The organism is Streptomyces sp. NPDC001549 (assembly GCF_042894025.1).
Lineage (GTDB): Bacteria > Actinomycetota > Actinomycetes > Streptomycetales > Streptomycetaceae > Streptomyces > Streptomyces kutzneri.
The window spans coordinates 1-56,458 of record NZ_JBIAVJ010000003.1 but is presented as its reverse complement, the minus strand read 5'-3'; the positions used below and the strand labels follow the sequence as shown (position 1 = coordinate 56,458).

General features: G+C 71.5%; 53 protein-coding genes, 1 tRNA gene and 2 pseudogenes (1 of these 56 cut by a window edge). 22 read left to right on the top strand and 34 right to left on the bottom strand.

The annotated features are described in order from the left end of the window. Positions 1-1,197: the 5' portion of a 3-hydroxyacyl-CoA dehydrogenase gene (locus ACFY04_RS05550; RefSeq protein WP_389114329.1), read on the bottom strand. It extends 372 nt beyond the left edge of the window; the window shows 1,197 of its 1,569 coding nt (coding positions 1-1,197); the start codon lies at positions 1,195-1,197; its stop codon lies off the left edge, out of view. Positions 1,198-1,321: 124 nt separating this feature from the next. On the opposite strand from ACFY04_RS05550, the gene paaN reads away from it, so the two are divergent. Beyond that, entirely contained in the window at positions 1,322-3,019 is a 1,698-nt protein-coding gene (gene paaN / locus ACFY04_RS05545; protein ID WP_389114328.1) for a phenylacetic acid degradation protein PaaN, read from the top strand. A gap of 5 nt (positions 3,020-3,024) precedes the next feature. Here the strand turns inward: paaN and ACFY04_RS05540 are convergent, their stop codons facing one another. Continuing rightward, positions 3,025-3,708 carry a MerR family transcriptional regulator gene (locus ACFY04_RS05540; protein ID WP_389114824.1) on the bottom strand — a complete coding sequence of 228 codons (684 nt, stop codon included), beginning with the start codon at positions 3,706-3,708 and terminating at the stop codon, positions 3,025-3,027. Between the two features lie 100 nt (positions 3,709-3,808). On the opposite strand from ACFY04_RS05540, the pseudogene ACFY04_RS05535 reads away from it, so the two are divergent. Next, a pseudogene (locus ACFY04_RS05535) lies at positions 3,809-4,744 on the top strand (hypothetical protein); the annotation flags it as partial. Here the strand turns inward: ACFY04_RS05535 and ACFY04_RS05530 are convergent. The 3 genes from ACFY04_RS05530 to ACFY04_RS05520 all read right to left on the bottom strand — a co-directional run bounded on the left by ACFY04_RS05530 (position 4,697) and on the right by ACFY04_RS05520 (position 7,431). Then, positions 4,697-5,458: a TrmH family RNA methyltransferase gene (locus ACFY04_RS05530; RefSeq protein ID WP_389114327.1), complete on the bottom strand. Its 762-nt coding sequence runs from the start codon at positions 5,456-5,458 to the stop codon at positions 4,697-4,699. The pseudogene ACFY04_RS05535 and the gene ACFY04_RS05530 overlap by 48 nt on opposite strands. Before the next feature lie 117 nt (positions 5,459-5,575). Next, on the bottom strand, positions 5,576-6,772 hold the full coding sequence (locus ACFY04_RS05525) for an HTTM domain-containing protein (RefSeq protein ID WP_389114823.1): 1,197 nt from the start codon (positions 6,770-6,772) through the stop codon (positions 5,576-5,578). Next, a complete protein-coding gene (locus ACFY04_RS05520; protein ID WP_389114326.1) occupies positions 6,769-7,431 on the bottom strand; it encodes a DUF5819 family protein in 663 nt (220 codons plus the stop codon). Before ACFY04_RS05520 ends, ACFY04_RS05525 begins: the two co-directional genes overlap by 4 nt. A gap of 135 nt (positions 7,432-7,566) precedes the next feature. On the opposite strand from ACFY04_RS05520, the gene paaA reads away from it, so the two are divergent. The 6 genes from paaA (at position 7,567) to ACFY04_RS05490 (ending at position 12,592) form a co-directional block, all read left to right on the top strand. Continuing rightward, positions 7,567-8,628: a 1,2-phenylacetyl-CoA epoxidase subunit PaaA gene (gene paaA / locus ACFY04_RS05515; protein ID WP_389114325.1), complete on the top strand. Its 1,062-nt coding sequence runs from the start codon at positions 7,567-7,569 to the stop codon at positions 8,626-8,628. Further along, positions 8,625-8,909 (top strand): 1,2-phenylacetyl-CoA epoxidase subunit PaaB, encoded by a 285-nt coding sequence (gene paaB, locus ACFY04_RS05510; RefSeq protein WP_030009045.1) that lies wholly within the window; start codon positions 8,625-8,627, stop codon positions 8,907-8,909. Before paaA ends, paaB begins: the two co-directional genes overlap by 4 nt. Then, the gene (paaC, locus tag ACFY04_RS05505) at positions 8,906-9,649 is read left to right on the top strand and encodes a 1,2-phenylacetyl-CoA epoxidase subunit PaaC (RefSeq protein WP_389114324.1); all 744 of its coding nucleotides are present in this window, start codon (positions 8,906-8,908) and stop codon (positions 9,647-9,649) included. The genes paaB and paaC overlap by 4 nt, the downstream gene beginning before the upstream one ends. Beyond that, the gene (gene paaD / locus ACFY04_RS05500; RefSeq protein WP_189738165.1) at positions 9,643-10,149 is read left to right on the top strand and encodes a 1,2-phenylacetyl-CoA epoxidase subunit PaaD; all 507 of its coding nucleotides are present in this window, start codon (positions 9,643-9,645) and stop codon (positions 10,147-10,149) included. Before paaC ends, paaD begins: the two co-directional genes overlap by 7 nt. Continuing rightward, positions 10,150-11,253, top strand: a complete 1,104-nt coding sequence (locus tag ACFY04_RS05495) for a 2Fe-2S iron-sulfur cluster-binding protein (RefSeq protein ID WP_389114323.1) — start codon at positions 10,150-10,152, stop codon at positions 11,251-11,253. It abuts the gene before it with no gap. A gap of 196 nt (positions 11,254-11,449) precedes the next feature. Next, a complete protein-coding gene (locus ACFY04_RS05490; protein WP_389114322.1) occupies positions 11,450-12,592 on the top strand; it encodes an acyl-CoA dehydrogenase family protein in 1,143 nt (380 codons plus the stop codon). Between the two features lie 20 nt (positions 12,593-12,612). On the opposite strand, the gene ACFY04_RS05485 is transcribed toward ACFY04_RS05490, so the two are convergent. From ACFY04_RS05485 to ACFY04_RS05455, 7 genes are all read right to left on the bottom strand, one after another. Continuing rightward, complete coding sequence (locus ACFY04_RS05485) at positions 12,613-12,957, bottom strand: rhodanese-like domain-containing protein (protein WP_389114321.1); 345 nt, start codon at positions 12,955-12,957, stop codon at positions 12,613-12,615. Between the two features lie 69 nt (positions 12,958-13,026). Then, positions 13,027-13,788 carry a hypothetical protein gene (locus tag ACFY04_RS05480; RefSeq protein ID WP_389114820.1) on the bottom strand — a complete coding sequence of 254 codons (762 nt, stop codon included), beginning with the start codon at positions 13,786-13,788 and terminating at the stop codon, positions 13,027-13,029. 169 nt (positions 13,789-13,957) lie between these two features. After that, the gene (locus ACFY04_RS05475) at positions 13,958-15,358 is read right to left on the bottom strand and encodes a DUF2252 domain-containing protein (RefSeq protein ID WP_389114320.1); all 1,401 of its coding nucleotides are present in this window, start codon (positions 15,356-15,358) and stop codon (positions 13,958-13,960) included. A 57-nt stretch (positions 15,359-15,415) separates the two neighbouring features. After that, positions 15,416-16,075, bottom strand: a complete 660-nt coding sequence (locus ACFY04_RS05470) for a response regulator transcription factor (protein WP_301368848.1) — start codon at positions 16,073-16,075, stop codon at positions 15,416-15,418. 9 nt (positions 16,076-16,084) lie between these two features. Further along, entirely contained in the window at positions 16,085-17,791 is a 1,707-nt protein-coding gene (locus ACFY04_RS05465; protein WP_389114319.1) for a sensor histidine kinase, read from the bottom strand. Between the two features lie 108 nt (positions 17,792-17,899). Beyond that, the gene (locus ACFY04_RS05460) at positions 17,900-18,262 is read right to left on the bottom strand and encodes a toxin glutamine deamidase domain-containing protein (protein ID WP_389114318.1); all 363 of its coding nucleotides are present in this window, start codon (positions 18,260-18,262) and stop codon (positions 17,900-17,902) included. Positions 18,263-18,424: 162 nt separating this feature from the next. Continuing rightward, positions 18,425-18,507, bottom strand: a tRNA-Leu gene (locus ACFY04_RS05455). A gap of 293 nt (positions 18,508-18,800) precedes the next feature. Here ACFY04_RS05455 and ACFY04_RS05450 point away from each other — a divergent pair. The 6 genes from ACFY04_RS05450 (at position 18,801) to pknB (ending at position 26,918) form a co-directional block, all read left to right on the top strand. Then, positions 18,801-19,658: an FhaA domain-containing protein gene (locus tag ACFY04_RS05450; RefSeq protein ID WP_389114317.1), complete on the top strand. Its 858-nt coding sequence runs from the start codon at positions 18,801-18,803 to the stop codon at positions 19,656-19,658. A gap of 10 nt (positions 19,659-19,668) precedes the next feature. After that, complete coding sequence (locus tag ACFY04_RS05445; protein ID WP_314243078.1) at positions 19,669-20,172, top strand: FHA domain-containing protein; 504 nt, start codon at positions 19,669-19,671, stop codon at positions 20,170-20,172. Between the two features lie 147 nt (positions 20,173-20,319). Then, positions 20,320-21,786, top strand: a complete 1,467-nt coding sequence (locus ACFY04_RS05440) for a PP2C family protein-serine/threonine phosphatase (protein ID WP_389114316.1) — start codon at positions 20,320-20,322, stop codon at positions 21,784-21,786. A gap of 34 nt (positions 21,787-21,820) precedes the next feature. Continuing rightward, entirely contained in the window at positions 21,821-23,245 is a 1,425-nt protein-coding gene (locus ACFY04_RS05435; RefSeq protein ID WP_389114315.1) for an FtsW/RodA/SpoVE family cell cycle protein, read from the top strand. Then, positions 23,242-24,705, top strand: a complete 1,464-nt coding sequence (locus tag ACFY04_RS05430; protein ID WP_389114314.1) for a peptidoglycan D,D-transpeptidase FtsI family protein — start codon at positions 23,242-23,244, stop codon at positions 24,703-24,705. The genes ACFY04_RS05435 and ACFY04_RS05430 overlap by 4 nt, the downstream gene beginning before the upstream one ends. Before the next feature lie 194 nt (positions 24,706-24,899). Continuing rightward, the gene (gene pknB / locus ACFY04_RS05425) at positions 24,900-26,918 is read left to right on the top strand and encodes a Stk1 family PASTA domain-containing Ser/Thr kinase (protein ID WP_389114313.1); all 2,019 of its coding nucleotides are present in this window, start codon (positions 24,900-24,902) and stop codon (positions 26,916-26,918) included. Positions 26,919-27,139: 221 nt separating this feature from the next. Here pknB and ACFY04_RS05420 read toward each other — a convergent pair whose 3' ends face one another. From ACFY04_RS05420 to ACFY04_RS05395, 6 genes and pseudogenes are all read right to left on the bottom strand, one after another. Further along, on the bottom strand, positions 27,140-27,865 hold the full coding sequence (locus ACFY04_RS05420) for a class E sortase (protein ID WP_389114312.1): 726 nt from the start codon (positions 27,863-27,865) through the stop codon (positions 27,140-27,142). A gap of 13 nt (positions 27,866-27,878) precedes the next feature. After that, positions 27,879-28,733 (bottom strand): annotated as a pseudogene (locus ACFY04_RS05415) (class E sortase); the annotation flags it as partial. Further along, positions 28,715-29,353 carry an aminodeoxychorismate/anthranilate synthase component II gene (locus tag ACFY04_RS05410; protein ID WP_030011121.1) on the bottom strand — a complete coding sequence of 213 codons (639 nt, stop codon included), beginning with the start codon at positions 29,351-29,353 and terminating at the stop codon, positions 28,715-28,717. The pseudogene ACFY04_RS05415 and the gene ACFY04_RS05410, both read right to left, overlap by 19 nt. Further along, on the bottom strand, positions 29,350-29,526 hold the full coding sequence (locus ACFY04_RS05405) for a hypothetical protein (protein ID WP_030011120.1): 177 nt from the start codon (positions 29,524-29,526) through the stop codon (positions 29,350-29,352). Before ACFY04_RS05405 ends, ACFY04_RS05410 begins: the two co-directional genes overlap by 4 nt. Before the next feature lie 89 nt (positions 29,527-29,615). After that, complete coding sequence (locus tag ACFY04_RS05400; protein ID WP_389114311.1) at positions 29,616-30,380, bottom strand: class E sortase; 765 nt, start codon at positions 30,378-30,380, stop codon at positions 29,616-29,618. Beyond that, positions 30,352-31,125: a DUF881 domain-containing protein gene (locus ACFY04_RS05395; protein ID WP_150258284.1), complete on the bottom strand. Its 774-nt coding sequence runs from the start codon at positions 31,123-31,125 to the stop codon at positions 30,352-30,354. The genes ACFY04_RS05400 and ACFY04_RS05395 overlap by 29 nt, the downstream gene beginning before the upstream one ends. 91 nt (positions 31,126-31,216) lie before the next feature. Here ACFY04_RS05395 and crgA point away from each other — a divergent pair, with 91 nt between their 5' ends. Beyond that, the gene (gene crgA / locus ACFY04_RS05390) at positions 31,217-31,471 is read left to right on the top strand and encodes a cell division protein CrgA (RefSeq protein WP_266594715.1); all 255 of its coding nucleotides are present in this window, start codon (positions 31,217-31,219) and stop codon (positions 31,469-31,471) included. Positions 31,472-31,586: 115 nt separating this feature from the next. Here crgA and ACFY04_RS05385 read toward each other — a convergent pair whose 3' ends face one another. Further along, positions 31,587-32,465 carry a rhomboid family intramembrane serine protease gene (locus ACFY04_RS05385; RefSeq protein ID WP_389114310.1) on the bottom strand — a complete coding sequence of 293 codons (879 nt, stop codon included), beginning with the start codon at positions 32,463-32,465 and terminating at the stop codon, positions 31,587-31,589. Positions 32,466-32,556: 91 nt separating this feature from the next. Beyond that, a complete protein-coding gene (locus ACFY04_RS05380) occupies positions 32,557-33,084 on the bottom strand; it encodes a peptidylprolyl isomerase (RefSeq protein ID WP_301374589.1) in 528 nt (175 codons plus the stop codon). A gap of 174 nt (positions 33,085-33,258) precedes the next feature. On the opposite strand from ACFY04_RS05380, the gene ACFY04_RS05375 reads away from it, so the two are divergent. Further along, positions 33,259-33,939 (top strand): DUF5324 family protein, encoded by a 681-nt coding sequence (locus tag ACFY04_RS05375; protein WP_389114819.1) that lies wholly within the window; start codon positions 33,259-33,261, stop codon positions 33,937-33,939. 66 nt (positions 33,940-34,005) lie between these two features. Here ACFY04_RS05375 and ACFY04_RS05370 read toward each other — a convergent pair whose 3' ends face one another. Then, the gene (locus ACFY04_RS05370; RefSeq protein WP_389114309.1) at positions 34,006-34,554 is read right to left on the bottom strand and encodes a LysM peptidoglycan-binding domain-containing protein; all 549 of its coding nucleotides are present in this window, start codon (positions 34,552-34,554) and stop codon (positions 34,006-34,008) included. A gap of 197 nt (positions 34,555-34,751) precedes the next feature. Between ACFY04_RS05370 and ACFY04_RS05365 the strand changes: the two genes are divergently transcribed. Then, positions 34,752-35,657, top strand: coding sequence for a hypothetical protein (locus tag ACFY04_RS05365; RefSeq protein WP_389114308.1), 906 nt, complete (start codon positions 34,752-34,754; stop codon positions 35,655-35,657). A gap of 85 nt (positions 35,658-35,742) precedes the next feature. Further along, positions 35,743-35,925: a hypothetical protein gene (locus ACFY04_RS05360; protein WP_314243105.1), complete on the top strand. Its 183-nt coding sequence runs from the start codon at positions 35,743-35,745 to the stop codon at positions 35,923-35,925. Between the two features lie 70 nt (positions 35,926-35,995). Here the strand turns inward: ACFY04_RS05360 and ACFY04_RS05355 are convergent, their stop codons facing one another. After that, entirely contained in the window at positions 35,996-39,130 is a 3,135-nt protein-coding gene (locus tag ACFY04_RS05355; protein WP_389114307.1) for a BTAD domain-containing putative transcriptional regulator, read from the bottom strand. 246 nt (positions 39,131-39,376) lie between these two features. On the opposite strand from ACFY04_RS05355, the gene ACFY04_RS05350 reads away from it, so the two are divergent. Continuing rightward, positions 39,377-40,879: an NB-ARC domain-containing protein gene (locus ACFY04_RS05350; RefSeq protein WP_389114306.1), complete on the top strand. Its 1,503-nt coding sequence runs from the start codon at positions 39,377-39,379 to the stop codon at positions 40,877-40,879. Between the two features lie 26 nt (positions 40,880-40,905). Here the strand turns inward: ACFY04_RS05350 and ACFY04_RS05345 are convergent, their stop codons facing one another. The 12 genes from ACFY04_RS05345 to ACFY04_RS05290 are packed head-to-tail and all read right to left on the bottom strand — an operon-like array spanning position 40,906 to position 53,730. Beyond that, positions 40,906-41,883, bottom strand: a complete 978-nt coding sequence (locus ACFY04_RS05345; RefSeq protein ID WP_389114305.1) for an MmcQ/YjbR family DNA-binding protein — start codon at positions 41,881-41,883, stop codon at positions 40,906-40,908. A gap of 29 nt (positions 41,884-41,912) precedes the next feature. Then, the gene (locus ACFY04_RS05340) at positions 41,913-43,058 is read right to left on the bottom strand and encodes an NAD(P)/FAD-dependent oxidoreductase (RefSeq protein ID WP_389114304.1); all 1,146 of its coding nucleotides are present in this window, start codon (positions 43,056-43,058) and stop codon (positions 41,913-41,915) included. A gap of 36 nt (positions 43,059-43,094) precedes the next feature. Then, positions 43,095-44,357, bottom strand: coding sequence for an ATP-grasp domain-containing protein (locus tag ACFY04_RS05335; RefSeq protein WP_389114303.1), 1,263 nt, complete (start codon positions 44,355-44,357; stop codon positions 43,095-43,097). Between the two features lie 5 nt (positions 44,358-44,362). After that, a complete protein-coding gene (locus ACFY04_RS05330; RefSeq protein WP_389114302.1) occupies positions 44,363-44,866 on the bottom strand; it encodes a YbaK/EbsC family protein in 504 nt (167 codons plus the stop codon). After that, positions 44,866-46,644 carry an ABC transporter substrate-binding protein gene (locus ACFY04_RS05325; RefSeq protein WP_389114301.1) on the bottom strand — a complete coding sequence of 593 codons (1,779 nt, stop codon included), beginning with the start codon at positions 46,642-46,644 and terminating at the stop codon, positions 44,866-44,868. The genes ACFY04_RS05330 and ACFY04_RS05325 overlap by 1 nt, the downstream gene beginning before the upstream one ends. After that, on the bottom strand, positions 46,641-46,976 hold the full coding sequence (locus tag ACFY04_RS05320) for a hypothetical protein (protein ID WP_189738075.1): 336 nt from the start codon (positions 46,974-46,976) through the stop codon (positions 46,641-46,643). The genes ACFY04_RS05325 and ACFY04_RS05320 overlap by 4 nt, the downstream gene beginning before the upstream one ends. After that, on the bottom strand, positions 46,973-47,797 hold the full coding sequence (ddaH, locus tag ACFY04_RS05315; RefSeq protein WP_389114300.1) for a dimethylargininase: 825 nt from the start codon (positions 47,795-47,797) through the stop codon (positions 46,973-46,975). Before ddaH (ACFY04_RS05315) ends, ACFY04_RS05320 begins: the two co-directional genes overlap by 4 nt. Next, positions 47,790-49,043 (bottom strand): ATP-grasp domain-containing protein, encoded by a 1,254-nt coding sequence (locus tag ACFY04_RS05310; RefSeq protein ID WP_389114299.1) that lies wholly within the window; start codon positions 49,041-49,043, stop codon positions 47,790-47,792. The genes ddaH (ACFY04_RS05315) and ACFY04_RS05310 overlap by 8 nt, the downstream gene beginning before the upstream one ends. Positions 49,044-49,057: 14 nt before the next feature. After that, entirely contained in the window at positions 49,058-50,365 is a 1,308-nt protein-coding gene (locus ACFY04_RS05305; protein WP_389114298.1) for an MFS transporter, read from the bottom strand. A gap of 15 nt (positions 50,366-50,380) precedes the next feature. Next, positions 50,381-52,000, bottom strand: a complete 1,620-nt coding sequence (locus ACFY04_RS05300) for a class I tRNA ligase family protein (RefSeq protein ID WP_389114297.1) — start codon at positions 51,998-52,000, stop codon at positions 50,381-50,383. Then, entirely contained in the window at positions 51,997-52,365 is a 369-nt protein-coding gene (locus tag ACFY04_RS05295) for a cupin domain-containing protein (RefSeq protein ID WP_030714028.1), read from the bottom strand. The genes ACFY04_RS05300 and ACFY04_RS05295 overlap by 4 nt, the downstream gene beginning before the upstream one ends. A gap of 54 nt (positions 52,366-52,419) precedes the next feature. Further along, positions 52,420-53,730 carry a SidA/IucD/PvdA family monooxygenase gene (locus tag ACFY04_RS05290; protein ID WP_389114296.1) on the bottom strand — a complete coding sequence of 437 codons (1,311 nt, stop codon included), beginning with the start codon at positions 53,728-53,730 and terminating at the stop codon, positions 52,420-52,422. A 318-nt stretch (positions 53,731-54,048) separates the two neighbouring features. Between ACFY04_RS05290 and ddaH (ACFY04_RS05285) the strand changes: the two genes are divergently transcribed. The 3 genes from ddaH (ACFY04_RS05285) to ACFY04_RS05275 all read left to right on the top strand — a co-directional run bounded on the left by ddaH (ACFY04_RS05285) (position 54,049) and on the right by ACFY04_RS05275 (position 56,365). Continuing rightward, positions 54,049-54,915 carry a dimethylargininase gene (gene ddaH / locus ACFY04_RS05285; RefSeq protein WP_030008802.1) on the top strand — a complete coding sequence of 289 codons (867 nt, stop codon included), beginning with the start codon at positions 54,049-54,051 and terminating at the stop codon, positions 54,913-54,915. 107 nt (positions 54,916-55,022) lie between these two features. After that, on the top strand, positions 55,023-55,577 hold the full coding sequence (locus ACFY04_RS05280; RefSeq protein WP_389114295.1) for a methylated-DNA--[protein]-cysteine S-methyltransferase: 555 nt from the start codon (positions 55,023-55,025) through the stop codon (positions 55,575-55,577). Between the two features lie 32 nt (positions 55,578-55,609). Then, on the top strand, positions 55,610-56,365 hold the full coding sequence (locus ACFY04_RS05275) for a 2OG-Fe(II) oxygenase (RefSeq protein WP_389114294.1): 756 nt from the start codon (positions 55,610-55,612) through the stop codon (positions 56,363-56,365). Positions 56,366-56,458: the final 93 nt, after the last annotated feature.

The window sequence follows — 56,458 nt, the reverse complement described above, 5'->3', positions numbered from 1 at the left end:
CTGGAAGAGGCCGATCGCCTCGGCGAGGGTCCGCTCGCTGGTGTCCTCGCTCGCGGAGAGCGCGATCCGGGTGGCGCCGCGGTAGTCGAGGGCGAGGTCGAAGTAGACGACGTCCGCGAACTCCACCGAGGTCTTGCCGTCCGCGAGGACCAGCTGGCCCTCGCCGGGGAGCTGGATGTACGGGCCGCCCTGCTCGGTGGCCGCGACCGCGATCCCGGCCTCCTCCAGCAGGTCCACCAGGCCGGCGGCCGGGCCGAGGTCACCGACGACGGTGACCTTCGCCGGGGCCTGCTCGGGCGCGGCGGTGTGCGGGAGCGCGGGTTCGGCGTCCGGACCGTACGGGTACCAGCCGTGCCCGGTCTTGCGGCCGAGGCGGCCCGACTGGACGAGGCGGCGCTGGGCGAGGGAGGGGGTGAACTTCGGGCTGCGGAAGAAGGACTCCCACACCGAGCGGGTCACGGCCTCGTTGACGTCCTGGCCGATCAGGTCGGTCAGCTGGAAGGGGCCCATCTTGAAGCCGCCGCTCTCGCGGAGCACGGCGTCGATGGTGGCCGGGTCGGCGCCCTGCTCCTCGTACACCGCGAAGGCCTCGGCGTAGAAGGGGCGGGCGATCCGGTTGACGATGAAACCGGGGGTGTCGGCGCAGCGGACCGGCGTCTTCCCCCAGCCGAGGACGGTGCGGTACGCGCGCTCGGCGGCGGCCGGGTCGGTGGCGAAGCCGCTGACCACCTCGACGAGCGGGAGCAGCGGGGCCGGGTTGAAGAAGTGCAGGCCGAGGAAGCGGCCGGGGTGCGCGAGCCCGGCGGCGAGCTCGGTGACCGAGAGGGAGGAGGTGTTGGTGGCCAGCAGCGCGTCCGGCGCGACCACCTCTTCGAGGGCGGCGAAGAGCTTCTGCTTCACGGTGACGTTCTCGACCACCGCCTCGATGACGAGGGCGGCCCCGGCGAGGTCCGCGAGGTCGCCGGCCGAAGCGATCCGGCCGATCGTCTCCTCGGCCTCGGCGCGGTCCAGTCGGCCCTTGGCGGCCATCCGGTCGATCCGGTCCTGGACGAAACCGACGCCGTCGGCGGCGAGAGCGGCGTTGATGTCGTAGATCAGCACGCGGTGACCTGCGAGAAGGGCGACCTGGGCGATGCCCTGTCCCATGGTGCCGGCGCCGACGACCGCCACAGTGCGGGACCGCTCGATTGCTGTCATGCCCTGATCCTCCCGCACACACTTGTCCACAGGTCCGCCGGGCCCTCTTGTCCCGACCGATCGTTCGGTTACTCTAACTCCAGTCTGCTCTCCTTCGCCCGGCTCAACGAGGAGTTGGTCCCTGATGGCCGCCGAGCTCACCGTCCCCCAGCTGTCCGCCAAGCACCGGCCCACCCTGGACCAGGCCCTGTCGGCGATCCGCAGCCGTGCCTACTGGTCCCCGCATCCCGAACATCCCAAGGCGTACGGCGAGACCGCGCCCGCCGACGGGCTCGCCGCCTTCGAGGCCGTCCGCGGCACGCGGCTGGACCTGGGCCAGCCCGGCACCGACAGCTGGACGGGCGCCGAGATGTCCCCGTACGGCCCGGAGCTGGGTGTCGAGTACCCCCACGTGGACCCGGACGTGCTGCTGCCCGCGATGAAGGCCGGCATGGGTGCCTGGCGCGACGCGGGACCCGAGGCGCGCGCCCTGGTCTGTATCGAGATCCTGGCCCGCATCTCCGCCCGGACCCATGAGTTCGCGCACGCGGTCATGCACACCAGCGGCCAGGCCTTCATGATGGCGTTCCAGGCCGGCGGCCCGCACGCGCAGGACCGCGGCCTGGAGGCCGTGGCCTACGCGTACGAGGAGCAGACCCGGGTCCCGGGCCAGGCCGACTGGTCGAAGCCGCAGGGCAAGAAGGACCCGCTGGAGCTCGGCAAGACCTTCACCGCCGTCCCGCGCGGTATCGCCCTCATGATCGGCTGCAACACCTTCCCGACCTGGAACGGCTACCCCGGCCTGTTCGCCTCCCTCGCCACCGGCAACGCGGTGCTGGTCAAGCCGCACCCGCGGGCCGTGCTGCCGCTCGCGCTGACCGTCAAGGTCGCGCGGGAGGTGCTGGCCGAGGCCGGCTTCGACCCGAACCTGGTCGCGCTCGCGGTCGAGCGCCCGGGCGAGGGCATCGCCAAGACCCTCGCGGTCCGCCCCGAGATCAAGCTGATCGACTACACGGGGTCCACGGAGTTCGGGGACTGGCTGGAGACCAACGCCCGCCAGGCGCAGGTCTACACGGAGAAGGCCGGCGTCAACACCGTCGTCCTGGACTCCACCGACAACTACAAGGGCATGCTGTCCAACCTGGCGTTCTCGCTGTCCCTGTACAGCGGCCAGATGTGCACCACCCCGCAGAACCTGCTGATCCCGCGCGACGGCATCGCGACGGACGCCGGCCACAAGACCTACGACGAGGTCGTCGCCGACCTCGCGGCCTCGGTCGGCGGTCTGCTGGGCGACGACGCCCGGGCCAACGCACTGCTCGGCGCGCTGGTCAACCCGGACGTCAAGACCCGGCTGGAGGCCGCGGCCGCCCTGGGCGAGGTCGCGCTGGCCTCCCGGGAGGTCGTGAACCCCGAGTTCCCGGACGCGGTGGTCCGCACCCCCGTCATCGTCAAGCTGGACGCCGCACGCAAATATTGGGATGTGGCGGACCCGGAGGCGCCGTACCTCTCCGAGTGCTTCGGCCCGGTCTCCTTCGCGGTGGCCGTGGACACCACCGGCGACGCCCTCGACCTGCTGCGCCGCACGGTGCGGGAGAAGGGCGCCATGACGGTGGGCGCGTACACCACGTCCCCCGACACCGAGCGGGCCGTCGAGGAGGTCTGCCTGGAGGAGTCCGCGCAGCTCTCCCTGAACCTGACCGGCGGGGTGTTCGTCAACCAGACCGCCGCGTTCTCGGACTTCCACGGCTCCGGCGGCAACCCGGCGGCCAACGCGGCCCTGTGCGACGGCGCCTTCGTCGCGAACCGCTTCCGGGTGGTGGAGGTCCGCCGCCAGGCGTAACCGCGTCACCGCAGACCCCGGCCCGGGTGGACCGCGCCCTCCTCCTGCTCCTGCCGCTCCTCGGCGAAGAGGCGGGAGGAGGCGTCCACCTGGGCCATCCTGCGCAGGGCCGCGAACACCGCGTCGCCCACCACCGTGCCCACGACCACCGCCTCGACCAGGCCCTCGCGGTCCGCCCGGCGTGCTGTGTACTCCAGGTCCACCCGGGCCACCCGCTCGGCCGCGTCTGCGTAGTCGTCGAGCAGTTCGGCGAAGGAGCCGTGGCCCACCCGCGTGAGTGAGGCGAGGGCGGCCGCAAGCGCGCCGGCCGCCTTGTTCCCGGGCTGGATGCGCCAGCCGCGCGCCTCGATCAGCCGCGTCACCCGCTCCCGGGCCAGCACCGCCTCGGCGTCGTCGCCCCCGCCGTCGCCGTACTCCGGCACCAGCCGCTGGGCCGCGGCACCGAGCAGCTTGTGCACCGGCCGCTCCTTGTCGTCGATGGCCACGAGGACGTCCCCGATGGCCGCCACCGACAGCCCGCCGACCTCCAGCAGGGCACGGATCAGCCGCAGCCGCCGCTCGTGCCCGTCGCCGTAGCTGGCCTGATTGGGGCTGCTCAGCTCGCCCGGCGGAAGCAGGCCCTCCCGGACGTAGTACTTGATCGTCGGTACCGGGACCCCGGTTCGGCGGCTCAACTCTCCGATGCGCATGACGTGTTCACTCATTTCTCCTTGCCCCGTCCCCGCCCATCATAGATAGTGGGGCTATCAGATAGCGGCGAGCGTTACTATCTATTCCCCTGGGGGGCCCATGTCCGCGTTACGTACCTGGCACCGTCCACTGACCGTGTTCGCCGGCGTGATGGTGGTGTGGGCCGCCGGCTCGGCCGTGGGTCTCGCCGTCGACGGCCGCATGCTGGTCGGCGCCCCGATCTGGGCCAAGCCCTTCAAGTTCGCCGTCTCGTTCGTCGGCTACGCGCTCAGCCTGGCCTGGATGCTCTCCCTGGCCGTCGCCGCCCGCCCTCGCCTGCGCAGGCCCGCCTGGTGGGCCGGCACCGTCGTCGTCGCGGCGAGCACGGTGGAAATGCTGCTCATGACAGGTCAGGTGTTCCGCGGCCGGCAGAGCCACTTCAACCAGCGGACCCCCCTCGACGCGCAGATCTACAGCGCCATGGCCGTCACCGTCGTCGTGCTGTGGACGGCCACGCTCGTCATCGCCGTCCTGCTCTTCCGGTCCCGCGTCGCCGACCGGGCCACCACCTGGGCGATCCGGATCGCCGCCGTCCTCGCCCTCGCGGGCGCGGGACTCGGCTTCCTGATGACCACCCCCACCGAGGCCCAGCTCGCGGTCGACGACGCACCGGTGGTGGGCGCCCACAGCGTGGGAGTGCCCGACGGCGGACCCGCCATGCCGCTGACCGGCTGGTCGACCACCGGCGGTGACCTGCGCATCCCGCACTTCTTCGGTATGCACGCCCTGCAGCTGCTCCCGCTGCTCGTGCTCCTGCTGGCCGCCCTCGCCGGGCGCTTCGCACTGCTGCGCCGGGAGCAGGTGCGGCTGCGGCTGACCCTGGTCGCGGCCGGGGTCTACGCGGCGGTGTTCGCGCTGGTGACCTGGCAGGCGCTGCGCGGCCAGGCGCTGGTCCACCCGGACCGGGCGACGCTCGGCGCGGCCGCGGCGATCGTGGCCGGGGGCGTTCTAGGAGTCCTCGCCGCCCTGTTCGTGGGCCGGGGGGCCGCCCCAGTGGAAGAGGGTCATGGCCACGCTGGTGGCGAGGTTGTAGCTGGAGACCTGGGGGCGCATCGGCAGGGAGACGAGGTGGTCCGCCCGGGCGCGCAGCTCCGGTGAGATCCCGTGGCGCTCCGAGCCGAACGCGAGCAGGGCGTCGTCCGGGAGGGTGAGGGCGCGGATGTCCGCGCCCTCGGGGTCGAGCGCGTAGAGCGGCCCGGGCGGCAGCTCGTCCGGCGCGAGGCGCTCGACGGTGGTGGCGTAGTGCAGCCCGGCCCCGGCCCGGACCACGTTCGGGTGCCAGGGGTCGAGGTCGCCGCAGGTCACGACGCCGGTGGCGCCGAAGCCGGCGGCGAGCCGGACGACGGCTCCGACGTTGCCCAGATTGCGGGGGTTGTCGAGGACGACGACCGGCGCCGGCCGGGGCATCCGCCACAGCCCCGCGAGGCCGGCGGCCCGGTCGGGCCGTACCGCGAGGGCCGCGACCCCGGTGGGATGCACGCGCGGCAGCAGCTCCTTGAGCCCGGCCCGCCGCACCAGCCGCACCACGGCGGCCTCGACGTCCGGGGCCAGCTCACGGGCCAGCGCCCGTACGGCGCCGGGGTCCTCGGCGATGACCATCCGCACATCGGCCCCGAACCGCAGGGCGTGCTTCAGCGCGTGAAACCCGTCGAGCAGCACGAGATCCCCCGCCTGCCCGGCCTCCCGCCATTCCCGCACCGTGTCGTCCATACCCCCGACCCTAAGGTCCCCGCACTCTCCCTCCGCTGCGCGGGCCTCTCCCCGCCCCGCCCTTCCACCGTTCCCCGGGCCCTGCCCGGACCCCGGGAGCGGCGCCGCGGGGCGTCGTCAGCGCGGCAGCACCGCACCGGCCTCCGTGCCGGCCGGCTCCGGACGGGGATCCGGAAGGGCACCCGCCGGGCCGGAACCCGCGCTCCCACCCGCACGCCACCGCAGCCCTGCGGCCCGCGCCCCCACCCACACCAGGAGCCCGGTCGGCAGGAACACCGCGTCCGCGGCGATCATCGCCAGCGAGAAGAACGGCAGCCCCAGCAGCACCGCGATCCCCGCGTGCTCCAGCATCATCAGCGCCAGCAGCACGTTCTTGATCCGCCGGTTGAACAGCGTGAACGGAAACGCCACCTGCACCGCCACCGTCCCGTACGACAGCAGCATCACCAGCGTCCCGCTGCCCGCCACCAGCGCCGACAGCGCCGGCCACGGGGTGAAGTAGTCCAGCCCCAGCGGGTAGTACAGGGCCGTCCCGTCCTGCCACCGGGACCCCTGGATCTTGTACCAGCCCGCCGTCGCGTAGATCAGGCAGACCTCCGCCATGATCACCAGCATGCCCGCGTTGTGCAGCAGGTTGGCCAGGACGTCCAGGACCGCCCGCGCCTCGCCCTCCGGCTCGTGGCGGTCGACCAGCCACCACAGCCCGCAGACCACCCACACCGCCGCGAACGCCGCCAGCCAGCCGTAGCCGAACCGGCCGGTGCCCCCGCCGAAGACGAACCCCGCGCCCAGCACGCCCCACAGCACCGGCCCGGCCGCCCCGGCCGCCGCCGAGCCGCGCGTACGGGCCCTGCGCGCGTCCAGCGACCAGACCTGCGCGCACCGGGTCAGCACCAGGTAGATCGCCATCAGGTGGATGACGTTGTCCCCGCCGTCGCCCATGAACACGCTGCGGTTCTGCAGCGACAGCACACCGACCATGAAGAGCACGGACGTCGCCCGCGTCCGCCAGCCCAGCAGCAGCCCCACGCTCGCCAGCACGGACACCGCGTAGACGAGCTCGAACCACAGCGTGGAGTCCGACCACATCAACACCGTGAAGGCGTGGTTGGAATCGATCAGCCGCTCCGCGAGGTGCCAGCTCCACGGCCCGTCCGGCCCGTACAGCTCCGCGCGGTTCGGGAACTCGCGCAGCAGGAAGAAGAGCCAGGTCGCGGCGAAGCCGATGCGGACCACGGCGCTCTGGTACGGGCCCAGCGCCTGCCCGGTGATCCGCGCGGCCGCGCGGCCCGCCGCCTCGCGGGCGCGCCTCACACCGTCCACCACGGCAGCTCCCGGTAGTAGGTCTGGGTGTCGGTGGTCTCGGTGCTCCACTTCGGCGCGGGCACCGCCGTGGTCGCCGAGCGCAGCTGGATCCGCAGGACGGTCCCGTCCCGGGGCTGCGGGGGCAGCCTGTTCAGCGCGATCCGCCGGAGGTACTCCTCGGACAGCTGCCCGCGCTCGCCGTTCGGCTTGTCGTCCTCGTCGTGGGAGCCGGTGAAGAAGTCCCAGGCGCGGCGGAGCTCGTTCTGCCGGGTGTGGCTCGGCAGCAGGCTGTGCCGGATGGCCTCGCCGTCCTCGGCGCTCAGGTCGTGCCAGGGCGTGGTGACCACCTCGCCGTGGGCCACCCTGACCTCCGCGCGCACCTCCACCGCGATGTTCTGCTGCAGCGGGTTGGGGGCGAACAGCTTCCAGTTCTGTTCGAACTCGGGGTAGACCCAGCCGTCGATCGCCGTCGCGTGCTGCTTGCTGAGGGTGTTGCTCGGGGCCACATGCAGGAAGACGAGTGCGAGGTGCGTACCGGCGGCCACCGCGATCACCCCCAGGGCCAGGGCGGTCACGACCCGGTACGGGGCGGAGAGACCGGCGATTCCGGGCGTCCGCGAGGGTGGCGGAGCGGCCCCTCCGGCGGGCTCGTGCTCGTTCGAATCCATCCCCACCCGATCGTCCGGCATCCACAGGGTTGACCTCAGAGGTTGACACCCTACGGGCCGCCGACTCACCATTGAAGCGAATGAACCGAACGATCGGTCGGTCGGGCGGACAGCGGACTCTGGCAGGGGGCCGGAATGGTGGCAGTGACCCCGGAGACGGGGCCGGACACGGCCCTCGGGACAGACGGGACGGACGGGACAGGCATGACTGCTGACCTGGGCGCACAGCTCGCGGCGGCATTCGACGCGGCCGTGGCGGCCGACGAGCGCGTGGAGCCGCGCGACTGGATGCCGGACGAGTACCGCGCCTCCCTGGTGCGCCAGATGGCCCAGCACGCCCATTCCGAGATCATCGGCATGCAGCCCGAGGCCAACTGGATCACCCGCGCGCCCTCGCTGCGCCGCAAGGCGATCCTGATGGCCAAGGTCCAGGACGAGGCCGGCCACGGGCTGTACCTCTACAGCGCGGCCGAGACCCTCGGCACCAGCCGCGACGAGCTGCTCAACAAGCTCCACTCGGGCAAGCAGAAGTACTCCTCGATCTTCAACTACCCCACCCTGACCTGGGCGGACGTCGGCGCCATCGGCTGGCTCGTGGACGGCGCGGCGATCACCAACCAGGTGCCGATCTGCCGCTGCTCCTACGGGCCCTACGCACGCGCCATGGTCCGGATCTGCAAGGAGGAGTCCTTCCACCAGCGCCAGGGGTACGAGCTGCTCCTCGCCCTCTCGCAGGGCACCGAGACCCAGCACGCGATGGCCCAGGACGCGGTGGACCGGTGGTGGTGGCCGTCGCTGATGATGTTCGGCCCGCCGGACGACGAGTCGGCGCACTCGGCCCAGTCGATGGCCTGGCGCATCAAGCGGCACTCGAACGACGAGCTGCGCCAGCGGTTCGTGGACATCGCCGTCCCGCAGGCCGAGTCCCTCGGTCTGACCCTGCCCGACCCGGACCTGAAGTGGAACGAGGAGCGCGGACACCACGACTTCGGCGCCATCGACTGGGCCGAGTTCTGGAACGTGCTCAAGGGCAACGGCCCCTGCAACGAGGAGCGGATCGGCCAGCGGCGCAAGGCCCACGAGGACGGCGCCTGGGTGCGCGACGCGGCCGCCGCGTATGCGCGCAAGCAGACGGCACAGCAGGTGGCACAGCAAGCGGCGAAGCACGCCGGACAGAACGAGGAGGCACGGGTATGACGCAGAACTGGCCCCTGTGGGAGGTCTTCGTGCGTTCGCGCCGCGGCCTCTCGCACACGCACGCGGGCAGCCTGCACGCCCCCGACGCGGAGATGGCCCTGCGCAACGCCCGCGATCTCTACACCCGGCGCGGCGAGGGCATCTCGATCTGGGTGGTGCCCTCCACCGAGATCACCGCCTCCTCCCCGGACGAGCGGGACCCCTTCTTCGCGCCGTCCGCCGACAAGCCGTACCGGCACCCCACCTTCTACGACATCCCGGAGGGGGTGAGCCACCTGTGACCAGCACCGACACCACGCGCCTCACCGGCGCCACCGCCGCGGCGGCACTCGCGCTCGGCGACGACGCGCTGATCCTCTCCCACCGCCTCGGCGAATGGGCCGGACACGCCCCCGTCCTGGAGGAGGAGGTCGCCCTCGCCAACATCGCCCTCGACCTGCTCGGCCAGGCCCGGATCCTGCTGTCCATGGTCGGCGACGAGGACGAGCTGGCGTACCTGCGCGAGGAGCGGTCCCTCCGCAACCTCCAGCTGGTCGAGCAGCCGAACGGCGACTTCGCCCACACCATCGCCCGCCAGCTCTACTTCTCCTTCTACCAGCACGAGGTCTACGGGGAGCTCGCCCGCGGGGACGGCCCGTTCGCGCCGCTGGCGGCCAAGGCCGTCAAGGAGACCGCGTACCACCGCGACCACGCCGAGCAGTGGACCCTGCGGCTCGGGGACGGCACCGAGGAGAGCCGCAGCCGTATGCGGGCCGCCCTCGACGCGCTGTGGAAGTACACCGGCGAGATGTTCCAGCCGGTGGACGGCCTCGACGGCCTGGACCTGACCGCCCTGGAGCAGCGCTGGCTGGCCGCGCTGACCGGCGTACTGGGGCAGGCCGGCCTCGACCTGCCCCAGGGGCCGCGCACCGGCGCCTGGGCGGCCGGGGCCGGACGGCAGGGCCTGCACACCGAGTCCTTCGGCCGGATGCTCGCCGAGATGCAGCACCTGCACCGCAGCCACCCGGGGGCCTCATGGTGACCACCGACGCCGGAACGACCCGCCTGGAGGCGGAACTGGCCGCGCTGGCCGGCTCCGTCCCGGACCCGGAGCTGCCCGTGCTCACCCTCGGTGAGCTCGGCGTGGTGCGCGGGGTGCGGATGCACGAGGACGGCCACGCCGAGGTCACCCTGACTCCGACCTACACCGGCTGCCCGGCCATCGAGGCCATGTCCGCCGACATCGAGCGGGCCCTGACCGGCCACGGCATCCCCGAGGTGCGGGTGACCACGGTGCTCGCCCCCGCCTGGTCGACCGACGACATCAGCGCCGAGGGCCGCCGCAAGCTCGCCGAGTTCGGCATCGCCCCGCCCCGGCCGCACGCGGCCGGCGGACCGGTCCCGCTGACCCTGTCGGTCCGGTGCCCGAACTGCGGATCGACCGACACCGAGCTGCTCAGCCGCTTCTCCTCCACCGCATGCAAGGCGCTGCGCCGCTGCACCGCCTGCCGCGAACCGTTCGACCACTTCAAGGAGCTCTAGATGGCCGCCCCCCGCCACGGCGCGTTCCACCCGCTGACGGTGGCGGCTGTCGACCGGCTCACCGACGACTCGGTGGCACTGACCCTGCGGGTTCCCGAGGAGCTCCGCGAGGACTACCGGCACGCCCCGGGCCAGCACCTGACGCTGCGCCGCGCCGCCCCCCAGGGTGGCGCCGAGGTCCGCCGCACCTACTCGATCTGCTCCCCGGCACCGTCCGCGGACGGCCCGGGCCCGGAGCGGCTGCGGGTCGGGGTGCGGCTGGTCGAGGGCGGCGAGTTCTCCACCTTCGCCCACAAGGAGATCGCCGCCGGGGACGTACTGGAGGTCATGGTCCCGGCCGGGCGCTTCGTGCTGGAGCCCGCCGCCGCCCCGGCCTCGGGGCACTACGCGGCGATCGTCGGCGGCAGCGGCATCACGCCCGTGCTGTCGATCGCGGCGAGCCTGCTGGCCACCCGGCCCGACGCCCGCTTCTGCCTCGTGCGCAGCGACCGTACGGCGGCCTCGACGATGTTCCTGGAGGAGGTCGCCGACCTCAAGGACCGGTATCCGGCGCGGTTCCAGCTGGTGACGGTCCTCTCCCGGGAGGAGCAGGAGTCCGGGCTGCCTTCCGGGCGGCTGGACGAGGAGCGGCTGGCGGCCCTGCTGCCCGCGCTGCTGCCGGTGACGGAGGTGACGGGCTGGTTCCTGTGCGGCCCGTACGGCCTGGTGCAGGGTGCGGAGCGGGCCCTGGGCGCGCTCGGCGTCGCACGGACCCGGGTGCACGAGGAGATCTTCCACGTCGAGGACACCGCGCCGACGGCCCGCCCCGCGGGTGCCGCGGCCCCCACGCACGGGCGGGTCACCGCACGGCTCGACGGCCGTTCGGGCACCTGGCCGGTGCAGGACGGCGAGTCCCTGCTGGACGCGGTGCTCCGCAACCGCGCGGACGCCCCGTACGCCTGCAAGGGCGGCGTCTGCGGCACCTGCCGGGCGTTCGTGGTCTCGGGCGAGGTCCGGATGGAGCGCAACTTCGCGCTGGAGGCCGAGGAGACGGAGGCCGGATTCGTCCTGGCCTGCCAGTCGCACCCGGTCACGGAGGAAGTGGAGATCGACTTCGACCGCTGAGCGGAACGACGTCCCTCGGGTCCGGCCCCTGTCCCACGACAGGGGCCTGTCCGTTTCCAAGGCCTGCCGATTTCGAAGGCCTGCCCGTTTTCAGGGCCTGTCCATTTTCAAGAACCTGTTCTATCTTGACGCACCGTCAGACGCGACAACCGTCAGAGGCGGCACCGTCAGACCCGAACGCGCGGGAGGACAGGCAGTGGACTTCACCTTCACCGAGGAGCAGCAGGCCGCCGTCGAGGCGGCCCGGGCCGTCTTCGCGGATGTCGCGCCCGACAGCGTGCCCAGCCCCGCGCTGACCCCGGGGGCCGTCGCCGACGACTTCGACCGCCCGCTGTGGGCCAGGCTCGCCGCATCGGACCTGCTGAGCCTGGTCCTCGCCGAGGAGCACGGGGGAGCGGGCCTGGACGCCGTCGCCCTGTGCCTGGTGCTGCGCGAGGCCGCCAGGGTGCTGGCGCGGGTCCCGCTGCTGGAACACTGCGCCACCGCCATGGCCGTGCAGGCCCACGGCAGCCCCGAACTGGCCGCCGCCCTGCTGCCCGGAGCGGGGCGCGGCACGCTCGTGCTCACCGCCGCCGCCCACGGGCGCTCCGGCCACGACCCGGCCGAACTCGCCGTCCTCGCCCGCCGCGAGGGCGAGACGTGGATCCTGGAGGGCACGCAGACCGCGGTCCCCTGGGCGCACAGCGCGGACTGGATCGCCGTACCCGCGCACACCGGCGAGGGCGAGGCCGTCCTCGCGCTCGTCCCGCGGGCCGCCGAAGGGCTGGCCCTGGCCGAGCAGGTCTCCACGAGCGGGGAGCGGCTCGCCGAACTCGCCCTGGACGGCGTGCGGGTGGACGGGACGCACCTCATCGAAACCCCGGGAGCGTGGGAACGGCTGCGTCAGCTCCTCGCCACCGGGACCTGCGCGCTGGCGCTCGGACTCGGCGAGAACGTACTCACCATGACCAGCGGGTACACCGGCAAGCGCGAGCAGTTCGGCTTTCCGGTGGCCACCTTCCAGGCCGTCGCCGTCCAGGCCGCCGACCGGTACATCGACCTGCGCGCCATGGAGGTCACCCTGTGGCAGGCCGCCTGGCGGCTCGACGCCGCCACCGGCGGCGCCGGTGGTCCGCTGCCGAGCTCCGGTGATGTCGCGGTCGCCAAGATCTGGGCCTCGGAGGGCGTGCGCCGGGTCGTACAGACCGCCCAGCACCTGCACGGCGGCTTCGGCGCCGACACCGACTACCCGCTGCACCGCTACCACGCCTGGGCCAAGCAGCTGGAGCTCCAGCTCGGCCCGGCCGCCGCTCACGAGGAGGCCCTGGGCGACCTGCTGGCCGCCCACCCCCTCGCCTGAGCCGGCTCCGCGGAGTGGGCCTAGAGCACGAAGGCCGGGTTCCCGTTGTCCGTCACCATCGGGCGCCCGGCACCGTCCCAGGCCTGCATCCCGCCGTCGACGTTCACCGCGTCGATCTCCTGGCGCACCAGGTACTGGGTGACCTGCGCGGAACGCCCGCCGACCCGGCACATCACGTACACCCGGCGGCCGTCCTCGACGGCCTCGGTCAGATCACCGAAGCGGGCCACGAAGTCGCTCATCGGGATGTGCAGAGCACCCTCGACATGGCCGGCCGCCCATTCGTCGTCCTCACGGACGTCAAGGACAAAGCCTTCGGAGGGCACCGCGGTGGCGTCCACCGAGGGAAGCGGTCCGAAGTTCATAGCTGTCGCCTTCTCTCTTCACGGATGAGCTGCCAACCTATCCGACCACCCGGTACGGGCGGACCGGGCTCACTCGGCGGCGAGCTCCGCCGCCAGCTCCGCCTCGCGCTCGGAGACCTGCGCGAGCAGCTGCTCCGCGATCTCCTCCAGCAGCCGGTCGGGGTCCTCGGGCGCCATCCTCAGCATCGAGCCGATCGCGCTGTCCTCCAGCTCCTTGGCGACGAGCGACAGCAGCTCCTTGCGGCGTGCCAGCCACTCCAGCCGGGCGTACAGCTCGTCGCTCTCGCCCGGTACCGCCGCCTCGGGCGCCGGTCCGGCCGCCCACTCCTCGGCCAGCTCGCGCAGCAGCCCCTCGTCGCCGCGCCCGTAGGCCGCGTTGACCCGCGCGATGAACGCGTCGCGCCGCTCCCGCTCACCCTCCTCCTGGGCGAGGTCGGGGTGGGCCTGACGGACCAGCTCGCGGTAGAGGCGGCGCACCTCCTCCGAGGGCCGCACCCGCTCCGGCGGCCGCACGGGCCGGTCGGTCAGCATCGCGGAGGCGTCGTCGGAGATGCCGTCCGAGCCCATCCAGTCGTGGAACAGCTCGTCCACCCCGGGCATCGGCATGACCAGCGACCGCGCTTCCTTCGCCCGTCGCAGGTCCTCGGGATCGCCGCTGCGGGATGCCTTCGCCTCGGCGATCAGGGCATCCAGCTCGTCGAGCCTCGTGTACATGGGGCCGAGCTTCTGGTGGTGCAGGCGGGAGAAGTTCTCCACCTCCACCCGGAAGGTCTCCACCGCGATCTCGAACTCGATCAGCGCCTGCTCGGCGGCCCGCACGGCCCGCTCCAGGCGCGCCTCCGGGCGCTCCTCACCGGTGACGGAGGAGTCACCGGAATCACCGGGGACGGTCTGCTCAGGCTGCTCGGTCTGCTCGCTCACCCGGCCAGCCTACGGCCCGTCCGCGGGGGGCGGTGTTTCACGTGAAACACCGCCCCCGCGACAGGGCCCGCCAACACCGTCAGACCCCGGTCTCCGCCGCGATCCGGCCGGCCCGTACCGCCGCCACCAGGTCGGCGTGATCGGCCTCGGTGCGGTCGGCGTAGGCCACGGCGAAGGTCGCCATCGCCTCGTCCAGTTCGTCGTTCTTCCCGCAGTACCCGGCCAGCAGCCGCGGGTCGACGCTGTGCGCGTGCGCCCGGGCCAGCAGGGCTCCGGTCATCCGCCCGTAGTCGTCGATCTGGTCGACGGCCAGCGCCGCCGGATCCACGCTGCCCTTGCGGTTGCGGAACTGCCGCACCTGGAAGGGGCGGCCCTCCACCGTGGTCCAGCCCAGCATGATGTCGGAGACCACCTGCATCCGCTTCTGCCCCGCCACCACCCGGTGGCCCTCGTGCTCCTCCGGCGCCGAGCCGAAACCGAGCCCGGGCAGGTACGGCAGCAGCACCGAGGGCCGCGCCTCCTTGACCTGGAGCACCAGCGGCTCGCCCCGGTGGTCCAGCAGCAGGACCACGTACGAGCGGGTGCCGACGCTCCCGGTGCCCACCACGCGGAAGGCCACGTCCTGGATGGCGTACCGGGCCAGCAGCGGCAGCCGGTCGCCCTGGAGCGTCTGCAGGTAGGGGCCGAGCGAGGCCGCCACCGCCGCCGCCTCCGCGTCCCCGACCCGGCGCAGCACGGGCAGCGCGTCGACGAAGCGGCGGCCGCCGTCCGGCCCTATCACCGTGGACTTGGCCGCGAACCGCGCGGAGGTGTTGTTGCGGGCCTTCTCCGAGACCCGCTCCAGCGTGCCCAGAAGATCGCGGGCGTCGGTGTGCGAGACCAGTTCCTCGTCGGCGATGGCGTTCCACGCGTCGAGCGCGGGCAGCTTGGACAGCAGCCGCATGGTGCGCCGGTAGGCGCCGACCGCGTCGAGTGCGGCCGCCCGGCAGGTGTCCTCGTCCGCGCCGGCCACCCGGCCCGCCAGCACCAGCGAGGCCGCCAGCCGCTTCACGTCCCATTCCCACGGGCCGAACACGGTCTCGTCGAAGTCGTTGAGGTCGATGACGAGCCGCCCGCGCGCGTCCCCGTACAGACCGAAGTTCGCCGCGTGCGCGTCGCCGCAGATCTGCGCGCCGACCCCGGTCACCGGACCGCCGGACAGGTCGTGGGCCATCAGCCCGGCCGCCCCGCGCAGGAAGGCGAAGGGGTTCGCGGCCATCCGGCCGACCCGTATCGGAGTCAGCTCGGCGACCCGCCCGGCGTTGGACTCCTCCACCGCGCGCACGGCGTCCGGCCGCCCGGCCGGCGCCACGAAGGCGGCGTGCGCCGACCGCGGCAGGCGGGCGCGCAGCGCCTTGCCCTCCTCCTTCGGCGAGCCGGCCGCCACCCTCGGCGCGAAACCCGCCACGTCCGGAATCCGCTGACCCGCAATCGCCGCCATCGACGCCGCCCCCACCCGTTCACTTCACTGATCGCTTCTCGAACGGGCTGACCGTATCTACAGCCCGGCGTCCCTGGCCAGCAGCGCCGCCTGTACGCGGTTCTCGCAGTCCAGCTTCGCCAGGATCCGGCTCACGTACGTCTTCACGGTCGCCTCGCTCATGTGCAGCCGCCGGCCCGCGTCCGCGTTGGACAGCCCCTCGCCCAGCAGCGCCAGCACACCGCGCTCCCGCTCGCTGAGCTCCGCCACCTGACGCCGGGCCACCTCACCGCGCACGGCGGCCTTTCCGGACGCCAGCTGGTCCACCACGTGCCGGGTCGCCCCCGGAGAGAGGTACGCGTCCCCGGCCGCGGCCGCCCGGACCGCCCCGATCAGCTCGCCCGGCGCCGAGTCCTTCAGCAGGAATCCCGCGCCGCCCTCGCCCAGCGCCCGCAGCACGTTCTCCTTCTCGCCGAAGGTGGTCAGGATCAGCGCCCGCACCTGCGGCACGGCCCGCCGCAGCTCGCCCAGCGCCGTCAGCCCGTCCATCACCGGCATCTGGATGTCCAGCAGCATCACGTCGGGCGCGTGCGAGCGGGCCAGGTCCACCGCCTCCCTGCCGTTGGCCGCCTCCGCGACGACCTCGATGTCCGGCGCCGAGGTCAGGATCATCCTGATCCCGGCCCGGATCAGTGGCTCGTCATCGGCGATCACCACTCTGATCACTTCGGCTGTCACACCGCGCTCCTACTGCTTGACCTCGTACTCCTGCTTTTCCACGAGCTTGCCGTCCTTGAAGCAGAACCGGAAGATCCGGTCTGCCCCCAGGCCGCTCGGCTGGTCTTCGGCCAGCAGCGCCAGACACTCCGAGCCCGCCGGCTTGGGCGGCCCCTTGCGGGCGGCCCCGGCGGTCAGGAAGTTCTCCCCGCTCGGCAGCCGGTCGCGGACGGCCTGTTCCGTCTCGCCCACGTGCACCGCGTCGAACTCGTCCTGGTCGATCATCGCGTCACTCGCCGAGTCGATCATCAGCACCACTCCGGCGCCGAACACGACCACCAGCAGCACCATCGCCGCGAAGGCGACCCCGCAGCCCACCGCGAGGCCGCCGGACCGGCTGGGCATCCGCACGGCCAGCTCCCGGTCCACCGCCTCCCAGTCCATCGGCTGCTCGCCGCCGCGCCCCCGTACGCGGCCGCGCGTGCGGGCCTGCGCCTGCGCCCGCTGCCCGAAGTCGTCGGCCACGTCCTCCACGCCGGCCGGCTCCGCCCCGTACGGCAGGACCCCGGCCACCCGGAACCCGCCGCCCTCGGCGGGGCCCGCGTGCACCATCCCGCCGACGAGCCGGGCCCGCTCGCGCAGCCCCGTCAGACCCTGCCCGCCCGACACCACCTCGTCGGCCGCCGGACCGGCCGACGGCCCGTTGGCGATCTCCACGACCAGCGAGTCGTCCTCGAACCGCAGCTCCACCGCGATCGGCGCCCCCGGCGCGTGCTTGTACGCGTTCGTCAGGGCCTCCTGCACGATCCGGTACGCGGCGTGGTCGCAGGCCGCGACCAGCGGCCTCGGCTGCCCCGACGTGGTCATCCGGACGTCGGTCCCCGAGCCCCGTGCCGCCTCCACGACCCCCGCGATACCGGCCACGCCGCGCGCCGCGGGCTGGGCCTCCTCCACGGGCGCGGGCGCCTCCACCCCGTCGCGCAGGATGCCGACGACCTCGCGCAGCTCGTGCATCGCGGCCACCGAGGCCTGCCGCAGCACGCCCACCGCCTCGCGCTGGCGGTCGGTGAGTTTCGGATCCACTTCCAGCGCACCGGTGTGCACGGAGATCAGCGCCAGCTGATGGCCGAGGCTGTCGTGCATGTCCTGGGCGATGCGCTGGCGCTCGCGCAGCCTCGCCTGCCCGGCGACCATGGCCCGCTCGCGCAGCAGCTGCCCGTTGCGCTCCTGGAGTGCGCGCAGCAGGGTCCGGCGCTGCGACCAGTACCGGCTGGCCAGACCCGGCATCACCGTCATCGCGAGGAACATCAGCGTGGAGAACACGATCACCAGCACCGGTCGCATCTGCGACCACTGGTCCAGCACGCTGAGGCCGATCGCCGCGACGAAGGCCAGCGTGAAGGCGGCCAGCGCCCGGCCCACCCCGACGATCCGCCGCCCGGCCGACCAGCCCATCAGGGGCAGGATGAAGAACGCCCCGGGCAGAGGGGTGATCACCGCCGCCCCGAGCACGAGCGTGGTCCCCGGCAGCCTGCGGCGCAGCAGCGTCAACACCATCACCGCCACGACGCCCCCGAGCATGCGCGGACCGGAGGCGTGGCTGACCTCCTCGACGCCCAGGCCGAGGATGGCCAGCACACCGCCCAGCGCCAGGTCCCCCGCCAGCATCCGCCGGGTCCACGGATCCGGGCCCCTCAGCCAGTCCCAGCCGGCCCGCGTCTTCGCCTTCGCATCCACGCGCCCGACCCTAGACACCCGCACCCCGGCCCGGCCGCCCTCTTTCGTCTCGCCCCGCACGACGAAAGTCGAACGCCGCCCGGCACACGCGCCTGCCGGGCCCTGTCGTCAACGTCCCGTCGGGCCCGCGACGCGGGCGAAGACCAGCTGCAGCACGGCGACCTGGTCCAGCCGGGCCGGCCCGCCGGTCATCCCTTCCAGGAACACCACCTGACCGTTGCGGTTGTGCGCGTAGAGCAGGTGCCCGCTGACCTCGGTGCCGCCGATGACGCGGCGCACCCACACCACGCCCTGGGTGTCCGGTCCGGTCTCCTCGGCCCGCGTGATCACCTCGTCCCAGCTCGCGCACCGCAGCTCGTGCGCGGCAGGGAAGCAGCGGCGCAACAGCAGCTCCCACCAGCCGGGTGCCTCGTGCGCGGGCTGCCACGGCAGCGGCGGGGACAGGAGCGATCCCGCACATCCGGCGGCCACAACTGGTCCCGTGATGCGGACAGTTGGATCACCCTACCCAAGTCCGGCGAAAGGACCGCAGCTCAGGGGCCCCGAGGAGGGACGTACGTCACACACACGCCCGGGGTGGGGAAACACGAAACGGCCGCCACCGCTTTCGCAGTGACGACCGTCTCGTCGATGTGGGCGAGGGGGGATTTGAACCCCCACGTCCCGAAGGACACTGGCACCTGAAGCCAGCGCGTCTGCCGTTCCGCCACTCGCCCGAGCGGCGCCCCAGTGGATCTTCCCTTTCGGGCCTTTCCCCTGGCGACGTCGAAACATTAGCACGGAGAACGGGGTGGATTCACATCGCTTTCCGGGCACCCCCTCGCCCCGCCGTGGACGGCCCCTCCCGCACTCCGCTCCCGGTGCGGGACACTGTCCTGGGAGCGCCCCTACGATCCCTTGTGAGGACCAACACTCGTCCTCACAGGAACGATGGGGAACCACCCGAATCCGCCACGCGTGGATACGATCAGTAAGCAGTACAGGGCGACAGCGACGGAGGAGGTGCCCCATGGGAGTTCTGAAGCGGTTCGAGCAGCGACTCGAAGGTCTGGTGAACGGCACCTTCGCCAAGGTGTTCAAGTCCGAGGTCCAGCCGGTGGAGATCGCCGGAGCCCTCCAGCGGGAGTGCGACAACAACGCCACCATCTGGAACCGCGAGCGGACCGTCGTCCCGAACGACTTCATCGTCGAGCTCAGCACCGGTGACTACGACCGTCTGAGCCCCTACTCCGGGCAGCTCGGCGACGAGCTCGCGGGCCTCGTCCGCGACTACGCCAAGCAGCAGCGCTACAGCTTCATGGGCCCCATCAAGGTCAACCTGGAGAAGGCCGACGACCTCGACACCGGGCTCTACCGGGTCCGCAGCCGCACCCTCGCCTCCAGCACCTCCCAGCCGCAGGCAGGACCGCCGTCCCCGCAGGGCGGCTACGGCTACCCGCCGGAGAACCAGCCGCAGGGCGGCTACGGCTATCCGCCGGTCGCGGCCCCGCCCATGCCCAGCGCCCCGCCCCCGGGCGGACCCGGCGCTCGGCGGCCCGCTCCGGGCGGACCCATCGGGACGGCCCCCGCGGCCGGCCCTGGCGGCGCCCGGCGCCACTGGATCGAGATCAACGGCACCCGCCACCAGATCTCGCGCCCCACGCTCGTACTCGGCCGAAGCACGGAAGCCGACGTGCGGATCGACGACCCCGGCGTATCCCGCCGGCACTGTGAGATCCGGACCGGAACGCCCTCGACGATCCAGGATCTCGGGTCCACCAACGGCATCGTGGTGGACGGGCAGCACACCACCCGCGCTACGCTCCGCGACGGCTCGCGGATCGTCGTGGGCAGCACCACCATCATTTACCGGCAAGCCGAAGGGTGAAGCGGGGGCAATGTCAGAGCTGACCCTGACGGTCATGCGGTTGGGTTTCCTGGCCGTTCTGTGGCTGTTCGTCATCGTGGCCGTCCAGGTCATCCGCAGCGATCTCTTCGGGACGCGCGTGACCCAGCGCGGGTCCCGTCGTGGTGGCGGTGGCGCCGGCGGCGCCCCGGCGCAGGCGGGCCGCCAGGCCGCGCCTCCGCAGCAGCGCCAGCGGCGCGGCGCACCCACCAAACTCGTCGTCTCCGAGGGCATCCTCACCGGAACCACGGTGGCCCTCGCCGGCCAGACGATCACGCTGGGCCGCGCGCACGACTCAACGATCGTGCTGGACGACGACTACGCGTCCAGCCGCCATGCCAGGATCTATCCCGACCGTGACGGCCAGTGGATCGTCGAGGATCTCGGGTCCACCAACGGCACGTATCTCGACCGGACCCGGCTGACCACCCCGACGCCCATTCCGCCGGGCGCACCGATCCGCATCGGCAAGACCGTCATCGAGCTGCGGAAGTAGTACGAGAATGAGCGAGCGGAGCGAGCGCGCGGCGGCGATCCGTCCCACCGAGGACACGGACCCGAGCGCGCTCCCGACCGGAGGGTGGGCAGTGTGGCTCGAGACCGGTTGTACCCGGAGGCAGCTTCGTCGACAGGGCAGGTGCGCATGAGTCTGTCCTTGCGGTTCGCCGCCGGATCACACAAGGGCATGATCCGCGAGGGGAACGAGGACTCCGGCTACGCCGGTCCCCGGCTCCTCGCGATCGCCGACGGCATGGGAGGCCAGGCCGCCGGCGAGGTCGCGAGCTCCGAGGTGATCTCCACCCTCGTGCAGCTCGACGACGACGTCCCGGGCTCCGACATCCTCACCTCCCTGGCCACGGCCGTGCAGCGCGCCAACGACCAGCTGCGCGTGATGGTCGAGGAGGACCCGCAGCTCGAGGGCATGGGCACCACGCTGACCGCCCTGCTGTGGACCGGCCAGCGCCTCGGCCTCGTCCACGTCGGCGACTCCCGCGCCTATCTGCTCCGCGACGGCGTCCTCACCCAGATCACCCAGGACCACACCTGGGTGCAGCGCCTCGTCGACGAGGGGCGCATCACGGAGGAAGAGGCCACCACCCACCCGCAGCGCTCCCTCCTGATGCGCGCGCTGGGCAGCGGCGACATCGTGGAGCCCGACCTCTCCATCCGTGAGGTCCGGGCCGGTGACCGCTACCTGATCTGCTCCGACGGGCTCTCCGGCGTCGTCTCCCACCAGACCCTGGAAGAGACCCTCGCCGACTACCACGGTCCCCGCGAGACCGTGCAGTCGCTGATCCAGCTCGCGCTGCGCGGCGGCGGACCCGACAACATCACCTGCATCGTCGCCGACGTCCTCGACACCGACAGCGGCGACACCCTCGCCGCCCAGGTCAGCGACACCCCGGTGGTCGTCGGCGCGGTCGCCGAGAACCAGCACCAGCTCTTCGACGGCGGCAACGCCATGCAGACCCCGGCCGGCCGGGCCTCGGGCCTCGGCCGCCAGGGCCAGCCACCCGCCGGCGCCTTCGGCCCCCCCGGCAGCGGCGACGCCCCCGGCTACGGGTACTCCGACCAGGGCCAGGGCGGCAACGGCAACGGCTACGGCACCTTCGGCGAAGCCGACGCCTACACCGCCGACCCGGGCTACGAGGACACGTACGACCGCCCCCGCAGGCGCCGCAGCAAAGGGCGCAAGTGGACCACCCGTACGCTGACCCTGCTCATCGTCGCCGGCGTCATCGGCGGCGGCCTCTACGCGGGCTGGCGCTGGACCCAGACCCAGTTCTACGTGGGCGTGAAGGGCGAGCACGTCGCGCTCTTCCGCGGCATCAGCCCGAAGCTGGGGCCGCTGGAGCTCTCCAAGGTGCAGACCGACCGCCCCGACATCGAACTGAAGTACCTGCCGCCCTTCAAGCGGAAGCTGGTCGAGGCCACCATCAGCGAGAACAGCTTCGACGCGGCGCGCAAGAAGCTCGATGATCTCGGCGTCCAGGTGTCCGCCTGCAAGAAGGACGAGGAACGCCGCAGCGCCGAGGCGCAGAACAGCCAGACGCCCGCCCCCAGCCTGACTCCCGAGGAGCAGCAACTGGTCGGGCTGTGCGGCAAGTAGTAGACATACGCGGGCGCAGGGGGCCTGCCACACCATGAGCGTTGTCACCAATACGACCACCATCGGCGCCATCGAGCTGCCGAGCAGGCGGAACACCGAGCTCCTGCTGCTCGGCTTCGCCGTGCTCATCCCGATGTTCGCCTACGCCAACGTGGGCCTCGCGATCAACGGCACCCTGCCCCCCGGCATGGTGCTCTACGGGCTCGGCCTCGGCGCCCTCGCCGGGATCGCGCACCTCGTCGTGCGCCGGTACGCCAAGTACGCCGACCCGCTGCTGCTGCCGCTGGCGACCCTGCTCAACGGGCTGGGCCTCGTCCTGATCTGGCGCCTGGACCAGTCAAGGCGCCTGCAGAACCTCGCGAAGCAGTCCTTCGGCGCGTTCTCCCCCTCCGCGCCCCGCCAGATGATGTACACGGCGCTCGCCATCGCCCTGTTCGCCGCCGTCCTGCTGATCCTCAAGGACCACCGCGTCCTGCAGAGGTTCACGTACATCTCGATGGCCGGCGCCCTGGTCCTGCTGATCCTGCCCGTCGTCCCGGGTCTCGGCGCCGACGTCTTCGGCGCGAAGATCTGGATCAGCGTGGGCGGCTTCTCCATCCAGCCCGGTGAGTTCGCGAAGATCGTCATCGCGATCTTCTTCGCCGGCTACCTGATGGTGAAACGCGACGCGCTCGCCCTGGCCAGCCGCCGCTTCATGGGCCTCTACCTGCCGCGCGGCCGCGACCTCGGCCCGATCCTGATGATCTGGGCGATGAGCCTGCTCGTCCTCGTCTTCGAGAACGACCTCGGCACCTCGCTGCTCTTCTTCGGCATGTTCGTGATCATGCTGTACGTGGCCACCGAGCGCACCAGCTGGATCGTCATCGGCCTGCTCATGTCGGTGGGCGGCGCCGTGGTCGTCGGCACCTTCGCCAGCCACGTCAAGGTCCGTGTCACCGCCTGGCTCGACCCCTTCGCCTGCTACGCCACCTCGGGTGCCTGTGAGCAGGTCGGCCAGTCGATCATGAGCTTCGGTTCCGGCGGCGTCCTCGGCGCCGGCTGGGGCCAGGGCAACTCCGACCTGATCGGCTTCGCCGCCAACTCCGACTTCATCTTCTCCACCGTCGGCGAAGAGCTCGGCCTCGCCGGCGTGATGGCCTTCCTCCTGCTCTACGGGCTCATCATCGAGCGGGGCGTGCGCACCGCGCTCGCCGCCCGCGACCCCTTCGGCAAGCTCTTCGCCATCGGCCTCTCCGGCGCCTTCGCGCTCCAGATCTTCGTGGTCGCCGGCGGAGTCATGGGCCTCATCCCCCTCACCGGCATGACGATGCCCTTCCTCGCGTCCGGCGGTTCCTCCGTCCTCGCGAACTGGATCCTCATCGCCATCCTCATCCGGATCAGCGACACCGCACGCCGCCCCGCACCGGCCCCCGCCCCGTCCCCCGACTCCGAGATGACCCAGGTGGTCCGCCCGTCATGAACAAGCCCCTGCGCCGCATCTCGCTGTTCTGCGGGCTGCTCGTCCTCGCCCTGCTGATCCGCACCAACTGGCTGCAGTACGTGCAGGCCGAGGAACTCAGCACGCGCAAGGAGAACCGACGGGTCCAGATCGCCCAGTACGCGACCGAGCGCGGCAACATCATCGTCAAGGGCGAGCCGATCACCGGTTCCAAGGAGACCGACGGCAGCGACTACAAGTACAAGCGGACCTACACGAACGGCGAGCTCTGGGCTCCCGTCACCGGGTACGCCTCGCAGGCCTTCGGCTCCACCCAGCTGGAATCCCTCGAGGACGGCATCCTCACCGGCAACGACGACCGGCTGTTCTTCGACCGCACCATCGGCATGTTCACCGGGGAGAAGAAGCAGGGCGGCAACGTCGTCACCACGCTGAACCCCGATGCCCAGAAGGCCGCCTTCGAGAAGCTCGGCAAGAACAAGGGCGCCGTCGCGGCCATCGACCCGCGCACCGGCGCGATCCTGGCCCTGGTCTCCACCCCGTCCTACGACCCCTCGCGCTTCGCGGGCAACTCCAAGGACGACGGGAAGGCCTGGGCCGAGCTGAAGGACAGCGAGGACAAGAACCTCGTCAACCGCGCCCTGCGCGAGACGTACCCGCCGGGCTCCACCTTCAAGGTGGTCACCGCGGCCGCGGCCCTCGAACACGGCGTCGTCCAGGACATCAACGCTCCGACGGACACCCCGGACCCGTACTTCCTGCCCGGCACCAAGACCGAGATGGTCAACCACGCCAAGGGCTGCGAGAAGGCCAGCCTCAACGAGGCGCTGCGCATCTCCTGCAACTCGGTCTTCGCGAACATGGGCGACAAGGTCACCCGCGACAAGATGGTGGAGACCTCGGAGAAGTTCGGCTTCAACAACGACAAGATCGACATTCCGGTCCGCGCGTTCGCCAGCATCTACGACAAGAAGATGGGCAAGGACGGCAACGCCCAGAGCTCCATCGGGCAGTTCAACACCGCCGCCACCCCGCTCCAGATGGCCATGGTCACCGCAGCGATCGCCAACGACGGCAAGCTGATGAAGCCGTACATGGTGGACAACCTCACTGCCCCCAACCTGGACACCATCGAGAAGCACGAGCCGCAGGAGATGAGCCGGCCGCTCTCCGCCGCCAACGCGGAGAAGGTGCAGCAGATGATGGTCAACGTCGTCGAGAACGGCACCGGCAGCAAGGCCAAGATGAAGGGCGTCACGGTCGGCGGCAAGACCGGTACGGCGCAGCACGGCGAGGGCAACAAGAAGCGCCCGTACGCCTGGTTCATCTCCTACGCCGAGACCCCGGACAAGACCTCGCCCGTCGCCGTCGCCGTCGTGATCGAGGACAGCGAGGCGGACCGCGAGGACATCAGCGGTGGCGGTCTGGCCGCTCCCGTCGCCAAGGCGGTCATGGAAGCGGTGCTCAACAGCCAGAAGTGACCGAGGGACGACGGGCCGGAGCGAGTGACTCACATCACAGAATTCCGGCCCCGTCCGCGCGTACGGTACCGGTCCAGTATCAGCCTGTGGCCACGAACCGATCACGGACGATCGGCCGGTAGCCTTTGCGCGAACAGCACACCGCCGGACCACACACAGGTGCGGTCGGGACTGACGGAGAGGGCTGCAACGTTATGGAAGAGCCGCGTCGCCTCGGCGGCCGGTACGAGCTGAGCCACGTGCTCGGCCGTGGTGGCATGGCCGAGGTCTACCTCGCCCACGACACCCGGCTCGGCCGTACCGTCGCCGTCAAGACCCTGCGTGCCGATCTCGCCCGTGACCCGTCCTTCCAGGCCCGGTTCCGGCGCGAGGCCCAGTCGGCCGCGTCGCTGAACCACCCGGCGATCGTCGCGGTCTACGACACCGGCGAGGACTACGTCGACAACATCTCCATCCCGTACATCGTGATGGAGTACGTCGACGGTTCCACGCTGCGCGAGCTGCTGCACTCGGGCCGCAAGCTGCTGCCCGAGCGCACCCTGGAGATGTGCATCGGCATCCTCCAGGCCCTGGAGTACTCGCACCGCGCCGGCATCGTGCACCGCGACATCAAGCCCGCCAACGTGATGCTGACCCGCACCGGCCAGGTCAAGGTCATGGACTTCGGCATCGCCCGCGCCATGGGCGACTCCGGCATGACCATGACGCAGACGGCCGCCGTCATCGGCACCGCCCAGTACCTCTCGCCCGAGCAGGCCAAGGGCGAGCAGGTCGACGCGCGCTCCGACCTCTACTCCGCGGGCTGCCTGCTCTACGAGCTCCTCAGCGTCCGGCCCCCGTTCGTCGGCGACTCCCCCGTGGCCGTCGCCTACCAGCACGTACGGGAAGAGCCGCAGCCGCCGTCGAACTTCGATCCCGAGATCACGCCCGAGATGGACGCCATCGTCCTCAAGGCACTGGTCAAGGACCCCGATTACCGCTACCAGTCGGCCGACGAGATGCGTGCCGACATCGAGGCCTGCCTCGACGGCCAGCCCGTCGCCGCCGCCGCCACCATGGGTGCGGCCGGCGGCTACGGCTACCCCGACCAGGGGCACGGCTACGGGCACCAGGGCTACGACCAGCCCACCGCCGCCCTGCGCACCACCGACCCCGGTGGCCAGACGTCGATGATGCCGCCCATGCCCCCGGGCGACGGCGGATACGGCTACGGCGACCAGGGCGGCTACGACCAGGGCCCGAACCGCCGCCAGAAGAAGAGCAAGGCGTCCACCGTCCTGCTCGTCGCGGCGGGCATCCTCGTCCTGGTCGGCGCGATCCTCATCGGCCGTTCCCTCTTCGGCGAGGGCGCCGACAACCGGCCCGCCGTGCCCAAGCTCATCGGCCAGACCCTCGAACGGGCACAGAAGAGCGGCGACGCCGTCGGCCTCAAGGTCGTCAAGGGCCCCGACGCACCCTGCGACGACCAGCCCAAGGGCAACGTCTGCAAGCAGGACCCCGCGGCCGACGAGCAGGTCGATGAGGGCTCCACCGTCACGGTGACGGTCTCCACGGGCGCGCCCAAGGTGACGGTCCCCGACGTGGTCAACCTCAAGTTCGAGGACGCGGAGAAGGTGCTCAAGGAGAAGGGGCTGCAGGTCGACCGCAAGCCCCAGGAGTCCGAGCGCACCGCCGGGACCGTCCTCGAGCAGAGCCCGAAGGGCGGCGAGGCGGAGCGGAACAGCGTCGTCACGCTGACCGTCGCCAAGGAGATCTCCAAGGCCGATGTGCCGGAGCTCAGGGGCAAGAAGAAGGACGAGGCAGTCAAGGCACTCACGGACGCCAGGCTCAGGCTCGGCAGCGTGACGGAGTCCGAGTCGCCCGGAGCCGTACCGGGCACGGTCATCGACCAGCAGTTCGCGGCGGGCCAGCAGCTCGAGGTGGGCAAGACGGTGAACATCACCATCGCCAAGGCCTCGGCGCAGACCACGGTGCCCAACTTCGCCGGCCGCACCGTGGACCAGTACAAGGAAGAGCTGCGGCGTGCCAACCTCCGGCTCGGCGTCGTCACCGGCTCCACGGACGGCAACGCGATCGTCGTGACCACCGACCCGCAGCCGGGCACCCCGGTCAACACGGGCCAGACCGTGAACGTCATCGCCTTCGGCGGCGGCCAGCAGCAGGGCGGCAACAACAACGGCGGCGGCTTCGGCGGCCTGGGCGACAACCGCTGACGCGACCGCCCTCGCGGCCACCGGCACAGCGAAAAGGTCCGGCCTCCCTCCCCTGACACCGGGGAGGGAGGCCGGACCTTTGTGCGTCCCGCCGCTGTGCGGCCGCCTGCGGCCGTATCCGGGACGCGTGGGCCTCGTGGGGCCCGGGAGGCGTCAGCGCCGCCCACGGGGGCCTTCTGGGGGCCTGGTGGCGCCAGGCCCGCTCCGGTCCCTGCGGGCGCTCAGCCCAGTTCGGCCGGCGGGGTCCGCTTCGCGTCCACCTTCTCCGTCCGGACCAGCTCGCCCCACACGATGTACCGGTACTTCGAGGTGTAGACCGGCGTGCAGGTGGTGAGCGTGATGTACCGGCCGGGGGCGGTCTTCCCCGAGTCCTTGGGGACCGCGTTGATCACGTCGGTGTTGTACTTCGAGGTCTGGCGCAGCTCCGCGAAGACCTTGTAGACGTACCAGGTGTCGCGGGTCTCGAAGACGATCGCGTCGCCGTTCTTCACCTTGTCGATGTTGTGGAACTTCGCCCCGTGGCCGTCCCGGTGCGCGGCGAGCGCGAAGTTGCCCTTCTCGTCCCACGGCAGCGCCGACTTCACCGGCTGCGTGTAGTACCCGGCCACGCCGTCGTCGAGGATGTCCGGGTCGGTCCCCGCCTTGACGAGCACCTCGCCGTTCCTCATCGCCGGTACGTGCAGGAAGCCGACGCCGTCCCGGGTGTCCAGCGCCCCGGGTCCGGCGGCCTGCGGGGAAGGGGCCTGCCACTGCTGGCGGACCTCGTCGCCGCGCGCCGACGCCTGCCGGTCCGCGAGCACGTTCGTCCACCACAGCGAGTAGGCCACGAACAGGCCCAGCACCAGGCCCACGGTGATCAGGAACTCGCCCAGCAGGCTCAGGAATCCGGCGAGCGCACTGCGGTTGCCGACGGGCGGGGCCGCGGCGCGGCGGCGGGCACGAGACACTGCTGATTCGTCCTTAGCTGGTCAGCGCAGGCGGCGGGCCCTGGCTGCGGGGGCGTTCCTCGGTCATCCTGCCCCATACGATCATCCGGTAGGTGCTGGTGAACTCCGGGGTGCAGGTGGTCAGCGTGATGTACCGGCCCTCGGATGTGAATCCCGACCCCTCCGGCACGGGCTTGATCACCGCCACGTTCGTCGGCGGTGTCTGCGCGAGCGACGAGGTCATCTCGTACGTGTAGTAGGCGTCCCGGGTCTCGACCACGACGGGGTCCCCGGGCACCAGCCGGTTGATGTACCGGAACGGCTCGCCGTGGGTGTTGCGGTGTCCGGCCACCGCGAAGTTGCCCTGCCTGTCGGCCGGCATCGCCGTCTTCAGCGCGCCCTCGCCGTAGTGCCCGACCATGCCCTTGTCCAGCACCTTCGGCTTGCTGATGCCCTCCGCCACCGGGACCTTCACGTCCAGCTTCGGGATGTGGAGGATCGCGAAGCCCTGGCCGGGCTCGAAGGCCGTCACGGGCGGTGCGGCGGCCCCGGAGCCGTCCGGCCCGTTGTCCCCCGTCTGGCGCTCCCAGGTCTGGCGCAGGGAGCCGGCGGCGCCGTTCGCCACCCGCTCCGCCAGCAGGTTCGTGTACCAGAGCTGGTAGGCGACGAACAGCAGCATCACCAGGCCCAGCGTGATGAACAGCTCTCCGCCCAGCCGGCTCGCGATCACCACCGGGCCGCCCGAGGCGGGCCGCCTGCGCCGTCGGCCGCCCCGCCTGCGGGTGCGCCTGGCGGCCTGTTTCGCGGCCTCCTGAGCGGCCCTGCGTCGCGCGGCCCGGCCCTGCGTGGGCGCGGACGGCGCGACCGTGGTCACGCGACGGCCTTGCCCACCACCGGGGCCAGCCCCACCGAGCGCTCCACGGCACCCGCGTCACCGCACCGAACCAGCCAGTTGGCGAGCATCCGGTGGCCCCACTCGGTCAGCACCGACTCGGGGTGGAACTGGACGCCCTCGACGTCGTGCTCCCGGTGGCGCAGGCCCATGATGATCCCGTCCTCGGTCCGCGCCGTGACCTCCAGCGCGTCCGGCAGGGTCCCGGGCTCGGCGGCGAGGGAGTGGTAGCGGGTCGCGGTGAACGGCGACGGCAGTCCCTCGAACACCCCGAGCCCCTCGTGGATCACGGGTGAGGTCTTGCCGTGCAGCAGCTCGGGCGCCCGGCCCACGACGCCTCCGTAGGCGACCGCCATCGACTGCATGCCGAGGCACACGCCGAAGACGGGAACGGCCGTGCGCGCGCAGTGGCGGACCATGTCGATGCAGACGCCCGCCTCCTCCGGCGTACCGGGGCCGGGGGACAGCAGCACGCCGTCGAAGCCGTCCTGCGCGTGCGAGAGCTCGACCTCGTCGTTGCGCAGCACCTCGCATTCGGCACCGAGCTGGTAGAGGTACTGGACCAGGTTGAAGACAAAGCTGTCGTAGTTGTCCACAACCAGAATGCGCGCGCTCACGGAGTGGCTCCCGATCCCTCGTCCACCGTCACATCGTTGAACGGAAGAAGCGGCTCGGCCCACGGGAAGACGTACTGGAACAGCACGAAGACCACCGCGAGGACCAGTACGAGTGAGATCAGCGCGCGTACCCACGCGTTTCCCGGCAGGTGCCGCCAGATCCAGCCGTACATGCCGCCTGATTCCTTTTCGTCCACGTTCGTTCAACGCACCGCGGGGGCGGTACGCGAACAGACTAAAGGCAGCGGCCCGAAAGGGTGGGTCACCCGGACAAACCCTCCGGGCGCCCCTGGGCCGCGGGGCGCGTACCGGTCAGCTCCGCCCAGACGGCCAGCCGGTGGCTGTGACCCCATTCCGGATCGCAGGTCGTCAGCGTCAGATAGCGGCCGGGCGCCCGGAACGGTGACTTCTCCGGGACCGGGTCGACCACGGCGACGTCGGTGGGCAGGGTGCGCAGGGGCGCGGACCGGAGCGTGTACGTGTACCAGGTGCTCGCGTCCTTGAGGATCACCTCGTCGCCCGGGCGCAGTTGCGGGAAGTCCTTGAAGGGGTCGCCGTAGGTGCGCCGGTGACCGGCCACCGAGAAGTTCCCGACGGCGCCGAGGGGGGCGGTGGCGGCGTAGTGGCCGAGGCCCTTCTTCAGCAGTTCGGGGTCGGTGCCCTCCAGGACGGGCTTGACCCAGTCCGGGCCGAAGCGCGGGACGTACATCTCGGCGAAGGCCCGGCCGGCGGGGTGGCGCTCCGGCTCCGGGGCGGGCGACGTGGACACCGGCGGGGCCTTCGGCGGTTCCGGCTGCGGCGCGGCGGCCGGGGCCGCCGGGGCGGACGCCCAGCGGTCGCGCATCCGGTCCATCTCCCCGTCCATGGCCCGGTCGGCCTTGACCCCGGTCCACAGCAGGACGTAAGCGACGAAGAGCACGATCAGCGTGCCCGCCGTCAGGCACACCTCGCTGAACGTCCGTACCACCAGGCGCAGTACGACGTCAGGACGGACCCGATCACGGGGTGGGCGCCACCGGCTTCGCATAGTGGAGGTCCACTGTGCCGGAGTAGCCGGGAAGTGTCAGCGCCTTGTGCTCGTCCACTTTCCAGCCGAGCCCGTACGCGTTCACGTACAGCTGGTAGTTCTGCAGGGCCGGAGAGGCGGCCAGGGCCTTCTTCATCGCGCCCGGGTCGCCGACCGCCGAGATCTTGTACGGCGGCGAGTAGACCCGGCCCTGGAGGATCAGGGTGTTGCCCACGCAGCGCACCGCGCTGGTGGAGATCAGCCGCTGGTCCATGACCTGGATGCCCTGGGCACCGCCGTGCCAGAGAGCGTTGACCACGGCCTGCAGGTCCTGCTGGTGGATCACCAGGTCGTTGGGCTGCGGCTCGGGCACGTTGGGGATGCGGGCGGTGGCGTTCGGCGGGGCGTCGTTCAGGGTGACCGTCAGGCCCTTGCCGGTCAGCTCCTCGGTGCCGGAGACGGCGCGCAGGGCGGCCAGCTTGGCGTCCTCCGCCTTGGTGCTGCCGTCGTCACGCTCAGCGAGGGCGTCCACCCGGCCGCGTGCGGCCGCGGTGCTCTGCTCCAGCGCCGCGTTGTCCTGGCTGCGCTCCTTGATGAGGTCCGACAGCTTCAGGAGTGAGGCATCCGTCCGGATGTTCGTACCCTTGGAGGTGTTGAAACTGGTGACGAAGAGCAGCCCGGCCAGGGCGAAGACGGCGGCCGTCAGCAGCCGGACCGGCCTGGCCCGGCGACGGGGACCCGCGGAGGAGTCGTCTGAATTGCTCAACGTACCCTTCTCCTTCAACGCCACAGGTCCACTACGCTAACGGACGCCCGGGGCAGGCAAGGTCCCCAGCGCATCGACAGGAGAGCCCCTCGTGCCGAAGTCACGTATCCGCAAGAAGGACGACTACACGCCGCCGCCGAGCCGGCAGCCGCAGAGCATCCGGCTCACGAATCGCAGCTGGGTCGCCCCGGTCATGCTGGCGTTCTTCCTGATCGGACTCGCGTGGATCGTCGTTTTCTACGTGACCGAGACCCAGCTGCCGATCGAGGCTCTGGGCAATTGGAACATTGTAGTCGGTTTCGGCTTTATCGCAGCCGGATTCGGCGTATCCACACAGTGGAAGTAGCACCCGACAGCCCCTGACGGAAGCTCTCCCCATGAGTTATCCACAGCGTCATCCACACCTGAGGAAAAGACAGAAGATCTGTGGATAACTCTGTGGAGAGTTGACGCCGGTGTGATCAGGTGAGTTCCGCGGTGCGGGCCAGGATCACCGTCGCGGCCAGCAGGAACGTCACCGCGCAGGTGCCCCACTGGACGAGTGCGCGATGCCTGCCGCTGGTGGGCACGAGCATGCCCAGACCCACCAGCGCACCGGTGACCAGGCCACCCACATGGGCCTGCCACGACACGGTGAGCGCACCGCCGAGCGGTACGAAGGTCAGCACCAGCATCAGCACGACCATGACGATCACCGGCCGCATCTCGTAGCGCAGCCGCTTCGCCAGCACGACGGTGGCGCCGAGCAGGCCGAAGACGGCGCCCGAGGCGCCGAGGGTCCGGACGTAGGGCTCGCTCAGCAGATAGACGAGCGCGCTGCCGCCCAGCCCCGAGAGCAGGAAGACCGCGAGATAGCGGACCCGGCCCAGAGCCGCCTCCAGCGGGCCGCCGATCACCCACAGGGCGATCATGTTGCCGATGATGTGCCACCACTGGGCGTGCAGGAACACCGAGGTCAGCAGCCGGTGGTACTCGCCTGCGGCAACCCCGTGGACCGGGCCGCCGGGGTACTCCCGGTACTGGCCGCCGATCAGCTCCAGCTGGACCGCGAGCACCGGGCCGGCGAGCGCCACGAAGAACAGCAGCACATTGATCCCGATGAGGATCTTGGTGACCAGGTGGGGATCGGCGGCGACCACGCCGCCCGCGACGGTGCGCGGCGCGTTCGCGGCCGGGTGGTGCCCGGTGCCGGAGCCCGCGCGGACGCAGTCGGGACACTGGAAGCCGACCGAGGCGCTGATCATGCACTCGGGGCAGATGGGGCGCTCGCAGCGGGTGCAGCTGATCCCCGTGTCGCGGTCCGGGTGGCGGTAGCAGCCCGGCAGACGGTCGGTGTCCATCGGTTCCCTAGGTCAGCGGCGGGGCAGAGGGGCGCCCCGCCGGTCCCGTACGTATCCAGTACGGACGGGCGGGGCCGAAAGGTTCCCGGCGTCAGCGCTTCTCGACGACCACGGACTGGATGATCACGTCGTCCAGGGGGCGCTCGGTGCGCGGGTTGGTGGCGCTGGCGGCGATGGCCTGCACGACCTTCTGGCTGGCCGGGTCGGTGACCTCGCCGAAGATGGTGTGCTTGCGCGTCAGCCAGGCGGTGGGCGCGACGGTGATGAAGAACTGCGAGCCGTTGGTGCCCGGGCCCGCGTTGGCCATGGCGAGCAGGAAGGGCTTGGTGAAGGCCAGGTCGGGGTGGAACTCGTCCGCGAACCGGTAGCCGGGGCCGCCGGTGCCGTTGCCGAGCGGGTCGCCGCCCTGGATCATGAAGCCGCTGATGACACGGTGGAAGACGGTGCCGTCGTACAGCGGGTCCGTGGTCTTCTGGCCGTCGGTGGGGCGGGTCCATTCCCGGGCGCCCGTGGCGAGCTCGACGAAGTTCCTGACGGTCTTCGGAGCGAAGTTCTCCAGCAGCTCGATCTCGATGTCGCCGTGGGTCGTCTTCAGGGTGGCGTAGAGCTTCTCGGCCACGGATCTGCCTTCCATAGTCATCACTGTCGGTCCAGATGGTCGCACGGAGCGCTCCGCGGCACTGAAATCCTCCACCCGTATGCCCTGTCACGCATGCCTGTCCGCGATATGGCAGGCATGATCCGACAAAGGGTGGAAAGGTGAACTGTGTCCGCCACCGAGGAGGAGGATCCCGTGACCGGCAAGGAGAGCATGCGCCTGGCAGCCGAGAGCGCCAGGGAGAGTGTGCGGCACGCGACGGAAGTGGTGGCACCGTACGCGGAATCCGCCAGGGAAGCCGCGGTGCACTACGCCCAGGAAGCGAACGAGCGGCTGGCGCCCAAGGTGTCGTACGCGGCGGTCAGCGCCGCCCAGCACGCCCGAACGACCTACGACTGCCATCTGCATCCACGGCTCAAGGCGGCGCGGGCCCATGTGCCGCCCTCCGTCGACCGGGCGGCGACACAGGCGCGCCTGGCGGCGCGGCAGGCCGCCGAGTACACCCAGCCGAGGATCGAGAGCGCGATCGCGGCCGCCACGCCGGTGGCCGAGGAGGCCGCGTCCCGGTCGACGGCGGCGCTCGCGGCGCTGCGCGGCCAGGTGACGGCCAAGGAAGTGCAGAAGCTCGTGCGGCGCCACGAGCGGCACGCGCGCAACAAGAAGATCCTGCGCGGTGCCGCGCTGGTCGGCGTACTGGCGTGCGCCGCCTACGCGGCGTGGCGGTGGTGGGACCAGCAGTCGAATCCGGACTGGCTCGTCGAACCGCCGGCGGCCACCGAGCTGCCGGCGCGCGACGCGGCGCCGTCCGGCTTCGACGAGGAGCTGGCCGAGAAGGAGCGCGAGGCCGAGGCGGGCCCCGACGACAAGCAGCTCTGAGCGCGCACGCGAAGGGGCCCGGATCCTGTCACGAGGATCCGGGCCCCTTCCGCGTCCGCGGGGGCGTCAGCCGGGGAGGGTGAGGACCGTGCCCGGCTGGATGAGGTCGGGGTTGGATCCGACGACACCCCTGTTCATCGCGTAGAGCTCACGCCAGCGGGCCTCGTTGCCGAGCTCGTGCCGGGCGATCGCGGGGAGCGAGTCGCCGGGCTTGACGGTGTACGTGCGCTTCTTGGCGGTGGGCACGGGCTTGGGCACCGGGGCCGCCGGCACCGCCTTGTGCGCGGCCGAGTGCGGGGTGGGCGTGTGCATGGCGCCCGGCGCGGCGGCGGAGGAGGCCGCGGGCTTCGGCATCACGGTCGGCCTGGGGGGCGCGGGCACGGCCTTGTGCGCGGCGGACGTGGGCGTAGGGGTCGCGGGGGCGGGGGCGGGCCTGGGCGGCGCGGCCGCCGCCATGCGCTCGGCGGTGGCCCGGGTGGCCGAGGCGGCGTCGGCCGCCGAACCCGAGGGAGGCCTCCTGCCCTCGCCCGCCTGCTGCTGCACCTGCTCCTTCGCCTTCTCGGCGGCGTCGTGCGCCTTCTTCTTGTCGGACTTCAGGAAGTCGAAGAGTCCCATGTCTGTACGCCTCCGGCGTGATGCTGCCCCCCGGGATCGGTACCTCCTTCCACTGTCCTGCACCGGGCGCCCCACGGCCCCGCGACGGGGCCGTCCGGAGGACACGCGGCCCAGGTCACGGCCCCGCCGGGAACGCGGCGGGAAGGGACCGGGAAGGCCCCTCGCCACCATCGTGGGACACGATGGAGGAGATTTCCGTGATCATCAGACAGGCTGCGGAGCGGGTAATGCTGGTCAGGCCCGGACCCGGGCTCGTGAGCGCCGCGATCGTGGCGGGCCTGGACGTCTGGGTGGTGTCCGATCCCGGACCCCGCCCACCGGACGCGCGGCTTCCCTCGGAGCTGCCCCCGCAGCGGCTCCTCCGGGTGGACTTCGATGACACGGCCGCGCTGCGCGCCCTGCTGACGGACACCGTCCTCGAACACGGGATCGGGCAGGTCCTCTATCTCGCGAGCGATCTCGAAAGGGGTCTCGGCAGCGGCGCCGCGGCCGCCGCCGAGGAGGTGCTGAGGGAGCTGTCCGCGAGCCACGGGAAGCCGGCCCGCGGGCTGCCGGACGCGGTGACGATCCGGCGGATCCTCAATGAGAGCCGGACCTCCGCGGTACGTGCCGAGGAGGCCCGGTCGGTCACCGAGGCGTGCTCGCTGGCGGAGGAATTCCCCCTGCCCGTGGTCATCAAGTCGGCAGACAAATCCGGGTGTTGGTGGACCGTTCCGGTACACGACCGGCCCGCGCTGGCCCGGTGGGCCGAACAGGCCGTCACCGCCCGGCACTCGGCCCCCTATCTCGTCGAAGAGCTCCTGACGGGAGCCAAGTTCAGGGTGGAGACGCTGACCGTCGACGGCATGCACCTGGTCGCCGACATCGCCCCCGAGGGAACGGCGGCGCCGCTGCGCGACGCGGAGCAGGCCGGGATCCGCGCGACGGTCCGGGCCCTGCTGGATCTGGCCGGGTACGAATCGGGCACCACGCGGACAGATGTGCTGGTCAGCGCGCGGGGATCACGCATCGCGGCGGCCACGGAGCCGGACCGGGAACGGCGCGGTAACGGCCGTTCCCGCGCCACGGTCACGAGCGGTATCGAGAGGGGAACGGACCGGTAAGGGCTGCGGCCAGTCTTTGTCTTGTCGAGAGCGGCCACCGCACCACACGGGAGCCGCACCGGGTACACACCAGGGGGTTCCACACATGCGCAGCAAGCTGGCCGGCCTGATCGGGATCATCGCGGCGACTCTGGCGATCGGAGTCGGTGTGACGGTCAGCAGCCCGGTGGACGCGGGTCAGCCCTCCGGCTACCAGGTCCTCGCGGAGGACAAGGGCCCCGGGGTCGCCTCCCCCGCCCCGTCCCCGGCCCCGTCCACCCGTAGGTGACCCGCTTGCCGCGCACCACACGGAACCGCCCCGCACCGGACTTCGGTGCGGGGCGGTTCCGTGTCCGCGCTCAGTACCTGCGGCGGTGCGTCGGCAGGCCCATGAAATCGGACAGCTCCTCGGCGGCCGCCCGGTGTCCGGCAGCGGCCACGGCATCACCGAGTGCCTCGGCCGCCAGGGCGAGGCCCACCAGCGCGGACGCCTCCTCCGCCCGGAAGCTCATCGGCGCCGCGATCTTGTGGGCGTGGCTGTGCAGGGCCAGCGCGACCTCGTGCTCCCCCCACAGCAGGTGGAGCTGGCCCAGGACGTTCTCGACCCTCGCGAGCCGGATCGGGGCCCCGCTCGTGCGCCCGAGGACCAGGGAGCGCTCGGCGAAGGCACGCGCCTGCAGCACGTCGCCCCGCTCGTGCGCGACCTGGGCGGACAGTGCCAGCACCAGGGCGACGTCCCCCGGCGACCTGGTCTCGTCGCACAGGTCCCGGGCCCGCTTGAGGCTGGCGTCCGCGTCCGCGAACTCGCCGAGGCCCACCTGGGCGAAGGCCAGATCGGTCAGGGCCACGATCTCGTTGCTGCGGTAGCCGAGGTCATGGTCGATCTCGATCGCCCGGCGGGCGACCTCCGCCGCTTCCGGGAAGCGGCCCCACCGCTCGTACAGCGTGCTGAGGATGGTCAGGCTCTCCGACTCCGCACGCGGATTGCCCAGGTCCTGGGCCATGGCGACGGATCGCTCCACCAGCGGCAAGGCCTCCTCGTACCTGCCGAGCATCGACATCAGCAGCCCGATGGTCGATTCGCTGTTCGCCTCGGTGTGCCGGTCCCCGGCCCGGATCGCCGTGTCGCGCGCCTCCCGGGCCACCTCCAGCCCCTCCTCGAAGCGGCCCAGCTTCCAGCAGGCGGCGCCCAGGTTGGCCAGGCTGATGCCGAGGAGCGCGGGATCGTCGAGCCGGCGGGCGGCGGCCACCGCGAGGTGCCCGACGCTCCAGAACTCGTCGAGCCGTCCGTGCGTGTGCAGGTGGAAGCCCACGTTGCGGCTCAGACAGGCCGCGTACCGGTCGTGGCCGCACCGCTCGGCCAGGGACACGGCCGCGAGCAGCCCGGCCTGTTCCCGGTCGAACCAGCTCAGGGCCTGCTCGGTGAGCCTGAAGTGCGGCCGTTCGCCCCGGTACGGCGGGATACCGGTGGGGCGGCGTTCACGGCTGGGGAACAGCACCTCGCAGGCCGCGTCCGAGGTCGTCATGTAGTAGCCGAGCAGCCGCTCGACCGCCGCCGCGTCGTCGTCCGCCGTCGCCGGCCCCCGCAGGCTCTGGGCGAAACTGCGCACCAGGTCGTGGAAGGTGTAGAGGCCGATGTCGGGCTGCTGGACCAGGTGGACGTCGAGCAGGAACTCCAGGGCGTCCTCGGCGTCCCGGACGGTCGTGCCGAGGAGCGCCGCCGCCGAATGTACGTCCGTCCCGGCGCACGGGTACAGGCTGAGGATGCGGAACGCGGTCCGGTACTCCTCGTCCATCGCCAGGTACGACAGACGGAGGGTCGCCGCGACGCTGCGCTCTCCCGAACTCAGCTCGTCCATCCGGCGCTTCTCGTCGCGCAGCCGCTCGACCAGATAACGCACCGTCCAGCGCGGCCTGTTGCGCAGCCGGGCGGTCGCGATCCGCAGCGCCAGCGGCAGGTGCCCGCACAGTTCGGCCAGTTCGGCGGAGGCCGCCGGCTCGGCGGCCACCCGGGTGGTACCGAGGGTCTCCGCCATCAGGCTGGTGCTGTCCTCGGGCTCCATCATCCCGATGGACACCCACTCGACGCCGTCGAGGTCCAGCAGCCGCCCGCGGCTGGTGATCAGGGCGAGAGAGCCGGGCGAGGCCGGCAGCAGGGGCCTGATCTGCGCCGCGTCGACCGCGTTGTCGAACAGGAGCAGCATCCGCCGGCCGTCCAGCTTCGACCGCCACAGGGCGGTGCGCCCCTCCAGGTCCTCGGGAATCCGGTCGCCCGGAGTACCGAGGGTCCGCAGCAGGCCGTCGAGCGCGGCGGTGGGCGTCACGGGCTCGCGGCCCGGGGTGAATCCGTGCAGGTCGATGTGGAGCTGCCCGTCGGGATACCGGCCGGCCAGCCGGTGCGCGGCGCGCACGGCCAGGGTGGTCTTGCCCATGCCGCCCATGCCGTCGATGGCCACGATCCGGGCGTACCGCTCGCCGCCCCGGCCCTCGTCCTGCACGTAGTCGAAGAGCTCGGCCAGTTCCTTGGCGCGGCCGGTGAAGTCGGGCAGGTCGTACGGCAGGGTGCACGGGGCGTCGGCCGGCGCGGCGCGCGTACCCGGCTCCGCCTCCCGGTCCGGTTCCGTGCGGGCCGGGGCCTCGGGGGCCGCGCCCTCGGACACCGCGGGCCCGGGAACGGCCGGTTCGGCCACCGGCTCCACCGGGGCCGCCGACCCGGGCACCGGACGTACGGGCGCCGCGGTCACCGGCGCCGGCCGTTCGGGCGCGGCCAGCTCGGGGCTGTCGCGCAGGATCGCCTCGTACAGCTTGGCCAGCCGGGGGCCCGGGTCGATCCCGAGCTCGTCCACGAGCAGCCCGCGGACCTCCCCGTACTCCTTGAGCGCCTCGGCCTGCCGCCCGGAGCGGTACAGGGCGAGCATCAGCTGACCGCGCAGCGTCTCCCGCAGCGGGTGCTGGGTGATCAGGGCCCGCAGGCCCGAGATGAGCTCACCGCTCTCGCCGAGTGCGAGGGACAGGTCGAAGAACTGCTCGGCGGCGGCCAGCCGGCGCTCCTCCAGCGCGATCGCCGCGGCCTCGATCACCGGTCCGCCGGTACCGGACAGGACCGATCCCCGCCACAGTGCGAGGGCGGACCGCAGTGCCTCGGCGGCCTCGGACCGCCCGCCCTCCCGCAGTGCCTGGCCCGCAGCCCTGGTCAGGGTGTCGAACTCCAGGAGGTCGACCTGGTCGTCCGCCACCACCACGCGGTATCCCGGGCCGTCGGTGGCGATCACCTCGGTGCCGGTGGGTATGCGCCGCCGCAGGTCGGCGACGGCCTTGCGGACCTGGTGCGCCGCGGTCACCGGCGGGTCCTTCTCCCAGGTCGCCTCGACGAGGCGGGCCACGGGCACCACCCGGCCGGCTTCGAGCAGGAGCACGCACAGGACCCGTTCCTGGATCGCTCCCCCCAGCCTCAGCCGTACCTCGCCGAACCATCCCTCAAGCGATCCGAGCACGTTGAAACGCAGCCTGCCCCCCGCAGGATCCGCGCTTCGTCTCTCCCCGGATTCCGCATCCGCCCCCGGCATCGGACATCCACCCCCAAATGAACAAGACCCCTGGCCGGGTCATGTCAGCCGGATCATAGGGGTTACCCCTCGCACGCGGTAAGCATCCGGTAGCAGATCAGGAAGGGCGACACGGACAGTTCATGGGCGGCCCGGAGCAGGCAGCACACGGAGCGAGTACCGAAGGAGCAGGCTGTGGGAAGACTGGAGAGACCACTGGCCCCCGATGCCGGACCAGTCACCGCGTTCGCCCGGGAGTTGCGCAGGCTGCGGACCGCGGCCGGCAGTCCCGGCTACCGCGACATGGCCACCCGTGCCATGTTCTCCGCGTCCGTGCTCTCCGACGCGGCCGCCGGCTACCGCCTCCCGACGCTTCAGGTGGCCCTCGCCTTCGCCGAGGCCTGCGGCGGTGACCGCGCCACCTGGGAGCGCCGCTGGCACGAGGCGGCACGGGCCGACGGGGACGACGGAACCGCCCGTCCGGCGGTCAAAGCCGTGCAGCAGCACCAGGAGAACGAGCTGCGCGCGGCCGACGTACGCGCCGTGCTGCCGCCCCCGTCACAGCTGCCGATGGAGGCTCATCCCCTGGTGGGACGGCGTGAGCTGCTCCAGCGGGCCCGGGCCCTGACCGCCCCCTCGTACGGCGGGCAGCGCCCCGCGGCGCCGTTGGTGATCAGCGGTCAGGTGGGCGTGGGCAAGACGGCCTTCGCCCTGCGGCTCGCCCACGAACTGGCCGTGAACCTGCCCGACGGGCAGCTCTACGCGAACCTCGACCCGGCCGCGGACGGACGTAAGGACGCCGCCGGAATCGCGGGCGGCTTCCTGGAGGCGCTCGGTATCCCCACCGACCGGATCCCGAACGATCCCGGTCAGAGAATTGGCCTGTATCGATCGCTCCTGAACCGGCGGCGGCTGCTCGTGGTCCTGGACGGCGTCCAGCACGAGCGGCAGATCCGGGAACTTCTCATCGCGGCGCCCGAGAGCCGCATCATCATCACCAGCCGGTCGCGGCTACTGGGCCTCGACGGAATTGGCCGGATCCGGCTCCCCGCACTGGACCGTGACGAGTCGATGGAGCTGCTCGCGCAGCTTCTCGGCGGCGACCGGGTCGGTACCGAGCCGCGCGCCTGCCTGCGCCTCGCCGACGCCTGCGGGGACCTGCCGCTGGCGCTCAACCTGGCCGGCCGGCGCATCGCGGCCCGCCCCGAGTGGATGCTCCAGGACTCCGTGTCCGAGCTGCTCGGGGACGGGCCGGGCGGACCGGGCGGACCGGGCGGCCAGGACGGGCGCGGCGGGCAGCGGTCACCCGGCCGCTTCCTGGGCCGGCTGCAGATCGGGGACGACGCGCTGAGCAACCGCCTCGACAGCGCCTACCGGCTGCTGACCCCGTGGGCGCGGCTGATGCTGCGCCAGTTCGCCGGCTCCGACAACCCGCCCTCCGTGGACAACGTGGTGTACGAGTCCGCGGACGCGCTCGCCATGCTGGTCGAGCGGTCCGCGCAACCGGTGGAGGACCTCCTCGAACGGCTCCTCGACGCGGGGCTGCTCGACCACTCCGACCTGCCGGGGCAGTACGGGCTGACGCCGATGGCCCGGGCGTACGCGCTGACGCAGCCGGACCCCACGGAGGAGGACCCCGCGTCCGCGTCCGCGCCCGCGGCGGCGCGGGGCCAGGCGCACGCGCGGCAGTCGGGGTAGGCCCGGCCCGAGGGGTGCCTTGCCGGTCAGGCCGCGTGGGTGATCGTGACGTAGAGGTGCTCGTCGAGGATCTTGGCGAGGGACACCCCGGGCCGGCCGATCCCGGCGCACAGGGCCGCCTCGCCCTGACCGCCGCCCTCCTCCAGCGCGGCACGCGCCCAGCTCCGGCCTAGCTCCAGGTGGCGGGCGAAGGCGGCCCCGTCCCGGACGCCGTGCAGCCGCTGCGCGATGGCCGCGTCCCACGGCATGACCGAGTCGGGCCGCAGTGCGTACAGCGTCTTGGCCGCGGCGGTCGGGCCGAGGCTGCGGCGGCCGATCGGCAGCGCCGCCAGCTCCTCGTAGGCGGCCGCGAACCGGGAGATCTCCCGTGGGGTGAGCCGGGCCAGCGGGGCGTGCGCCAGGGTGTGCCGCTCCCACCATGCGGCGAGCCCCGCGCCGAAGGTGTCGGGTTCGCCCTCGCGCGGGTAACGGATGCGGCAGCCCCAGGAGTTCAGCCAGCGGTGCAGGGCCGTACGGTGCGCGGCGAGCGAGAGGTCGAGGGCGTGGCCGGTCTCCTCGCGCAGCGCCTGCCAGCTTCGGTCCACGCCCGCGAACCCGTTGAACACCTCGGCCGAGGAACGCAGTTCGGCCAGGGACGGTGCGGGCGGGAGCGGCGGCGCGGCCGGCGGATCCAGGTGGGCGCGGGCGACCTTCGCGGGCACCACCATCCGCCAGGCCTCGGTGACCAGCTCCGTCAGCTCGTTCCGGTCCAGGGCCCCGAGGTGGGCCTCGACCCAGTTGAAGCGGAGATCGGACTCCCGGGGCAGGAAGAACTTCTCCGGTTCGGCAGCCACCAGCGCCGCCCGCTCCTCCTTGGGGAAGGCGAAGCCCAGTTCGCTCTCGTCCCGGGACAGGGCGAGATAGACGATGCTGCCGATCCGGAACTTCACCCGGTCCCGGATCAGGTGCTCCTCGGTCCGCGGCAGGCCCATCGCGAGCCGCCGTACCTCGTCCACCGTTGCCACGGCCCGCTCCTTGCGCATCCGGCCGCCGCTCACAGTCCCGCGAGCTGCGGGGTGTGGACGTCCAGCGGTGGCCCGTCGAGCGCACCGAGGCCGATCAGCGACGGAGTCCTGCCGATCAGCCGGTCGGCCAGCGACCGCGCGATGAGCGGCGCGAACTTGAAGGATGTGCCACCGCAGGCCGCGTACGCGAATCCCGCGCCGCCCAGGGCGACCAGCAGCGGTCCGCCGGTCGGCGAGAAGGCCGAGTAGTAGGCGTCCTTGGCCGCGGTGACCCAGGCCGGGCCGAAGCCGGGGAGGATGTCCCCGAACTCCTTCTCCAGCCTGCGCTGCCAGTACGGGTCGGTGGCGTAGTCGCTGATCGCGTCCACCACCCGGCAGGCGGTGGCCGAGGTCAGTTTGAGGGCCGTGCCCGCCACCGGCGGGATCAGCCAGGCTCCGCCGGCGGTGCCGAGGGCCGGTATGGCCGGAGTGGCCGCCCAGGCCTGCGACTGGTGCCGGGGCACCCGGCAGTAGAGGAGGGACTGCCGGTACAGGGTCAGCCGCTCGGAGATGCTCTGCGGCAGCAGGTCCCGGGACCAGGGGCCCACGGCCACCAGGACCGCGTCGCTGCGCAGCACCCGCCCGTCCACCAGCCGTACGCTGCCGCTCTCGCCGTCGACGGCGGTCACGGCCCGGTGCTCGATCAGCTCGATGCCCCGCTGCCACTTCAGCCAGCCGACGCAGGCGGCGAGGACCCGTTCGGCGAGCAGTACGCCCGCCTCGTCCTCCAGTACCGCGCCGAGGCCGCCGCCCACGTGCAGGTGCGGATAGCGGTCGGCCAGGCCGGCCGCCGTCAGTTCCCTGGCGTGGCCGCCGGCGTCGGCGAGCATCGCCGCCGCGTCCGTCGCGGCCGCGGGCGGCAGGACGGTGAGGGAGCCGACCTGCTCGTAGAACCGCGTCAGGAACAGTTCCTCCAGTTCGACCCAGCGGCGGTGCGCACGCAGTGCGGCCGCCGTGGTCCGCGGGTCCGCCGGGTGCAGGGCCCGCAGGATCCGGTGCTGGTCGAAAGAGGTGGCTCTGCTGTGCGGGATGGGGCCCTGGTCCACGACCGTGACCTGGTGTCCGTCGAGCACGCACTCGACCGCCGTGAGCAGGGCGATCACTCCGCCGCCCACTACCGTCACCCTCGTCGACATCACACACCTCCCTTCAGTTTTCGTTGAGCCGACGGGTCAGCTGTCGAGGACGATCGTGGTCAGGGCGGCCGCCTTGGCGAGGGACTCCTCGCAGCTCAGGAGGTCCTCTCCGGCGCAGATCAGGTTGGCGTACCGGCTGAGGTAGCCCGCGGGCGGCAGCAGCAGCGTCACCCCGGGCGCCACCATCACGTTCGTCTCCAGCAGCCCCGGTACGTCCGAGGGGGCGGGTACGTCGACCGAACGGACCGTGCCGTTCTCCGGCGGGTACAGGAAGCGGATCCCCACGGTGCGGGACTCGGCCGGGGTCCACGCGGGGCGGACGCCGGCGGCCACTTCGGCGGCCAGCTCGCCGGGCTCCACGCCGGTGGCGAGGCTGCCGAGGTAGGGGATGAGGTCGCCGCCGAGGCGGGCGTTCACCTCGATGATCACCGGGCCGCGGGTGGTGAGCTTCACCTCCGTGTGCGTGATCCCGTAGCCGATGCCCAGTTCCCGGTGGGCGTCCCGGAGGATGCCCAGCAGTTCCTCGTCGGCGAGCAGCGGGTCGGTGGCGCTGACCACGTGGCCGGTCTCCTCGAAGTAGGGCGCGAGGCCCACTTCCTTGTGCGCGAGGAAGAGCGGGGTCCAGTCGCCGTCGAAGACCACTCCGTCGATGCTGATCTCGGGGCCCATGACGCACTCCTCGACCAGCACCCCGCCCTCGTAGTCGCTGTTCCCGCCGTGGCTGGCGGCGTCGGCGACCTCGAAGGCCGCACGGATCCCGTCCGGGCCGTCGACCCGGATGACGCCGATGCTCGCGCCCATGCCGCGGGGCTTGAGGACGACCGGGTAGCCGAAGGAATCGGCCGTGGCGAGGGCCGTCTCCGCGTCGGTCACGTAGGCGAAGTGCGGCTGGGGCAGTCCGGCGGCGGTCAGCAGCTGCCGGGTGTTGTGCTTGTTGCGGCAGTTGTCGGCACCGCGGGAGGTCAGGCCCGGCAGTCCGAGCCGCTCGGCTATCAGGGCCGTGGTCACCACGAGCGTCTCGTCGTAGCTGAACACACCGACCACGCGGTGCTCGGCGGCCACCGCCTCGGCGGCCTTGACCAGGCCCTCCGTGTCGGGCACCAGGCGTTCGCGGTCGAGCAGTTCCACCGTGGTGGAGCCCAGCACGTACTGCTCCTGCCAGGTCGGATCCACCGCGTCCAGGATCCAGATCGGGCGGCGGCGGGCGGCGCCGGCGAGCAGGTACTCGCGGTAGGCGCGCTGTCCGCTGCCGACCAGGATCACCACGCCGTCATCGGTCGGGCTGGTGTCATCGGTCATCTTCGTCACCTCGCGGAGTGGGTCAGGACCCGGTCGCCGGCCGTCGCGATCGCCGCCAGCTGCGGCTGGGCGATGGCCAGGTAGTCGGGGGTGGACAGGGCCACGGAGCGGTCCAGGCGGGCCGCGTTGAAATAGATCTCTTCGGTGAGGATCAGGCCCTCGTCGACGACGAGGTGGAGATCGGGGTGGAAGCTGAGCGGCATCACCGTGCCGCAGACGCTGCCGGCCAGTCGCTCGGCGATCTCGGGCGTGGCGAACGCCGTCCGCCCGCCGCCGAACAGGGCGCCGACCGCCTCCAGGTCGACCTGCCGGTCACCGGGAACCACCGCGAGGACGTACTTGCCGACCCGCTTGGTGATGCTCACGCGGACGACGATGCACTTGGCGGCCTGGTCCAGCGGGTGGCCGCGCAGGACGCTCGCCAGATCGGTCCGGCCCTCGGCCACATGGTCGATCAGCCGGTAGCGGGCCTGGTTGCCGTCGAGGAGGCCGATCAGCCGCTGGTACATCAGAGCACCTCGCCGACGTAGTGCCAGTCCTCGGGGTTGATCAGTCCGAAGGGGTTGATCGGAGCCACGCCCTTCAGGTTGTTGGCCACTTCCAGCAGGCGGAAGGGGAAGTTGGGCATCCAGATGACCGGGACCTGCTGCGCGATGTAGTCCTGGTAGGCGTAGAGGTCCTCCAGGTCGTCACTGACCACGGTGCGGGCGATCAGCTCGTCCGCCTTCGGGTCGCTGTAGCTGCCGAAGTTCACCGAGGAGCCGCTCGAGTAGAGCGCCTCGCCGGTCGGGTAGAAGCCGGGTCCGTAACCCCAGCCGCCGTTCCAGTCGCTGAACTCCCACAGGCAGGGGCTGTCGGGGCCCGGGGTGCAGGTGGTGTCCTCCAGGACCAGGACGCTCGCCTCGACCTCGGTCAGCACGATCTCGATGCCCGCCTCGGCGGCGTCGGCGGCGAACTTGCGCATGACCGCGGTCAGCGTCTCGTGCCCCTGGGCGTACCTCATCGAGAACCGCAGCGGGGTGCCGGCCGGGATGCCCTCGCCCGCCTCTCCGGGTCCGGTGCCCTCACGGACGCAGAGTGCCGGGGTGGTGCTGGTGTCCCAGCCGTTCCCGGTCAGGAGGGCGCGGGCCTTCGCGACGTCGAAGGGGTACGGGTCCTCGTGCGCGGCGGGTGAGAGCAGCGGGCTGTCCGGCAGGGCCGGGATGGGCCCGGTGGTCGGGTAGCCGTAGCCCTTGTAGACGTCGCGGATGGCGCCCCGGGAGTCGAGGCAGGATTGCAGTGCCTGGCGGAAGTAGAGCTGCTTGAAGATCTTTCCGGCGACGGTGGGGTTGTTGAAGTTGATCGGGAAGTAATGGATTTTGTAAGTGAGCTGGGGGACGAGGTCGTAGTGCTCGCCGAGCGGGTTGGGCCCGCCGGCCAGCAGGTCCTCGGCCGGCTCGGTGACCTCGTCGAAGGGCAGGAAGCCGATCTGCACACCGTCCAGGGCCTCGGGGCCGCGGCGGAGCATCTCGTACTGCTCGGTGTCCGAGCCGGTGGGGATCAGGCGGAACTCGTCAAGGTAGGGCTTGTTGGGGCCGGAGTAGGTCTCGTTGGGTACCAGGACGGCCTCGCCGGAGACGCCGTCGATCGTGTAACTGCTCAGCTTCCAGGGTCCGTTGACCACGCTCCAGACGGGGCTGGTGTCCCAGCTCTTGCGCTCGTCGTTGCAGGCCCGCAGATAGGCGTAGACCGCGGAGGCCTGGGCCGGGTCGTGGGTGGCGTCGGCGGGCCGGTCGCCGGCGGTGCGGTCCCAGGCCTTGGGCAGCGGGGTGATGGTGCTGAACTGGTTCATCAGCACCCAGTTGTGCGAGTAGGCGCGGTCGAAGGTGAAGCTGACCTTGTCCTCGGCGACCTTCTCGTAGCCGGTCAGGTTGTCCGGGAAGAAGCCCGGCGTGTAGCCGCCGAAGCTGTCCTTCTCGGCCTCCAGGAGGTGCATCCACAGCATCACGCCGTCGGCGCCGACCGTCTCGCCGTTCGACCACTTGTAGGGCTTGACCGTGATCGTCGCCGTGCGGCCGTCCTCGCTCCACTCGGGGGGCTCGGCGAGACTGCGCTCGTAGTCGACCGTCGGCTGGCCGCCGGTGCCGTACCAGTACAGCGGGCGGTACATCAGCGTCTGGAACTCGTGCAGGTTGGCCACCCCGTAGTACTCGCCCGGGGTGAAGGGGAAGATGAAGACCGGGCTGAAGCCGCTGGTGCAGGCCCAGGTCACGCTGCCCCCGCGGAGCGGGGTGGTGGGCGGGGTCATGTCCTTACCTCCTCCAGTGCGGATTCACCGCTGTCCGAGTGGGCTCCGTAGCGCTCCCAGCGCTCGTTGAGCCGGATCCGTCCGTCGTCCAGGAATTCGGGGGTGCTCCAGCACCGTCCTGCGACCACCTCGCCGTCCGCGAGGACCATCGTGTAGGCGAATTCGAGGTTCCCGTCGGGCTCCACGCGCCCGTTCAGCGAGCCCCTGCGGACGGGGCCTCCGTCGAAGTCGGCCCAGAGCAGGTCGCCGTCCTGGCGGTAGTGGCCGACGGGGGCGTCCTCGCCCGCCGGGTAACCGGTGTTGCGGAAACTTCTGCCGTCGTAATCGATCACGGGCGTCGTATCTCCTGAGTGATGCATTTGACCGCGCCACCGGCCTTCAGCAGTTCGGACATATCCACGCCGTGCACCTCGAAGCCGCGTTCGCGCAGCTCACCGATCAGGTGCGTGGCGGTCTCCGTCACCACCACGTTCAGTCCGTCGCTCACCGCGTTCAGACCGAAGGCATCGGCGTCCTCACGGGTGGCGAGGATCGCGTCCGGGTACAGCCGACGCAGCGCGTCCTGGCTCTCTTCGGAGAAGGCGGCGGGGTAGTACGCCACCAGGTCCTCGTCGAGGACGAACAGCGCGGTGTCGAGGTGGTAGAAGCGGGGGTCGGTCAGGGTCAGGCCGACCACCGGCAGGCCGAAGAACGCGCGGAGCTCCTCGTGCGCGCCGGGGTCGCTGCGGAATCCCGCGCCGGCCAGGATCCGCCGGCCGGCCGGGGCGAAGTCGCCCTCGCCCTCGTTGACGTACCGCGGGACGCGGATGTCGGTGTAGCCGCGGGCTTCGAACCAGGCCCGGTGGGCGTCGGCCTCGGCCGCCCGCTCCTGGTGGCGGAACCTGGCGATCAGCACCTTGCCGTCGACCACGGTGGCGCCGTTGGCGGAGAACACCATGTCCGGCAGGCCCGGGACCGGGTCGATGTAGGAGACCTCGTGTCCGAACCCGAGGTAGAGGTCCCGGATCCGCTCCCACTGGGCCAGCGCCAGGCCGGCGTCCATGGGCTTCCCGGGGTTCATCCACGGGTTGATCGCGTAGGTCACCTCGAAGTGGGTCGGCCGGCACATCAGGTAGTGCCGCCGGGTGGCCGTGCGCCGCGGGGCCTCAGCCATGCTCCGGCCTCATCTCGGTGCGGATGCGCCCGGCCGCGACGTGCGCGGTCGTCAGCGCCTCCGTCAGGGAGGTGCCGGTGGCACCGATGAAACCGAGGATGTTGTTGCCCGCCGGCGGGCGCTTGATGACGGTCCCCGCCGTGGCCGTGATCTTGAGGAAGAACAGCGCGGGGTCCTCGGCGACCTCGGTCGGCACCTCGATGGACTCGACCGTTCCCGCCCCGCTGATCAGGCACATCGCGGCGGTGTGCACACCCGTCGGCGCGTAGTGCGAGACGTCGGGCCGGATGCCGCGCGCCACGTCCGCCACGCACCGGATGGGGTCGTGGCCGGCGCTGATCCGCGCCATGTGGTCGAGACCGCCGCCGCCGGGACGGATCGCTATCTCCAGGATGAAGGGCTTGCCCTGGTGGAACCTCACCTCGGCGTGCAGCACGGACCGGCGCAGTCCCTGGGCGTGGGCCGCGTCCCGGACCACCTCGTGGACCGCGGCGATCTGCTCGGGGGTCAGGGAGCTCGGCGCGTGGTGGACGTCGTCGTCGAAGGTCCCGCTCTCGACGGTGATCCGGTCCACGATGGAGCCGAGGTACACCTCGTCGTCCCAGGCCAGCGCCTCGATGAGGTGTTCGTGGCCGTCGAGGTAGCCCTCGACGATGATCCCGTTCGGGCCGAGGTCCAGTCCGTCGGCCTCCATCAGGGCCCAGGTCATGGTCTCGATGCCCGAGGTGGCGTCCGCGAAGCGGGCCCGCATCTCCTCGGGGTCGTCGACCTTGAACACGAAGTTGCTGGCGGCGCCCAGGGTGGGCTTGAGGATCAGCGGGTAGCCGAGCTCCTCACCGGCCGTCAGGGCGGCCTCGGCGTCGGGGGCGTACCGGAAGCCGGGGTGCGCCGCGCTGCCGCGCTCGTGGGCCTGGCGCATCAGCAGCTTGTTTCGGCTGGTCCGGGCGGCTTCGAAACCGATGCTCGGCAGTCCGAGCGCCTCGGCGACGACCGCCACCGTGACGACCCCGGATTCCGAGAAGGTCAGGACCCCCTCGAACTCCTCCTCCGCGTGCCAGATCTTCGCGGCGGTGACGATGTCCTCGATCTGCTTGGAGCCGGCGATCCGGTAGCGCTCCGCGTCCCAGAAGTCCTCGGTTCCCATGCCGTTGAGTACGTGGACCTCGGCCCCGAGGGCCTCGATCTGCTGGTAGCGCGAGACGTAGTAGGTGGCGTTCTGGCTGGCCTCGATGGCGAGCAGCTTCATCGGTGCTTCTCCCCTCAGACCTTGGCCGGGACGGGCTCGGCGGCTTCGGCGGCCTCAGCGGCCTCGGCGACCGGCTCGGACACGATCTCGGCGGCGGCGGCAGCCTCGGCGGCGGCGACCTCGCGGTCGTGCTTGCGGAGCGAGATGACGGTGAGGGTGGCGATGACGACGACCAGGGCGGAGAGGGCGTAGAAGCCGTTCTTCACGTTGGTGGAATCGACCAGGAGCGAGATCAGGACGACGGCGGTGGTGCCGGCCGCGAGGCCGAAGGCGTTGGTGGCGCCGAAGACGAAGCCCGTCTTCTCCTCGGGTGCCGCGCTCATCAGGGCGGTGCGGGCCGAGATGCGGGCCACGCAGAAGGCGATGGCGGCGAAGGGGATGACGGCCATCATCGCGTAGAGGTGGACGGACTCCAGGGACAGGAGCACCGCGAAGGCGAGGTAGCCGATCAGGGCCGTCTTCAGCACGGTGGCCTTGGAGCTGATCTTCTTGAAGGCCCAGGCCGCGAACAGCGCACCGATGCCGAACAGGGCGTCGACGATGCCGAGGTAGCCGGCGTTGGACTTGAAGCCCTCGATCACCAGGACGAGCATGATGCTGTTGCCGACGATGATGACGATGTTGCCGATGATGTAGAGCAGCGCGAGACGGGCCAGCGGCGGGCGGGAGCCGGTCGCGGCGGCCTTGGCCGCGGCGGCGGCCTTGGCCGCGGCCTCCGGGGCGCTGGTGCCCTGGCCGGCCGGGCGGCGGCCGATGAAGAACAGCAGGACGGCGGAGAGCAGGAACGTGATCGCGTTGAAGTAGAAGAGCGACGTGGTGCCGACCCAGACGATCACCCAGCCGCCGAGGGCCGCCGAGGCGAGCGTGCCGCCCTGGATGGCGATCTCGGCGTTGCCGTTGAACTGGGCGAGCCGGGACTCCGGGATGCGCTCCTTGATCAGGGCGTTGCTGGCCGGGAAGAAGAGGGCCGCGGAGATCGACAGGACGAAGCTGGCGACGTAGCTGACGGTCGAGGGGTTACCGCCGAGGGCCAGCCAGACCGGCAGGGCGATCGCGGCGGCCGCGCTGGCCAGGTCGGAGACCATCGCCAGCGTACGGCGGTCGAAGCGGTCGGCGAGCTTGCCGAAGAAGAGGGACAGCGCCACCTGCGGGATGGTGACGGCGATCATCAGCCAGCTGACCGCGAGCATGGTGTTGGCCTCGGTGAAGACCAGGTACGAGGCGGCGGTGAGCTGGATGCCGTTGCCGAGGTTGGTGATGAAGGTCGCGGGGATGAGCAGTCGTTCTGCCCGATTGGGACGGGGCGGGGCGATCGTGGACACAGTGCTCCTCGGAGGTCAGGCTCGGATGTCGGCCGGCTCGGCCACGGGCGCGAAGGCCCCGACCGCGGTCGACAGGAGGGGGAGTCGCAGCGGAGCGACGGGGTCGGCCGGGAAGGCGCCGGCCGGCAGGCTCAGATCGGCGCCGGACCGCTCGGCACGGGCCGCGAGGTCGACGAGCAGCGGGGCGGCGCACGCGGTCAGCGTCCGGACGGCGAGGACCAGGTCGCCGAGGTCGCTCGGGACGCCCACCGCCACCCGGTCCGCCTGCTTCAGCAGCCGGTCGAGGTGTACGACGATCAGGTCCGCGGCCCGGTGGAGGCTGAAGCTCTCCAGCTCGTAGTGGGAGCGGAACCGCTCGACGACGATCCCCGCCTCCTGGGCACCGGTCGCCGAGACCGGCAGCAGCGCGTCCGCCGGAACGCCGGTGAGCAGCGCGTCCAGCCGGCCCGCGAGGTGGTTCCACGGATCGACCAGCCGGGAGCTCGACAGGCTGTCGAGCGCCTCACGGCTGAAGTTCGTCCGGGAGTGCTCCGGCGCCGTCAGCGCCAGGTAGAAGCGCACCAGGTCACGCGGTACCTCGGCCACCAGATCGGCGGCCCACACCACGTGGCCTTTGCTTGTGGAGAACTTCTGGTTCTCCAGTTCGTAGAACTCGTTCGACACGATGGCGTGCGGCTCGACGTACCGGTCGCCGTGCGCCATCAGCAGGGCCAGGTGCGTCATTCCCCAGAAGTAGACGTTGTCGAATCCGAGGAAGTACACGAGGTCGATGCCGTGCTCGGACAGCCAGTGCTCGTCGAAGCGGTCGGTGTGCTCACCGAGCTGCTCGGCCGCGTACCAGGTGCAGTACATCGAGGCGGCCATGCCCTCGGCCCAGGCGTTGAGGACCTGGCCCGGCGTCTCGGTGAACGGCGCCGGGATGCCCCACGCGGTCGGGTACGTGATCGGGAAGTCCGGCAGCGGGCGGTCCAGCGCCTCCCGGACGAGCTGCGCGGTGTGCGGGCGCAGCACGTCCCGGTGCCTGACGTAGTAGTCGGCGAGCCGGTCGCGGTACTCCTCCATCGGCAGCACGAGGATCTGCGCCTCGCGGTGCGTGACCACGGCGTCCGGGTCGACGGTGGAGCGCGGACGCAGCAGTTCGTCGAAGTTGTTGGGGTGGCCGCAGGACTCGCAGAGTCCGCCGCGGCTCTCCACGAGGCACACCGGGCAGTCGCCGGCGACCAGTCCCTCCATCAGGTACTCGCCGGTGGCCTCGACGTACGGCAGCAGCACCGTCTTGAGCCGGAAGGCCCCCTCGCTGTGGAGGTCGGTGACGAAGTCGATGACGGTCTGGCGGTAGCCCTTGTCGAAGGGGGCGAAGCCGTCGACGGAGACGCCGGCCGCCTCCAGGGTGGCGCGGATCTGTTTGGCGGAGCGCAGGGCCAGCTCCTCCGGGGTCAGACCGGCGCGGGCGGCGCTGGCCACCACGTAGGTCTGGCTGTCGTCGGTGCCGCTGGTGAAGATCACCGGCCGGTCCGACGCCCGCAGGTAGCGTGCGTACACGTCGCCCGCCAGGTAGGGGCCCGCCAGGTGCCCGGTGTGCAGGTCCCCGTTCGGGGTCGGCGGCGGCGCGATGATGACCGTACGGCGTGTCATGCCTGGGCTCCTTCGTGGCGAGCTGCGAACCGCTGTGTCATGTCGAGGTCCCACCAGACGCTGTACATCTCGAAGTCCTCGTCGGACTCGTTGATCACCCGGTGGTCGGAGCCCGGGGTGAAGTGCACGATGTCCCCGGTCGTGAAGGGCTTGCGGACGCCCTGCGACTCCAGGACGGCGGTGCCGGCGACGGCGATGAAGATCTCGTACTCGTGGTGGGCGTGGGCGGTCGATGCGGTGCCGGGGCGGATCACGCACCAGGACCCCTCGAACGGGGCGTTGAGCTCGGGCCAGGGCAGCAGCCGCTGCGCGTCGAGGCCGTTCTCGTGCGTCAGTCCTTCGCGGTCGAGTGGCTGGGTGAGCATGTGCTTCGGTCTCTCCTCGTCAGGCGGGTACGGCTCGTGAGGGGTGCGCGGGTCTCAGACCGCGCCGGCGAACGCGAGCTCACGCGGGGCCGGGGCCTCCGCGGAACGGTTCCGGCGGTGCGCCAGGATGTCCTGGGTGATCTCGGCGGAGCGGCCCGCGAGCACGCTGAGCAGCGAGTCGGCGATGCCGTGGGTGGCCTCGTTGACGCCCTGCAGGTAGCAGGCGGCGGTCGCGGGGCGGCCGAGGTCGAGCCGGTAGCTGCGGCTCACGTTGATCTCCTCGACACCGATCGACTCCGCGAGGGCCTTGACCGCCCACGGCATCTCGCGGACGAAGCCGGTGCCCAGGAGCACCAGGTCCGTGCGCATCTCCCGCTCGGCGCCCGACTTGCGGTCGACGAGGGTCAGGACGACCTCGTCGCCGTCCATGCGGGCGCCGGTCACGTCCGTCATGGCGTGCATGCCCAGGCGCTCCTGGCCGGAGCGGCGGTCCTGGTAGAACTGCCGGTACAGGCCGTCGAGCGTGGCGGGGGAGAGACCGCCGTAGTTGGAGCGGTACATCTCGCCGAGCAGCTGCTGGCGGGCCTCCGGCGAGGAGCCGTAGAACTCGTCGATGAAGGACGTGTAGTAGAGCTCGTTGGTGAACTTGCTGCTCTCGTAGCCGTTCAGGCCGATGGAGCGCATGATCATCGTCGGCTTGCACTCGGGCAGGTCCCGCAGCGCGGCGCCGAACAGCTCGGCCGCGCTCTGCGCGCCGCCGATCACCGCGACGCGGTGCGGCAGGTCGGCCCGCACCTCGGCGATGCGCTGCGTGTACTGGGTGCTGTGGATGACGCGCTCGGCCGGCAGACCGTCGAACACGGCGGGGACGTGGGCGTCACGGCCCGCACCGATCACGAGGTAGCGGCAGCCGATGGTGTCGCCGTCGGCAAGGGTGACCAGCCAGCCGCCGACCTCGCCGTCGTCGCCCGTCACCGCCTCGACGCCGGCGCATTCGCGTCCGTATTCGACCCGCACCGTCTCCAGCTCGTTGGCGACCCACTGCAGGTACTCGGATATCTCACTGCGGTAAGGAACGAAACTCGCCAGGTTGACGAAAGCGTCGAGACGTTCCTGCGAGTGAAGGAAATTGACGAAGGAAAATCTGCTGCACGGATTGCGCATGGTGACCAGGTCCTTGAGGAAGGACACCTGGCTGAGCGCGTCGGGCAGCAGCATGCCGCGCTGCCACACGATGTCCTGCTCGCGCTCGATCAGCAGGGTGTCACCGGCCAGCTCGGGTGCGAGCTCCTCGACGGCGACCGCCAGCGCCAGGTTCGCCGGGCCTGCGCCGACTGCGAGCAGTTCGACATTGCGATGCGCCATGGAAGTACCTCCAGATGGAACAGGTGGACAGGTTCGTACGGTCAGGCAGGACGGGTTGCGTCCTTGCGTTGCCTCCCGGGTGATGACCACAGTCCACGGCAGCGGCCGATTGCCCGGAAGGCATCTCGGCCACGGACAATCAACTCGGCGGCGGCCCTCGCGGGCGGGTTGATTGGCCGGTGTTCCCGATTACTTCCGGTCAACTCCGAGCCCCATTTCCATGGGGTCTTGTGATCAGTTGCGTCACACGCATCCGGCTGGCCGAACCATCCCTCGGGCAGCCGGGCTTCCATCGAAACCCCATGAGAAGGAGCCCTCGTGCCGCTCACCGAGCCCATCACCCCTGCCGGCGCGCTCTACCGTTCCGAGAGCCCCACACGGGTCGCCACGCGCCGACGTCTGCTGATGTGCCGGCCCCGGCACTACGACGTCACGTACTCGATCAACCCGTGGATGAACCCGCAGCACGCCACGGACAACGCGCTCGCCGTCAGCCAGTGGGAGGGCCTGCGCGACCTGTACCTCGAACTCGGCCACGTGGTCGAGGAGATAGACCCCATCGAGGGCCTGCCCGACATGGTGTTCGCGGCCAACGGCGCCACCGTCGTCGACGGCAAGGTCTACGGGGCCCGGTTCCGGCACGCGGAGCGCACCGCCGAGGGGCCCGCGTACCTGCGGTGGCTGGAGGGCCGCGGCTACACGGACACGCTGTGGCCCGAGTTCGTCAACGAGGGCGAGGGTGACATCCTCACCGTCGGCCGGCGCCTGCTGGCCGGTACCGGCTTCCGCACGGACCCGCGGTCCCACGCGGAGGCGCAGGAGTTCTTCGGCCTCCCGGTCACCTCCCTGACCCTGGTGAACCCGGAGTACTACCACCTCGACACCGCGCTCTCGGTGCTGTCGGAGGACGAGGTCATGTACTACCCGGCCGCCTTCTCCCAGGGCAGCCAGGCCGTCCTGCGCGCCATGTTCCCCACGGCGATCCTGGCCACCGCCGAGGACGCGGCCGTCTTCGGCCTCAACGCCTTCTCCGACGGCCGCCACGTGCTGCTGCCCGCCGCGGCCACCGGCCTGCACGCCAAGCTGCGGGCGCGCGGCTTCGAGCCGATCGGGGTCGAGCTGTCCGAGCTGCTCAAGGCCGGCGGCAGCGTCAAGTGCTGCACGCTGGAACTGCGCGACCGCTGACCGCGCAACCCTTTCGGCGGCGACGGTGTTTCTACCGTCGCCGCACGGCCCTGGCGGTGGGCCGGGTCGTGACGAACGAAGATCATGACGAACGAAGGAGTCCCGCCATGCCGACCCCCGGTCCGCTCAGCGGTACCACCGCCACGGTGGCGATCCATCCCACGGCCCTGGGGCCGCTCGTGCTGGCGGCGACGGACGACGCGCTCGTGCTGTGCTGCTACGGCACCACCGGGGAAGCCGCGGAGCGCCTGGGCCGGGCCGGACTGCGCCCGGCCGGACCGGGGGAGGCGGGCGCACCGGGACACAAGGTCCTGGACGAGGCCCGGGAACAGATCGACGCGTACCTGGCCGGGACGCGCCGGGACTTCACCGTCGCGACGGACCTGCGGCTCGCCACCCCGTTCAGCCGGCGCACCAACCTGATGCTGGCCGAGTTCGTCCCGTACGGGCACACCTCGACCTACGCGGAGCTCGCCCGGGCGCTGGAGCGGCCCGGCGCCGCGCGTGCCGTCGGCACGGCGCTGGGAGCGAATCCGCTGTGCGTGGTGCTGCCCTGCCACCGGATCATCGGCTCCACGGGCAGTCTCAGCGGCTACGCGGGAGGGCTGGAGGCCAAGCGCCATCTGCTCGCCCTCGAAGCCGCGGCCGCGCCGGCCGCCTGAATCCGCCCTCCCCGCCGCAGAAAGCAGAGCATGTGAGCGCGTACGAGCCGTCCCAGCTCCCCGGCCTCGAACTGCCCGGCCCGGTCTTCACCCCACCCTCGCCCGGAACCCTCGACTGGGCGGGGCTGGCCGCGGAACTGAACACCGAGGGGGTGGCGGTGACCCCGCCGCTGCTGTCGGCCGGGCAGTGCGCGGAGCTGCGGGAGCTCTTCGACCACCCCACGGCCTTCCGCAGCACCGTGACCATGGCGCGGCACCGCTTCGGCGAGGGCCTCTACCGCTACTTCGCCTACCCGCTGCCCGAGCTCGTCCAGGACCTGAGGGAGCGGCTGTACCCGCCGCTCGCCCTGATCGCCAACGACTGGGCGCGGCGTCTGGGGCAGCCGGCCTTCGCCCCCGACCACGGGGGACTGGTCGAGGCGTGCGCGGCCGCCGGGCAGCACCGCCCGACCCCGCTCCTGCTCCGGTACGGGCGGGGCGGCTACAACTGCCTGCACCAGGACATCTACGGTGACCTCACCTTCCCGCTCCAGGTGGCGATCATGCTCGACCGCCCGGACGAGGACTTCACCGGCGGGGAGAGCGTGTTCGTCGAACAGCGCCCGCGCGCCCAGTCCCGCCCGCTCGTCAGACGGCCGGCCCAGGGCCAGGGCCTGATCTTCACGGTCGACCACCGCCCGGTGCGCTCGGTGCGCGGCTGGAGCCGGGTGACGCTGCGGCACGGCGTCAGCGCCGTCCTCAGCGGGCAGCGCCACGTGCTGGGCGTGATCTTCCACGACGCGCGCTAGTCTTCTGAGTCGGGAATTCTGTTCAGATAACTGGCGAGGCGTTCGAGGATCTCGTCTGCGGTCTTGGTCCAGACGTAGGGCTTGGGGTCGGTG

Coding starts and splice junctions, on each gene's coding strand:
- paaN (WP_389114328.1), top strand. CDS start 1,322: ATGGCCGCCGAGCTCACCGTCCCCCAGCTGTCCGCCAAGCACCGGCCC.
- ACFY04_RS05405 (WP_030011120.1), bottom strand. CDS start 29,526: ATGTACGGCTGGATCTGGCGGCACCTGCCGGGAAACGCGTGGGTACGC.
- ACFY04_RS05385 (WP_389114310.1), bottom strand. CDS start 32,465: ATGGACACCGACCGTCTGCCGGGCTGCTACCGCCACCCGGACCGCGAC.
- ACFY04_RS05435 (WP_389114315.1), top strand. CDS start 21,821: ATGAGCGTTGTCACCAATACGACCACCATCGGCGCCATCGAGCTGCCG.
- ACFY04_RS05445 (WP_314243078.1), top strand. CDS start 19,669: ATGTCAGAGCTGACCCTGACGGTCATGCGGTTGGGTTTCCTGGCCGTT.
- paaB (WP_030009045.1), top strand. CDS start 8,625: ATGACGCAGAACTGGCCCCTGTGGGAGGTCTTCGTGCGTTCGCGCCGC.
- ACFY04_RS05485 (WP_389114321.1), bottom strand. CDS start 12,957: ATGAACTTCGGACCGCTTCCCTCGGTGGACGCCACCGCGGTGCCCTCC.
- ACFY04_RS05540 (WP_389114824.1), bottom strand. CDS start 3,708: ATGCGCATCGGAGAGTTGAGCCGCCGAACCGGGGTCCCGGTACCGACG.
- ACFY04_RS05360 (WP_314243105.1), top strand. CDS start 35,743: ATGCGCAGCAAGCTGGCCGGCCTGATCGGGATCATCGCGGCGACTCTG.
- ACFY04_RS05475 (WP_389114320.1), bottom strand. CDS start 15,358: ATGGCGGCGATTGCGGGTCAGCGGATTCCGGACGTGGCGGGTTTCGCG.
- ACFY04_RS05325 (WP_389114301.1), bottom strand. CDS start 46,644: ATGACCCCGCCCACCACCCCGCTCCGCGGGGGCAGCGTGACCTGGGCC.
- ACFY04_RS05295 (WP_030714028.1), bottom strand. CDS start 52,365: ATGCTCACCCAGCCACTCGACCGCGAAGGACTGACGCACGAGAACGGC.
- ACFY04_RS05400 (WP_389114311.1), bottom strand. CDS start 30,380: ATGCGAAGCCGGTGGCGCCCACCCCGTGATCGGGTCCGTCCTGACGTC.
- ACFY04_RS05370 (WP_389114309.1), bottom strand. CDS start 34,554: ATGGGACTCTTCGACTTCCTGAAGTCCGACAAGAAGAAGGCGCACGAC.
- ACFY04_RS05430 (WP_389114314.1), top strand. CDS start 23,242: ATGAACAAGCCCCTGCGCCGCATCTCGCTGTTCTGCGGGCTGCTCGTC.
- ddaH (WP_389114300.1), bottom strand. CDS start 47,797: ATGGCTGAGGCCCCGCGGCGCACGGCCACCCGGCGGCACTACCTGATG.
- ACFY04_RS05340 (WP_389114304.1), bottom strand. CDS start 43,058: ATGTCGACGAGGGTGACGGTAGTGGGCGGCGGAGTGATCGCCCTGCTC.
- ACFY04_RS05450 (WP_389114317.1), top strand. CDS start 18,801: ATGGGAGTTCTGAAGCGGTTCGAGCAGCGACTCGAAGGTCTGGTGAAC.
- ACFY04_RS05280 (WP_389114295.1), top strand. CDS start 55,023: ATGCCGACCCCCGGTCCGCTCAGCGGTACCACCGCCACGGTGGCGATC.
- ACFY04_RS05495 (WP_389114323.1), top strand. CDS start 10,150: ATGGCCGCCCCCCGCCACGGCGCGTTCCACCCGCTGACGGTGGCGGCT.
- ACFY04_RS05310 (WP_389114299.1), bottom strand. CDS start 49,043: ATGAAGCTGCTCGCCATCGAGGCCAGCCAGAACGCCACCTACTACGTC.
- ACFY04_RS05520 (WP_389114326.1), bottom strand. CDS start 7,431: ATGGATTCGAACGAGCACGAGCCCGCCGGAGGGGCCGCTCCGCCACCC.
- ACFY04_RS05290 (WP_389114296.1), bottom strand. CDS start 53,730: ATGGCGCATCGCAATGTCGAACTGCTCGCAGTCGGCGCAGGCCCGGCG.
- ACFY04_RS05440 (WP_389114316.1), top strand. CDS start 20,320: ATGAGTCTGTCCTTGCGGTTCGCCGCCGGATCACACAAGGGCATGATC.
- ACFY04_RS05330 (WP_389114302.1), bottom strand. CDS start 44,866: ATGTACCAGCGGCTGATCGGCCTCCTCGACGGCAACCAGGCCCGCTAC.
- paaA (WP_389114325.1), top strand. CDS start 7,567: ATGGTGGCAGTGACCCCGGAGACGGGGCCGGACACGGCCCTCGGGACA.
- paaD (WP_189738165.1), top strand. CDS start 9,643: ATGGTGACCACCGACGCCGGAACGACCCGCCTGGAGGCGGAACTGGCC.
- ACFY04_RS05335 (WP_389114303.1), bottom strand. CDS start 44,357: ATGACCGATGACACCAGCCCGACCGATGACGGCGTGGTGATCCTGGTC.
- ACFY04_RS05530 (WP_389114327.1), bottom strand. CDS start 5,458: ATGGACGACACGGTGCGGGAATGGCGGGAGGCCGGGCAGGCGGGGGAT.
- pknB (WP_389114313.1), top strand. CDS start 24,900: ATGGAAGAGCCGCGTCGCCTCGGCGGCCGGTACGAGCTGAGCCACGTG.
- ACFY04_RS05300 (WP_389114297.1), bottom strand. CDS start 52,000: ATGACACGCCGTACGGTCATCATCGCGCCGCCGCCGACCCCGAACGGG.